Annotated in this window: 13 protein-coding genes (1 of these 13 running past the window's edge); all 13 read right to left on the reverse strand. The window is 39.8% G+C overall.

The window, feature by feature from the left end; genetic code table 11:
• A partial coding sequence (locus C2M30_RS13955) for a hypothetical protein (protein ID WP_158683447.1) occupies window positions 1-2,064 on the reverse strand: 2,064 nt, incomplete at its 3' end.
• A 1-nt stretch (window position 2,065) separates the two neighbouring features.
• Window positions 2,066-8,134: a thrombospondin type 3 repeat-containing protein gene (locus C2M30_RS21790; RefSeq protein ID WP_105172069.1), complete on the reverse strand. Its 6,069-nt coding sequence runs from the start codon at window positions 8,132-8,134 to the stop codon at window positions 2,066-2,068.
• Entirely contained in the window at window positions 8,121-8,951 is an 831-nt protein-coding gene (locus C2M30_RS13965; protein ID WP_105172070.1) for a peptidyl-prolyl cis-trans isomerase, read from the reverse strand. Before C2M30_RS13965 ends, C2M30_RS21790 begins: the two co-directional genes overlap by 14 nt.
• A 12-nt stretch (window positions 8,952-8,963) precedes the next feature.
• Window positions 8,964-9,788: a peptidylprolyl isomerase gene (locus C2M30_RS13970; RefSeq protein WP_105172071.1), complete on the reverse strand. Its 825-nt coding sequence runs from the start codon at window positions 9,786-9,788 to the stop codon at window positions 8,964-8,966.
• Window positions 9,789-9,853: 65 nt separating this feature from the next.
• The gene (locus C2M30_RS13975) at window positions 9,854-22,237 is read right to left on the reverse strand and encodes an exo-alpha-sialidase (protein ID WP_105172072.1); all 12,384 of its coding nucleotides are present in this window, start codon (window positions 22,235-22,237) and stop codon (window positions 9,854-9,856) included.
• On the reverse strand, window positions 22,216-48,039 hold the full coding sequence (locus C2M30_RS13980; protein ID WP_105172073.1) for an IPT/TIG domain-containing protein: 25,824 nt from the start codon (window positions 48,037-48,039) through the stop codon (window positions 22,216-22,218). The genes C2M30_RS13975 and C2M30_RS13980 overlap by 22 nt, the downstream gene beginning before the upstream one ends.
• Window positions 48,040-48,319: 280 nt before the next feature.
• On the reverse strand, window positions 48,320-49,234 hold the full coding sequence (locus C2M30_RS13985; RefSeq protein ID WP_105172074.1) for a polysaccharide deacetylase family protein: 915 nt from the start codon (window positions 49,232-49,234) through the stop codon (window positions 48,320-48,322).
• 83 nt (window positions 49,235-49,317) lie between these two features.
• On the reverse strand, window positions 49,318-50,865 hold the full coding sequence (locus C2M30_RS13990) for a glycogen synthase (protein WP_105172075.1): 1,548 nt from the start codon (window positions 50,863-50,865) through the stop codon (window positions 49,318-49,320).
• Between the two features lie 9 nt (window positions 50,866-50,874).
• Window positions 50,875-52,194, reverse strand: a complete 1,320-nt coding sequence (gene glgC / locus C2M30_RS13995) for a glucose-1-phosphate adenylyltransferase (RefSeq protein ID WP_105172076.1) — start codon at window positions 52,192-52,194, stop codon at window positions 50,875-50,877.
• Window positions 52,187-54,697 (reverse strand): glycogen/starch/alpha-glucan phosphorylase, encoded by a 2,511-nt coding sequence (locus tag C2M30_RS14000; RefSeq protein WP_105172077.1) that lies wholly within the window; start codon window positions 54,695-54,697, stop codon window positions 52,187-52,189. The genes glgC and C2M30_RS14000 overlap by 8 nt, the downstream gene beginning before the upstream one ends.
• Window position 54,698: 1 nt before the next feature.
• The gene (locus tag C2M30_RS21795) at window positions 54,699-54,980 is read right to left on the reverse strand and encodes a hypothetical protein (RefSeq protein WP_234004740.1); all 282 of its coding nucleotides are present in this window, start codon (window positions 54,978-54,980) and stop codon (window positions 54,699-54,701) included.
• Entirely contained in the window at window positions 54,980-56,824 is a 1,845-nt protein-coding gene (glgX, locus tag C2M30_RS14005; RefSeq protein ID WP_234004741.1) for a glycogen debranching protein GlgX, read from the reverse strand. The genes C2M30_RS21795 and glgX overlap by 1 nt, the downstream gene beginning before the upstream one ends.
• A protein-coding gene (gene glgB, locus C2M30_RS14010) for a 1,4-alpha-glucan branching protein GlgB (RefSeq protein WP_105172078.1) crosses the window boundary here: on the reverse strand, window positions 56,824-57,671 show its 3' end. 1,351 nt of this gene lie beyond the right edge of the window; 848 of the gene's 2,199 nt are visible here — the last part of the coding sequence; the start codon falls outside the window, past its right edge; it ends in the stop codon at window positions 56,824-56,826. The genes glgX and glgB overlap by 1 nt, the downstream gene beginning before the upstream one ends.

The following is a 57,671-nucleotide window of genomic DNA, read 5'->3' on the forward strand; positions in this document are numbered from 1 at the left end:
GCGCCCAGGTTTTATCGCAAAGTTTGCAAGCTCACCGCCAACGGTTACTAAACTATTGTTACCGGCAACTTTTGCTAAACGCCCTGTATAACCAAAGTCAGCTAACCCTGCTGGTAAAGGGGTACCATCATTATCAAACCACTCAGTTGTCAGCACTAGCATTGAATCACTTGATAATGCTGAGCCTTCATAACTAATCAAGTTTTTTTGCTGACCTGTTTTTATTGAATTTTTATTTGGCTCAAAAATGCGCTCCGCTGTTACTTTTAAGTTAGGTGGATACATTCGAGTTTCATGTAAAATACTCATGTAATGACGATCGTCAGATATCCCCCAAAATGAACGTAATGCCGTTCCTATATAACCGGTTTTTCGATTAATAAGGACAATACGCAACATTTCGTTGGGTTTTAAATGATCCGCTTCACGGCGATGCAACTCAGGGTTCATATGAGATTTACTTTGATACTCAATAAAGCCGGCTTCTCCGCCTGTTCTCCTCATCGCATAGTTATAAAATGCGTCAGAAGCAGGACCTCGCATAAAAATTTGGTAGGTAAATTTGTTATTATCAATGGCGTAGTGACTAGCCCCTTCCCTTAGATCTTTACCTTTGCGTTGCGTAATTAGCATTCCGGTTGATTCTCGGAAAACAAAAATATCTGTGTCTTGGAAATCATCCTCACTAATTTCAGCAAGCAGACCCTGAGGTGTTCGGTCCGTGGCGATGTCGACTACTCGTACTAAATCTGGTTGAGGTAGCTCTGGTTCCTCGTCTTTACAATCATACGCGGGTTTAACCCCGCTTGATGATAAGTAGACACCATAATAAGTTGCATCATCTGGCGATTCATTACATACAAATTGGCCTTCAGCGTTTAACTTGCCATGTAAAGTAAACTCTTTCAGATCATCGCCATCAAAATAAAAACTAGGTGATGGGATCACTCGATTTTGGGGCTCGTTATAAACGTATTTTGTTTGACCAGTAATTGGTACTGGTGCACCTGAATTCAAATCGATGAGTGCGCCACGACCGTGTAATAGTGTTGTATCAACGAAATAGTTATTGATTCCGACAGGATCTTGAACAGATGCAAGTATTCCCATGATGGCAACTTTTGCCATCAAACCTGCAAGATCTGTTGGTTGGATCGCGTCATAACCAATACAAGTGCTATGCCCAGGTAACATTTGATATGAAAACCCTGCTCTGTACCCTCTATGGTTAAAGTTGCCAAAGTAATATTGTAAGATTGAAGGCGTTGTATAATGAAACTCAAACATTGGGCACGGTATTAACATGAAGGGCGCCCGCCACTTACCCTCTTCATCGGGTATCGCCCCGCCAGGATACGGTGCTACAACTTCAATATATGATTGGGTATACGGAGCATAAGGCGTTTTATCAAACAGCGATCGAATAGATGACGGGATTGCACTGTCACCTCGTTCACCATCATAAAAAGCCGCTTTGAATGCGATATTAAATTCAGATGATGCGATTAATGCACCTTTATAATCAAGTAATAATGATTTCACGCCCCCGTCAACCGCGCCAATACTGTTGAGGTCGAAACGAGCCAACAGCAATACCATATCTTGATCACCTGACACTAACGTTTTAGGGTCGAGTATCACTATGCTTTTATAATAATTGGGGATCGTAATTTTCTTAATTTCGGTTTTTATGCCTGTTTTAAATTCTGCACTGTTATATGCATCAACAGACATTATTTGGAGGCGGTCACCATGCTTTAGTTTTAATGAATCGAGTGTTTGATGAACTGAGTTCACATGCTCTGCTGAGAGAACATAACTTTTGGGATAACTAACAAGAGGAAACTCGGCTCCCACCGTCTTTCCTGAGTCATTATATTGGGCCCAAATCGGCAAATCACCTTCCAGTACAAGTCCGCGCGCCATTACCATACCGATGCGAACTCGTTGAATGTCTAAGTAACCGTACGCGTTTGCAGGTTTAATGTGTGTAACTGTGCTAATTAAAATTAAGTAAATAAATACAATGTACTTAAACAAAATAGAAAGTCTTAAGAACCGCATTTTAATTCCGTTTATTTATTAATGCAGAAAGCTGTACTAACCCAATTTGACCGTCAGCATAATTTTTCAAATGCTCTTGTAAATTAGGGTGTAAGCGACCAAAGCCAATGTAATCTAATGTTGAAAGTAGCACTGGTCCACGAGATATGATTTGCCTGTTTTGTAATTGGCCTACTCCAACTAATTCCATTTTATTGGAGTTGAGCTTTCGACCATATAAAGGGACAAACTCACCATCGTCAGGCAAATAACTTGTATTACCATACAAACTCGCTGCAGTCATAGTTAGACTCATTGCGCCTGTAACTTCTACACCTTGTGGTTGACCTGCCATTAAATAGAATATTGGTACGTCATTATTTAATTGCATTCCTGATGCAGTAAAGTTCTGAATACTAAACTGCATTGGTACACTGGATTTTCCTTTAAAATTTATATTCGCTTGTGACAAATCAAAGGTTAAATCACCATTAGCAAGGTTTGTATTGGGAAGACCTGATGCCACTTTACCAAATGCAATGTTTTTACCTAAAAATGGCACCTGAACTACACCAAGGGAATGTCGCGTATTTGGTACATAATCCAGTGTCTTTATATAGTTACCAAAATCAGATGCAGGCGAAAACTCGTTAAATACGAGCGTTAAATAATTCGCTGATGTTTCTGGGAGTTTTTGATCTCCATAACCAAATGTAAAGTTACCATTGTCGTCACTTTGAGTACTGATACCAAGCTCTTTGATAGTTACCCACATCTTTGGAATACTGACAAATAAATGATCCTTTAAATTACCATCTATTAAGGTTGGCATCTTTTCAGTTTTAAAAGTAAATCGCGCTTTTTCTTCACTATTTACCAATATTTCGGCACGGATTGTTGCGCCATAGCCAAATTCACGGCTAGGATAAAAGGCATACGTATGATCACCAGGTAAACTTGCAATTGCACCGGGTACAGGTTCGTTATCGCGATCTACACGTTTTACTTCATACCCTCCCATAGTAAACGGTGAATCTTGGGGAGGTTTAGGCAGATAAGTGTCGCCGTGTAATGTTTCATACACATTTACTTGAATATCCAATTGTTCAACCGCTTTGTTAAAGTAAAATGCTATAAAACCGTTTGCGGCATGTCCTTCATCCTCATTTTTAGGAGTTGTCTTGATAATGCTTAAAGGTATCGCCTGTTTACTACTAACAGTGAAAAATTGCGTAGACGTACCAACTAAGCTATTGCTCCCATCATAGACATTAACTGTTAACATTTGTTCTGTGGTACTGGAGTCTACTTCAGTTGTTACGTTTATGTATCCTGCAATCACATCAACCGCGATTGGCGAGGCATTATTAACTTGAATTTCAGCATGCATTTGTTCGGTACTATTTTCCACTGCAGCAACAATTTGCAGTGATAAATTAGCATCGTCAATTAAGAAGGTTTGCTGTTTTCGTGGTGCAATGATATTTACCGCAGTTTGTGACTGATTGGTTAAATTAAACGCATATTCACTTGTGTTACCGGCAAAATCGACCGCTTTGATTGTAACTGGTGTATCAACGCCTTTCGCCAAATCTAACTGCGAAGTAAAACGATATTCGTTTTCACTATTACCAGGTCGTAACTGTATAGGTAACTCATTAACGCTTAATGTTATTGATTGCGCATCGCTCACCGTACCGCTAATCGTAACTGGGTTTTGTACCAACACAGTAGACGAGTTTTTTGGCCAAGGCTGTTCCAGTATTATTATTGGTGCGCTATTATCAAATTGATAATTAAGGGTTTGAATTACATTACCAAACTTATTGGTAGCTTCCAGCGTCCATGTATTTTCAGATTTTTGAGCCAGGTATTCAAATTGATAACGCTCTATACCTGAAGGTGTTACGCCAACGTCAATATTATTAATTGTTAGTTCTGGCAATACATTAGATACAATTACACCGGTGATTAAAAATTTATCACGATTAATCCAACTGCCATTAGTTGGGCTAGAAATTTCTATTATTGGCGCAATGCCTTGGTCCTCATCTATTCGTGTGATTATAAAACGTAACTCACCATATCCTTGTGCTGATTCGACCTTTACATTGAATAAGTTATCACCCATATCAAGCATTATTGGTTCAAAGGTCAAACGCCATCGATTATTTTCAAATGGACTAATGGTTCCGACAAATTGACCATTCATTGTTGCCACTAGTTCGGTTAGCGTAACTTCACTTGTCACAGCAAACTCAAGCTGAACATTTGCTTGGGTGACCGTATCCCCATCTTTATGAGATACTAGTGCTATTGTCGGCTGTATTTGGGACACTCGTTTTATATTAACTATTTTGCTAACTTTTTGACCCAATGCATCTTCAGCCACAATAGTCAGTTCGTTATCACCCTGTTTTAGAGGGATCTGTCCCGTAAATTGACGCAGTTCATTAAACATCAAATGGAATGTGCTGTCCTCGAATACATTTGACTTCACCAATAACTCTTTTAAATTGGTTTGCGACTCAACTTTACCAGACAATGTTATGCTATCTTGCTCTGTCTCTAATTCTATTGGGTCGAGCACAATGTTTGGCGAGTCAGCTTGAGTAATTACTTTGATGACAAAATTTTCTTGCCAACCAGTTACATCAACTGCGCTGAGCGTCCATTCATGACCAAGTGCTAAATCAAGCGGCAACTTAAATCGTTTATCATTTTGAACTGTATACTCTTGTTCTGAACTCAATGTTTTGATAGTCAACTTTGATGGGTAAGAAACGTTTAGTAACCGCCCATTAATGACTAATTTTTCGGCTGATTTCGTCGCGAAAAAGTCGAAGTGATTACCTTCATGCTTTGCGTATTCGTACAACACTAATTCAGGAACACTGCGTACCAATGCACTCGCACTTTCTGACCAAGGGCCTAAAACGATTACATTTTTTTGAGTGATTGGGTTTTTGATATAGTTATAAGCCCTTACTCTGTATTCGTACGTCATTCCTGAAATAACATCAAAATCGTCATAAGAACTATTATTTGTTTCTGCTAATTTTAACCAAGCGCCGTCAGCTAAACGCTTTTCTATTTGGTAGTTTTTACTGTCATTTGCTTGCCAAGTTAATGAAAGGCCTTCCTTATTACTTTCAACTTTTAACGCTTGAACCTGTTCATACTTGCCTATGTTAAACACAGACACTGACCTACTTTGACCTAAAAGAGAATCAATTGCTCTCACCGTAATATTATAGTGATAGGCTCGGTTGCCCATCGCTGTAGAATCGATATAACTTCTTACCGTTGCATCAAAAGTTGCAAGCTGAGAGAACGTCCCTTGATAATCAGATCGACTTAAAATAATTTGCGAGATGTGCGGTGAATCCGAAATTTGCCAATTAAGATTTACTGCGGACTTTTCACTTTCAGCAAACAAAACTACGTCAACCGGATCTAACCAACGTGTAGGATCATCTGGAAAACTATCAATGTCGTTATTATAGCCATCACCATCTCGGTCCGGGTCACTATTATCCCCAATGCCATCTCCGTCTAAATCAGACCACTCATTAGGATTATTTGGGAAAGCATCATTTTCATTCGCATAGCCATCTCCATCACGGTCAGGGTCACTATTATCACCAATACCATCACCATCCATGTCAGCCCATTCATCGGGATCATCTGGAAACGCATCTTGTTCATTGTTGTAAGAGTCACCATCGCGGTCAGGGTCACTATTGTCACCTAAACCATCTCCGTCTAAATCTGCCCATTCATTCGGATTATTAGGAAATGCATCTTGCTCATTAGAGTAACCGTCACCGTCGCGATCTGGGTCACTATTGTCACCGATACCGTCACCATCCAAATCAGACCACTCATTAGGGTCATCAGGGAATGCATCTTGCTCATTGGGATACCCGTCACCATCACGGTCATCTAATTCAGGATTGTCACTCCAGCGCGTAGGATCATCTGGGTACGCATCATATTGATTTAAAACACCGTCACCATCTCTGTCTGGGTCACTATTATCACCAATGCCATCACCATCCAGATCAGACCATTCAGTTGGATCACTTGGAAATAGATCTTGCTCATTAACAACACCGTCACCATCTTTGTCTGGGTCTGAGTTATCGCCAATGCCATCATTATCTAAATCCGACCATTCGGTTGCATCATACGGAAATGCATCTAGCCCGTTAACAATTCCATCATTATCAATGTCTGGGTCAGTATTATCGCCAATACCATCATTATCAGTATCTGTTGTTTCGCTAGGATCGTTTGGAAATGCATCATCTTGGTTATTAACACCATCACCATCGCGATCTTCATCACTGTTATCACCAATGCCATCATTATCTAAATCTGACCATTCATTTGGGTCATCAGGAAACACATCTTTTTCATTTTCTATGCCATCACCGTCACGGTCTGTATCGCTGTTATCGCCAATACCATCGCCGTCACTGTCTTTGCTTTCATTCGGGTCTTCTGGAAAAGCATCCTCATCATCAGGCACGCCATCACCGTCTAAGTCTGCTTTACGAGACAGTTTTTCGGCTAATAACTTAAGGAATTCAATTAAGCGTGCAATTTTATTTGGTAACGCTATTTTAATTACAGGTCGCACACTATTGCCTGTTACCACATAGTAATAAACTAAACGATGGCGCCCTTTTTTGAGATAGAATGTACGATAGTGATATTTCCCTACTCTCCCCACGTGTTTATCTACAACAGTGGACCTATTAGTTGCTAATTCTTGTACATTTTGAGCACTTAAAACTTGCCCAGCAAACTCAATTTCAATTTGGCTTTCAGCTGTATAGTAAAGTGTTACGTAACCGTCTTGCTCTACCTCTAACTCGGTATCAAATAAAACTGAATAAGGCTTAGGCCATTCGTTGTTAGGTAAGTTGTCTATCGATACGCCAACTAGATTAGGTAGCAAACTTTGGGCGTGCGCCATATTATTTGGCTGCTGGGTAGTAAAGACCCTAAAGTTAGTGCCTTCAACATATTCACCTGCGGGAGTGATTGGTGGAATTTCATTTTTTTCTACTTTTTCAGCGACAAATGACCAATTATCTAATGATAAATAACGCGCTGTGCTCCCTGGCGTATAAAGTGCAATATCAAGCATCGGATTTGCTTGTTTGGTGTGTTGTAGTTGAGTAAATTCGAACTCATGAACGCCAGCTTCTAAGGTTACAAACTGCTCAATTAAACCAAACTCACTTGCCTCTTGAAAATTTTGATTGAGGCTTACTTTAATAGGACCACTCGATAACACTCTTACACTGTAGCTTGCTGCTTCTTCCAGTGTTAAAAAGCCTCGATAAGTCACAGCATAACTTTGATCACTATGACGAACAAGTAAGCTTATGTCATCTCGATTCCCATGAACTATCGGAGCTATCTGTTTTAATGAATTAAAATCTAACGTTTCACCTTCAAAATATTTATATTCAAAGCCAGAGGTATTTCGCGCAGGAATTGTCGTGTTTACAGCGTCAACCTTTGTTAATGAACTCGTTGCCAGGTATAAATGCTGCTGTGCTAAATCAATTTCTTGGGTCTTTTCAGACGACATTAAAATTCGCGGCTGTGTTTGCAGTTCATCACTTTCGAATGACAACTGTATATGGTGGTACCCTTTGCCGAGTGCAAGCAACTCACCTTCAATATAGGCAGAACCGTTTATCTGTAACTCTGCGTTACCATTTGTAAACACTTCAAATTGGTAAAGTTCGTCATTTTCAGCGAAAAAGAAGCCCCTAAATTGTGCGGCGCCCACAAACTCAGGATCCAATAACATTGCTGATATTGCAGGCATATTACCTGTTTGTATAGCTTGCGCTTTAGTAATATCTTGAATTTCACTGCCGGGTGCGAACAATGCATATTCAACAGCCGCAATTGGGCCATCTAACGGCGTACTCGAATGATAATCTATTTCTGGCTTGGGCGGTTTTTTTACATCATCTGGATTTGAACATGCAGATAATAGACCTGCCAGCAATAATATCGATAAGTAATTTTTTAAACTGCTTAAGTTTTCGCTAATCCATAGCATAACGGGTTATTTTGGCCTGTTGTTTTAAACGAGCCGCTTCCTCTTTTATTGCACGTTTGATTTGAATTGGTGATAGTGTCTTTCTTATTTGTTCTTTAACTTCACTCAACGGTTTTGCATCACTTTTATGTTCAGCTATCACCTTAAAGCGAATTAACTTATTATCTAAACGGTACGTTTTTGAAACTTCCCCAAGCGCTACGTTTGCAATAATGTTGCGATAAAAAGGGCTTAATCCTTTATCACCTTGCGTACCAAGAGACAAAATCAGTGCTGTGCCCTCATCTTTTTGGTCCTGCGCGTGCTCTCGCCAATCTATATCTTTCACAAAACTGTCTAGTGCATTTTGGGGAGCCTTTGAATTTGGCAAAGTGATCATTTCAAATTTACGCTGCATTTTTTGCCCAAATTCGCTTAAATTAGCGTTGTAGTACGCTTTAACTTGCTCTTCTGAAACCGGGGTTGCAGTTATGTTCTGTTGGATATAGCGTTTGCTTAAATATTCATCACGATATGCTTGTTGTGCGAGTTTAAATTCTGCTAGTTCATACTCACTGAATTGTGCCAGTTGCTGCTCAGCCATTAATTTTTTGATTATCATGCTTTCGAGCAACTTTTTCCGGCCTTCATCGCCAAGTTGCATGGCTGCATATTCACCAAACGTTTTGAGCATCACATGTTCTAATTCTTGCGCTGTAATTGGCACGTCGTTAACATTCGCGATTACGTCACGTACACCCGAATCTGACTCTTGTTTAACGTCTTGTTCACCACAGCCAACTAGCAACAATGCTAGTAATACTAAACATTTGCGCATTGTAGTCCCTTATTACAACGTAACTGATACTGTTGACTTTAAACGCGCTAACTCGGTATCTTTCGCTGCCTTTCTTAGCGTACGCTTGATGTTTCCTTTTACATGCTCGTATGGCTGACTCACCGTTTTTGGTGTGTGCTCAAGCTTTATGATGTGATAACCAAAGGAAGTTAAGATCGGTTGAGAAATCTGCTCTTCTTTAAGTTGATTGAATACTGCATCCGAAAACGTTGGCGCTACAGCTCCTTCTTTGATCCAACCTAACTGTCCACCGTTTTTTGCAGATACTTTGTCTTCCGACATGGCTAGAGCAACATCGGCAAATGCTTGACCTGTAATTACTTTAGAATATGCCTCTTGCGCCTTAGAGTATTTGGCTTGACGTGTTGCTTGGTCATCTGTTTGTGCCACACGTATTAAAATATGCGATACTTTAGCCTGTTTTGACTGATAGTTATCACTGTTTTGCGCGTAATAATTGCGCATTTCAACATCGGTTACAGCCGTTTCTAGAAACTGATTAAGATATCGACTAAGTAATAAATCTTTTTTTATCTCATTTAGCTCTACCGCTAATTTTGACGTGTCGAACTCAGGTAGAGACTCAATAGCCTGCGATACCGCTAGGGATTCTAGGTAATGCTTTTTGGCTTTAGTAACGAGTTCTGAATTATCTTTGTCAATACGTTTGAGCTCATAATACGCATTAAGCTCTTGTTGCGTTACCCCCTGATCACCAACGGTTGCAACCGACTTAGGTTTATCGGAGCAACCTCCAATCAACGCTGCATTCACCAAAAATAGTGTTAAAAATTTATTATGTTTTCTAATTTTCATCCCTAAAACCTAAACTACATTCGTGTAACTATATAATAACTAGGGCATTATCCACTAAATGGAAGTTAATGCCAAATGATATTTGCGCCCGAGCTGTTTAATTTTTCAACTAACTCTTGATTTGCACTACCAAGACTGATAGTCACGTCAGGTGTGAACACTGCTTCATTAATATCACTCACTTCAACTCGGTTATTACCAAAATCGACATTTGCACTATTAATAACTTTGAGCCCTTTTAATAAATGAATACCTTGTAATGTTGCACCAGCAAGGTTGGTTAAGTCTTTAGAGGCTCGGACAGTCAAACTATTTTGATCATTTGCGACTATTTCATAAATTTCATCGTTTGTATCATCAACATTTAGATCTACTTTTCGACCTACAAGGCTACGTTGCTTATCTGATATTGAATCAACCCAAATTTTAGTACTATTTTCTTGACTACAATCTGTATCGATTTTCCACAAATTTCCCTCTAGTTTATTTACACACTCAATTTGATGCTTCCCAGCACCCCTGATGAATGTGCCTGCACCGTTAGACAAACTACTTGCCGAATTCTGCTTACTTACTTCCAAAATACCCGGTTCATTTACATTAGTTGCAATGTAAACCGTACCTTCCCCCGGTGCGTAACTATAATTTATATCTTCAGTTGTTTTAATATCGCCTGAAAACTGATTATCCATTGCGTAAATTGCAACGCGACCACCACCACCATAACGATAATAATTTCTATTCCAGCTTGTGTATTTAGACGACGCACTAATCATCCCTGCTCCTGAAATCACATCAGCAATAATTTTGATACTGCCTCCAGACCCCCCCAAATACTTATAATAACTACTAGCTTTACCGTCGGATGTTAACATTCCTTTCAAATCAATACGTTTGCTTTGCAACTTCAGTATACCACCCGCTTGAAGATTCCTGCCGATAGTCCCAGTAGAACCTACGGTATCAGGATCTGCATAATTCCCATAAGTGCAGTTTTCTTGGGCACTATAATTGGCTCCCCCATGGCAACCGCTATACCTGTTCGAAGCTAGATTAGAAAATTTTTCTACGGTATTAGACACACTAATTTCCGCTCCAGTCTCTACATTGATGAGCTCTTTGACTCTAATATCTAACAGATACGGTTCAATATTTTCAGGTAAGCTTATTTTACCATATTCCATTACAGTGAGATTTTGTGAAACATCGATATATGGTGTGGAGATAGTAAAGAGGCTATGAGGTGTAACTGTTAACGAACCTATAAACCACGCTTCATTCAACATTATGTTTACGTTTCCATTTAGCTCAACAGTGCCTTGCACATCGAACTTATTAAAATGCATCGGTTCATTCCTGTTTATTTCAACATTACCCATTACTTTAATATTAAGCGTTTCTGTGTTCCCTGTTATTTTTGCCCCAGTTTCAATCACTAAGTTACCTGTAATTACTAATTGTTCGCTGATGTACAATTCCAATGTAGAATTAGCATTTAATATTAGGTCTCCTTTAATAGTAAGCGTTTTCGCGTCTATCAAATCTGATTGATAGGACGCAAGGACAAGAGAGTCTTCAATAACTTTATAAGGCTCATATTTGATTACTTGTTGTGCTTCTAACCAAGCCGTCATCCTTTCAGACTGTTGGCCCATGTTAATAACGACATTTTGACCAATTGATGAATTTTCTAGGTCACTTATCTCTAGTTTATCAACATCAATATCCAGTCGCGTAAAATCACCCATTTTAAATGTATCAAAAGCATGAACCCCCACTAAAGTTCGGCCGAGAAAGGCTGATAAATCTTCGTTTGTGGTTATAGTAATAGTATTAGCAGTATGACTTACTATTTGATAAAAACGCTCATCATTGTCATCATTATCAAGGTCGACATACTCACCTGTGATACTAAAACCATTTGCCTCTTTTGCATCTTGCCAATTTGCTGTATTCGCAGTGATCTTCCATGTATTAATGTCGGTCTTCTCGATTCGGCTAATGGTATGTTTACCTATTATTGGCAATTTAATAAAATCAATGTTGGAACTATTTATGCCTTGTGTCGAAATATTGAAATCTCCAAATACAGAATTGATATGATTTACAAATACTTTTCCTCCGCTTGAACGCGTGTCATCCACTTGGCTTACCACATTAAAGGCTAAACTCAAATTGACTGAACTTTCAGATAAAGAGTACAAACCTGTACCAGTTACATTCTGAGCATGTATAAACCCTGGAATATCCGCTACAAATAAGCTTTCATTTAACAAGTCACTTACATTTAAACTGAAGTATTTTGCGGACCTTTCAGGACATTCACTTCCAAAGCACGAACTTCCATCTAATAAATCAACCGTTTTGTAGTTAATACTATACGAATCTTTCTCAGTAGAGTCTGCTTTTATCCTGATCATTCCTCTCCCAGTTTGGTCTTCTTCAATGAAGATATTTCCTTTAACATCTATTGGAAATAAGGCTTGCTGATTATCTGTATTTTCAAGACTAAGTTGAGAGTCAATACCTACGGTTATATCTCCATTAAACACCAGACCTTTTCCAGAACTTAACGACGAATAATTACCGTCCTCTATGACTACATTTTCTTCAAAAACTATTCCTTCATCACTAGAGAAGCGTAAATCACCTTTTGCGCGAACCTCAGATTCAAATGTAGTTTCTTTATTACAGTGCAATAGAACCATCGCATCTTTTAAAGTAATTAAGCTGCCGGCAAAATTACAGTAATTATTTACCTTTACATCTGCGAAGCTATTTTCACCAAAAACTAAGTCACCACCTATAGTTAAATTATCTATGCTTTCATACTTGAGGAAGTTATTGGAAATAAAGTCTCCCCCTATTATTAGTTCTCCAATCTCTACGCCTTGAGTGTGCCCATTACTGATAAAGTTACCGTGAATCTTGATTTGTGGAATTTTCGGACCTCTATTATTATAAAAGAAAGCATTTTCACTAATAAAACTACCTGTAATTTCTAATGATTGTCCCCCTTCAATCCGGAAATCTGCATACCCTGGAACGGTTAAGTCACCATTAATTAAAACATCTCCTTTTCCTGCAAACCAGGCAATGGCTTCATCTTCAAGAGTTAAGCCTTGTTTAAAATTAATATCATTATGGAAAGTGAAACTATTATGATTTTTAAAGCTAGCGGCTTTATTAACGTTTATGCCGTGAGGTGCGATAAAAGTAATATCGTTACCAAAAAATTGGTATCCTTGATTCAAATCTATACTTGTTTCAGAGGAATATATTTGATTTACAGACAATCCTAAAGGTGCATTAAACTCCATATAGCCAGCATAAAACTCAGAGCGATTTGATGATACTAACTGCTCAATCACTAGTTTATTATTGGCGATCAACCTTAAGTTATACAGCTCATTAGAATTATCTATAACTGTATTAAATACTAGGTTATTTTCAGCTTCAAAACTAAAACCAGCACCAGCAAGACTATTTGAGCCAACTTCAATATCGTGGGCAACAACCTTCAGTTCATAACTATCAAGTGAAGCGTTGAATGTAACCTTTTCACGAGCAATAAAATTATGACCGCTGCCTAATAATTGTACATCGTCCACGACAATATTATTTGCAAATAATGAGAGCCCGTTAATGTTATACACTGGTGTATCAGCTTTTATATGTATATCTTGGCTTAAATTAAGTTCAACGTCTCGCAATGCATCTAAACTTAATAACATGTCGAGTATCTCTTCTGGTATTTGACCTGCTTTAATACCCGAATCCCGCATATATAAGCTTTCTGGCTCAACAATATCATCACCAAAATCTGCATAAGTCCCTACTAATTCTAGGTGCTTAAACTTATGTAAACCTTGCAGAGTTTCTGGATAAAACCCAACTAAGTCATCGGTACTCCTAACAGTAAGTGCGCTTTCAGAGTTCGACATAATTTCAACATCGATGCTTTCCGCCTGGGCGTTAAACAAGCGAGCATGTAATCCAGTTAGTTCCCTGCCATATTCAGAAGTATTAGATAACCAAGGATTTCCAGTAACAGATACCACATAAACGTCGCTATCACTTTTCGACACACTCTCAATATCATGTAAACCAACGTTTAGGTAAGGTATTACCGATCCGAATAATACTGCATCATTATACTTATCAGTATTTTTTGGAATAACGGCAACCAAATGCTCAGGAGTTTCGTCAAGTGTTTGTTCACTGGTATTTAGCCCATTTTCATTCTGCTCTTTTGTCTTACTGATGGTTTTACCAACTGAGTCTAGCTCTTGGTATTTCATCTCAAGCTGAGCTTGTAAGGAGCTCACATCACCTAGATCATTATTCTTAACCAAAACTCTTGTTAGGCCTTCAATTTCTCTAACAATATTTTTCGAAGATTCAAACTTTTGAAATCTATTTTCACCATGCTTCTGTACATTAATTTGTTTATTCAAACTTGCGCCATACTCACCGTAACCAGTATCCTCAGGTGCCTTGCTTACAACATAGCGCTCGCCTAATGATTTATCGTTTAAAACAGCGACTCCACCAGCATATACTTTATACCATTCATAATCTTGCCAAATTCTTAGCTCTGTCATACTAATAGTGTTAGCAAGGGAGATTACATCATCATTTATATTTGATATTTCGGCCCCGCTAATTGTGCTCTGAGGAATTGGTGGTAACTGAGTACTATTAACAACTAAGTTATAATAATTTAAATTTAGCAAACTCTTAGAAAACAAAGGCCTTTCTTCATCATTGGACTTCTCTAAGCCATCTCCATGCGAATATGGCGATACTGATCTAGTAAGATCCTCGATTACTCCACCTTTAAATAGATTTCCAACACTTTCAACTACTAATTCATTTGTATCAATTAATAAGCTTATAAATTTTGATAAATTAGCGGGGTAATTATCGCCGTTGTCCCAACCAGAATCTGTAGCTGATTCTAACCAGACACCATCAGTATCGACCGTGATTCTGTTAGCGCTTAACTTAATGTGATTATGCGCATTAAGATACCCTTTCACTAAACAATCGAAAGCCTCAGGGCTTATAGCACAGCCGTCATCCTTTTCACCATTTGGAACAAACTCAATGCGACCATTTGCATTTAACTTCTGAGAAACCGTTATGCTGTTAGCGCTTGTAAACAAACTTCCACTATACGTCATATTTTCAACAACATTCAGTGTGTCAATGATTAAAGCTGAGTGACCCGTTGCAAAGAAACTCTGTCCTACATCTATTCGGTTTCCTAAACCTAATTCTGAAGAATCAATAGTTAAATTTTGACCAACATTCAAGTCAGCCATTGCATATAAGCTAGTTCGTTGGATATTAACGTTTCCACTGACATTAATTGAAGAAATTAGTTTTGGCAAAATCTGAAACTTACCAAAATGCTGAATATTAAAATTGATTTCCTCGAGTTCAATATTTGGGGTAATCGTAATTTTATATGCCTCATTTTTTGGTAACGTACAATACACATAAGTTGTATCATCCTTGTTACAACGCGCTATTCCAGCTTTCTGCCAATTCCCTTCACGCAACACATAAGCAGTGATTGCAAACCCCTCTGGAGAATCTTCAAGAATTGTTGATGACCATGGTCCCGTTTGTCTATCTGATGTAATATTAAGAGTCAGGTTTTCCTCACTTTTACGCAGATCTGCATATAGGTCAAATTCACTACTAACATTTTTGATTTTATCTTTGTTAAACGATAACAATGGTTCCAGTGTTAAATCTGTAAGTTGCAGAACTCCATCAACTTTACTTATTTCATTATCAATGCTTAGTTTGTAAAAACCTTCGTTTGAGAGATCGCATAACATTTTTTCTGTATCAAAGTCACCAGTAATCTTATGACACTCTCTACTAGCCCATGTTTCGTTATCAACTGAATGCATTAGATTTAGCTGATAATAATATGGGACTTCAGTATCAGGGTCTCTAGTTAAAAATAGGTCCATTTGCAATGACTTAATGCCATTACCATCTGAATAATAATACGCATCAACTCCTGAAGACTTAAAATTAGTTATTTCTGATAGGGTTATCTCAATGTCATATCTAGGTACCACCATTTCAAATGCACCATTTAATAACATATCACCTGAAACACTAAGTTCTTTCAAAGATGCGTATACGTCAGCATTTGCTTCAACAACTAAATCATTGTTAACAAGAAGTTCGCCATTAACAATAAGATTTACCCACCCTCTCATGGTTATTGAATCAGCGAAAACAGGACCACTAAACTTAGCAGTTTCGTTTTCCAAAACGACATCCCCCAAGTTAATAACTTCCACTACTTTAATTGTTGCCGTATCAGTATGTTCTCCGAAATGAACTTTAACTTGTGTCTCGCCAACATCCACAGCGCTAAACCCTTGGTATGAAGGAATTACAACTGATTCGTCTAACGACTCAAATACTAGATCAAAGAATCCTGAGTCGCTCACATCAATAATAAAATTTCGATTATTGATAGAAATAGTTGCTTTGATAGTAAGCCTAATATCACTGTCATCCGCCCCAATATTATGAGTTACACTCTTCGACGTTATTTGGATATTCGTCACTAGCTCTGGCTTAATAGCGCGGTCGTTGGCATCTGTTGGATCTGAGCCCGATGCAATTTCAATTGCATCATCAATACCATCACCATCAGTGTCAGCATTATTGATATCTGAGCCCCATTGATATTCAGTACCATCATTAACGCCGTCATCATCACTATCGGCATTATCAATTTTGCCACCTAACTGAATTTCAAGAGCATTTGATAGTCCATCATTATCGTAGTCTTCATTTGCATCTGACACACCATTACCATCACTATCTTGCTTAAGCGGGTGGTAGCCTAATTGATGTTCAAGATCATTACTGATGCCGTCCCCATCAAAGTCACCAGCTTGAGTTAATAGGATGAATGTTCTTGCATTTGCAACAAATAATGATGTCTCTTCTATCCTCGCACTCACACTTGCAACAATTTGCTTTCCTTCGTCTTGCTCAGCAATAACTGGTGCAGTTAATTCATGAGTTTGTGCACTTACCGCTAGACTTAGATTGTCTGATATGAAATTGAGTTCATTAATCTGATCCCATGTATAGTTATCAGCAAGTGCAAGCGTTAATGTGCTCGTTTGTTCTGATAATAAATATCCCAACGTTTGCTCAGGCAAGCTAAGGTCTGGTCCAATAAATTCATAATGTGACGCAAATATTGTTTCTTGCGTTTCATTACTCACAATTGCTGTGCCATGAGTACTTAGTTCATAAACAGCACCAAGCGTAAGCGGCTGATTCGGGATAAAGCGCAGTGTGACGTCATCATCAAACGAGAATTCACCTTCAACATTTACACCTTGTAAGCTCACGGTAGGCCACGCAAAACCGCTTGTTAATGAAACAGGCTCGTTAAATTTGACTTCAAGTGGAGTGATATCTAAATCAACAACTTGAACAAGTTTTGTATCGACAACGCGCGCGAGTAATCGGGCAAAGTTCAACGTCAAATCGCTTTCAGCATCAATGTTTAAGCTATTTGCAATATTTGTTACTGATATAATTACTTCTTCAACGGTATTGTTAGTCACCGTAAATGTCGCTGCACCGTTGTTTAGCGCTACAACGAATTGGTTAGTATCATTTGTGAACATCGCATCACCACTTACAAATACGTTTACTTCTCCATTTGCTGGCTGACCGTCAATTTCGGTGATCTGATTACCAAATTCGTCGGTCAATTGTAATTGTAAGGTTGCGGTTTCAGTTTGCTCAAGCACGTCTTCACGACCTGAAATATCATTGCTCATAGCTGATAATGACATCACCAATCTCGCCGGTACGTTAGCAGTCACGTTAAGAGGAATATCTGCACTGATTTGATACGAGCCATCTTGTTCTGATTGATAGCTTAAACCAACATCTGCAAGGTTGTCGGATAAACGTGCAAGCTTATATTCGCCCATCACTTCGGTGGCTTGGAACTCAATATTCGCTTTTCCGCCTACCAGCGTAATTAACGCTTTTTCACCAACATAATTTTCCCCCTGATAATAAGGTTCAACAAGAACATTCGGATCAAACGCAAAATGAAAACCTGGGTGGTTAAATACAAGCGCCACGTTGGCATTAGGCACATTCGTCGCTTTATTACCTGCCGCATCGACAAGTTCAAGCATCAAGTTTGCGGTTTCGTTGGCACGAATTGGCGCGATGTGCTCAACGCGAATTGCACTTGGTTCACCTGGTAATACTTCGAAGCGAACAATCGCAGGTAAGATGTTTGGATAATCTCGAAGTGTCGCTTCAGCAACATATTCGCTAACCACCAGATCCGAAGTATCAACTGAGAAATACGCCACACCATTACTATCGGTTATTACCGAATTAGATATTTTTTGCGCGGAATCACGCTGCGAAATGACTAAATCTACATCTTGTAACGCTACGCTACGATTTGCTAAATCTTTGACCCTAAATGCAAATTCTGCTGGAACGCCGACTTTTGCAAGCGATAAGTTAGCACTGTCAAACTCATCAGTTAAAACAATAGCATTGGGTACTTGTGATAATAGAATAGCATGTTGATCACTAACCGTAACTTGACCCAGTTTATCGGTAGCACGCAATGCAATGTGAATTTGGTCATTAGCTACAGTGGTAGATGGTACCTGAATACTCGCATTCATTGTTTCACGACATACTATGTTGCGGTTTATATCACAAATTGGCTTTGCAACCTTAAGTTCACCACCTTGATAAATAAGTAAGTCAAGTGCTAATTCTCGCAATAAACCATCATCAACTAAATTTAAGTCGATAAGTGTACCATTGAGTTTAGAACCGTAAATTGCCGCATCAGCAAAGCTTAAGTTACTTAGTTTCGGATGTGGCGCCTGATCTTTCATAACCGTAATCGATTTTTCAACGCGAGTTTGCTGCCCTTTCGAGTCAACAATGAGTAACGTTAGCGTCTCGTTTTTGTCACTGTTAACACGCAGTGAACGCGTATCTTGAATTGATAATGTTTTATTTATTTGTCGTTCGTTTACAGGATAACGCTTTACAAAATTTGGCCACTGTACTTCGATATAAGCGACTTCAATATCATCCTGCACATTCATTGTAACCTCAAATGCACTCTGTTCCAGAACTGCATTTGGTAAACTGATATCATTAACGACTGGACGCTCATCTTCTACCACCTCAACATTAAGACTTGTGCTATTGGTGTTATTTGCATTATCCGAAACTTCTAAACTATAGACATAAGTATCACCCGTGTTTTTCGCATGTTGTTCAATGCGAGACTGCGTATCTGTAAAGCCAGCCCAAATCACTGTGTTGTCACGTTTAAGCAGTGCCAAATTAATTGCACTTCCAGTATCACTAACGTTAAATGCAATACCATAAGGGTATGTGGTAGTAACACGCTTAGCATCATTCAGTGGCGACTCTAAACTGAGCGAGACTTGAGGTACTTCATCATCCAAATGGCGCTGTATCACTGTTGGTTGCGATTCGGTCACGTTGCCATACACATCAATTGCACGTGCCTTAATAAACTGCCCACTTTGCGCTAGCGTGAAATTATTGCGAACAATAAACTCTGGGCCATAATGTTTGCGAATAAGCTTATACGGACCAGATTCATCATCTGACAGATAAAACTCAACTTGACGGATATCTTGTGTCGCATTCTTAACTAGGGCTTCAATTTTTAGCGGTGCCGGTACATAACTTGGGTTACGGTAAAGTAGCTCAACGTTAAAGTTATTTTGCGGCAAGTCTTGGCTATGAAGTAGCATTGTGCGCTTATTACCAACAACTGAGTTACCTATACGGTCTTTCGTTACCGCATGGACTGTAAACTCATTACCATTACGTAATTCTCCAGGGATTGGGATCTGTACGCTAAATGGGAAGTGTTCGCTACGCGCGACTAACGCATCATTAACATAATAATCGACGCTCACAAGATCAGCTGAATGTGCAACAGCGAGGTCAATTGCTTGACCATGCACAAAATGCGTTTTATTAGCTGGTTTAGTCAGGTCTGCAACTAATTGACTTGGCTGTTCGCCACGCCATGCTAACTCGACACCATTAACGCCTAACGCCACCGCTAACTGATCTTTTGAGATAGCAAAGCCCGCAATATCAGCCTTCGCTTGATACATTAATTTATCTGGAGTGTTTGACGAAAGTTTATGTTCAAAGATCTCGTTATCGAGTGCATAAAGTACACTTTGTCCCTTTATTACAACATCTTGCACTTTATTTGAAAGAATCGTTTGGTAGATATTTTCGCTAAGATTATAGCTGCTAAGCTCTGTTCGAGAGGTTAATACTAGTGTATCACCAAGTGTATTAATTTCCTCAATTACCGAGTTGGTCGCAATCACACTATCAACACGCAGTGCAAATTCTTCCATAGGTAAACCAGGATGACTTACGCGATAAATCGTGCCATCTAACGTTGCAACATAGACCTCGGTCGGAGTCGCTTTTAACGCAGTGATCACTTCACCTGCGGCTACAGTGAAGGTATAGCGTTGCTCAAAATCATCTTTACTAATGATAGTTAACTGATCACTTGTTGCAGCATATAGGTAATTTTCATCAGTACTAAACATGCTATTGCTAGCAAACTTACCAAGATGTTGGCTACCACTTAATTGAGCTGAGTTAACTTGATACAGATAACCTGACACTTTATCAAACGCATAGATATCTGTATTGTCGAATATCAACGCACTAAACTCGCTCGCATATTCACTAGGGAAAAAGCTACGTCTTGCATGATTTGGTAAGCCCGTATATTGCGTTAGTGCATATGTTTTTTCAGCTACTATTGCACTTCCATTATGCAGCACAATGTGCTCACTGCTGCCTTTGTGTTTATTGCTAGTAAACAGTTGACGGTATGGTGCATTTTGATTTTGATTTAACGTCCAAACATCACCGTTATTTGATGTAATGACGCCATTTGATACAAACAGATCACTAATATCGCTTTGAATATTTTCACGGTAAATAACGTATGGCGTTGCTTCATTTAAGCTAATGATTAGTAATTCATTTGCTAAACCATCATAAGCAAGCAGTTCATTACCAAGGCTCGAAACGGCATTAATTGCCATGACTGTGAGCTGATGCTGAGATAAACGACCGTTGTCAATACGATATAGACCACCTAGTTCATCAAATGCGATGAGGTGACCATTATGAACCACCGAGTGAGCCACTTCAGCAGAAAGTTCAAAGGATAAATCAACCTCAAGTTCATGATTAAAACGAGTTAGTGTGTCTTGATAAGTCACCCAAATGCCATCGTTCGCTACTACAACCTGCTGTGCAAGCGTACCAGATGGAAGTTGCTGAGCAGACGGCTCTAGGCTATTTCCTTTAATATCAAACACAATAATATTACCAGCATCACTGATTGCAAAAACTTGTTGCTCATATATTGCCAGCGCTTTGAAGTCTATCTGACTAGGGTAAATACCCAATATTGCGTAATCATCCTGCCAAGACATAAACGCAATACCTAGGCCTTCTAGCGCAATAAGTAGTCGGTCTTGCAACAATTTAGCATCGAGTACATTACCATCGAATTGACTAACTGGGAGGCCATCCTTATACAATTTACTATGGTTTATTGTGTACTGATTATTAGCAATACTAAATTGATACTCAAATGGCGATACCGGACTATCTTTAATTAATTGATATGGTTGAGCAACGGCTACTTGTTTATCAACTTTAGTTTCATTACCTAAGCCATCTTTCAACAGTGCTTCAATGGTGAAACTATCGATATCATTAGGGACAGCAAATGACACCGGCTCAACACCACTGGCGATAATCGTTCCATTTAAAGTCGATACCTTAAAGTCAGCATGTTGAGGAATATCTGTACTCAATGTAACAAGGCTATTCGAGTAAACTTTATTGCCAACACCTTGAATATTTGCATCTAAGGATTGACGAAGCGGTACGACCTTAATGCCAACCGATTTTTCGATATAGTTATAACTTTGTTCGAAATACGCGCGAACTCGAATGGTATATGTGTCATACCGGTCGACTGCTGGTACTTTAAATGCTGTGTTGGCATTAACAGAGTTTGTAGTAAAAGATAACAAGTTAACTTTATTGAAATCTTGTAAGGTCACCTCAACATGCTTGAATTGAGACAAGTCAATTCCACTTGCTAACACCTCAAGACTAACCCAATCACCTTCTGTAAACTGGCTGTTGTTTTGTGGGTTTGAGATTAATAGCTGCCCTTGTGGAACTGTATTTTCAAGCACATCTAATGTAAATGGTGCAAACGTGGTTGAACCATTAGATAGGTTAAGTACTTTACTTGTAGTTACTGTAGTCCAACCAGCTACACTATTTTCGGTTGCCATTGAACTCGGCTACCTTCAAAAGTAAATGGTACAAAAGCCATGGTATTTTTAAACGTAGCGACAGTTGGGACAATTGCCGTATTAACTATCGATTGACTAAGATTCCAATTCACTTGGTCATTTGTTAACCCTGAATCAGCTGGCACATCAATTTGATACCCATTCGTTATATCACCATCGATATAAATAGTTAATTGCGTCGCGTCTGTAAGCTCATTATTAGCAATAAACAAGGTGTTATCATCCGCCCAACTGCTAATCAAATAACCGCCTTGCGCATTGACAATGGTGAGCTCTGCAAACGACTCAAGAGATGTAAACCCACTAATGGCAACACCACCAAGCTTGCGTTCTACAACCAATGATAAGGCTGGTGTAAGTGCTTTAACAACACTGTATTCAGCAAGTTCACTCTGAGAATGTAACCATAACTTTTTGTTTGTGAAAGTTAGATCATATTGCCAGTCAAGTGCCCCTAATGATTTATCTTGCTTCAATACATACCAAATTGGTGATTGAATTGGGTACTGAACTTTTAACCAAACTCGACCAGCGTTATCCATGTCTATCGCATGAATAACGCCGAGCTCTTCAAAGTCACCAAGCTTAACGAGTTCTTGGTTCTGATTTAACTCAAACGCATGAACGGCGTTACCCTCTGTAATGTAAATTGTTTCTTGATTAGCAACTAAGCTTATAGGTGAAGTAACCGCATGTTGATAAGTCGTGACACGTTGCCATGACAAACTTTCGTAATCGGCAGCTAACTTAGTTAATTGACCATCAGTGAGTAACCAAAGCTTTCCACGTACAAACACTGCATCTTTTAACTGTTGTGCAGTTTGATAACCGATAAACTCTACTACTCCGTTTCGCGAGAAATGTTTTACAAGCAGCACATTGCCTTGTTGAATTGCGACCAAATTCTGTTCAACTGACAAAACATCGCCATGAATTGCACTTCGCGTGATTTCCTTTCGTTCATTCGGGTCGAACATTGCTATAAACTGCTGATTATTTTCTCGATATTCAACGTAATAATGGCCACCAGAGTGATATAATTTCGAAGCGACGGTATTTGGTCTCTGATATACTATCGTATCGTTTAGCTTGATCTCAAAACCGTGATTTGTACGTTGTTGCAATGTAATTGGCTGATTATTGAAACTTGCAACATCAACAAGATATGACTCCTTGTCGTTGAAAGACGCTAGTACATTGCGTGAGCTGTTTACATAATCATGTTTTTGTATAGTAAGCTCTTCTTTCTTCTCGTTACCAGATACATCTTTTAGGGTACTGCTCACCTTAACTTGGCCTGACTCAATACCGGTTTGCCAAAGTGCTGATGTCGTGTCCATAGCAAGTGTTTCAGTCGAATTGTTGCTGTCTGTTATTACAATATTTGACTCGTCTGAATAATCAACCATGCTTTGTGGGCGCTGCCCTTGAACATGCATCGCCAAGCCAGAAAGTATGTCATCATTTGGCCACACTTTAACTGCAATATCTTCATCGAGAGAATCATCTTTAATCACGTTGACAAAGCTACGAGCAACATAGTCCTCGCCTTCTAACGCTAGTAATACGACAAGGTCTTCGTTTGTATAAGGCATCTTGATTGTGACATTAAAGCGATCTACGTCGTCATTTGGTTTTATAATTTCAATAGCTTCAGGGTTACGTGAGTCATTTTGATCTGCACCAACTAGTATTGCTAATGTCGCTTTTTCGATATGGCGCATTAATACGGTAAGTTGAACTTGCTGCCCTTCTCTCACATACTCACCATCACTTGGCGAAATAATACGTAGTTCAGGCTCTCCTTTAGTCGGATCAAATGCTCGCACAGAGACTACATCAGAGTATCCAGTATTACCGTTCGGGTCGTTAGCTCTCGCTTGAATGGTTACTTGTGACTCTGTCTCAGGCGTAAATTGATACAAGTTTGCGGTTTCAACCGTTTCGAAAGCACCTTCATTAATTGACACTTCAACTTTTTCAACACCATATTTATCGAATGATTGAATAACTACATCAGCGACTTCTCCGATTGGGAATTTATCATTCATTTTAGGTGTTACAATTGAAACTGTCGGCGGTGTCGCGTCTTTATATAGCCTATAGCTACTATTAAACGTGCGAGAACCTGCATAATTAAGTTCCGCCTTAAGCACCACATCAACATTTTGTTCAGGTGCAATCTGAGCCAAGCTTGGGTTTACAAAATTTAAAGTGACTAAACCATGGTCAAGCATCTGATGGTATGTTGTTCTATACCACTTGTTATGCAGCATCATTGTGGTGCTATTAACCAGATCAAAATCACCAAACACTTTGAATTGAATACTCGACGCTGACAGTTCTTCGGCTTTCGTTGGTGTTAAGATTGGCTCAGACACGTTTACTTGAGGTTCGATTATCGCGGCACTAAATGGCGCAGTCGCGACATTGTCATTACGATCGGAAACTTTAAGTCTAACGCCAAGTTGCTCAAAAGACTCATCAATAAATAAGCTAAACTTATTGTCACCGATAGACTGTGCGTGATGAACAAAATTAACGCCATCTTTCGCATAAAGCAGCGTGTACCTTACGTCACTTGTTAAATTATCAATAGCGCTTGCTTCAAATTCATAAGTACGACCTCTTGTTAAGGTCATTGCAGGTGTCATTGGCAATTGATCTGCAACTCGCTGTAAACTAATTGACCTTGGAGGCAAACTATCAAACGTAGTGTGACTCAATACTAATTGGCCGTCGATAATCGTAACATTTGTTTTATTGTAATCTTCAACAGTATTTGCGTCGGTGTCACTAATGCCATTTATGACCACCGTATATACTGCGTTATCTTGTAAACGATAACCATTGACTGGAGAGAGTATTAAACGCTTATTTTCAACTGCAACAGTAAAATGATCTGATACATCGAGATGCATTTGAGTATTGTAATCAAAGTTTTCTTTGCTTACCGAAAAGCTTCCCACAACCATGTCATCATTGAACGAAATAGCGATTCTATCTTGTGTGTTAAAAGCAATACTGGTCGACGTCACAATAGGGGCTGTATCATCAATAGCGGTCAAACGTTGTGCAACTTTATAATGCTCTTGTGTGCTCGGTTTAACTATTTCAACATGATACACAGTGCCAGGTAAGGTATTAGGCGTATTGAATGCTATGCCTCCCGTAATATTTCTGTACTCAACCTTATTGGAATCTGAAATAGTATCGCCAAGCTCATCCGCTAAAAAGTAAACTTGTATATCACCAGTTAACCCTTTGCCTTTTAGCGTGATTTCATTTCTCTGCGTATCAGAAACTAAATCCGCGCCACGTGCATTATTACTCGTTAAAGTATCTACAGAAATTGCATCTGTGACATTCAACCCAGCTATTAATGACGCTGTTTCTGCCCCTTGATAAGCGGTAATACTATTTACCCCGGCATTGTCAAAATGACGAGTAAAGGTTAATTGAGTACCGCTATTATTCACTTCAAAGTCAGCAGGCAATAGAGTTTGACCGCCCACAACCAGACGCTCTAGTGCAAAAAGTTGATCTCCAAATAAAGTAAAATGCGTTTCACGTCCAGTGATAGTCGTGTTCGGGGATAAGTAATCAAGCGATACCGGCTCATCAGTAAATAGCGGATGCATGGTAAAGGCATTTGGTAAATCAAATACAACCTGACCACCGTCTATATTCTGTTGAGGATACACATGTAGTTCAATCTTCACAGCCGCATTTGCTATAAAACCTGGCAAGTGTGGCGTATAACCAATGAATCCATCAAACACCTCTGTTTGTCCAGCGACATCATTACCATCTTGTGTCACGCTTAAACTGCTGTTTCGCCACTGAGACTCATCGCCCTTGATAGCGAAGTAAAGTGATTGATTCGCACGTGTAATCAAGTTGGTTTGCGCAGCAATTAAGTTACTAACAATCGTACTACCACACCTTACCTCACGACGAATGAGTCCACATATTTGGTCATCAAATAACATGACATGTGTTGCATTTAGGTCTACGTCGACGCTAGCAATTACGTTAGCGTTTAATGCTTGATCACCTATATTAAGGTCCGCAAGCACAAACTGCTCACCATTAAAGTAACTAAGCAGTTCACCATTGATACTTAATTTATTGTTTGTTCCTAGCGATGTAGTAACTGCTAATTTACTCATCTGCCCACGGATCACATGACTTAAATCATAAAGCGCCAATTCTGACGGTGCCATTACATATAGTCGATTCCCCTCAATATGTAATTTTTCTGCATAGGTCGGGATATCAGACTTTATAACAACCTCAGATGCTAAATCACTTGCTCTCAAAGCAACCAGAGATCCATCTTTAATGCTAATAACAAAATCGTCGTAGAAGGTTAATGCTTTATACGCCCCCTCCAGTGTTTGATAGCTCTGGCCAGAGATATCGGTTATTAATACTTCGCCATCGGCAAACATCGCGAGTGTATTTTGCTGCAGCACTAGCGCACTGATGGTTTTATCAGTTGGAAGTTGAATTCGGTTATGAAGTGCATAAGCCGCATTATCATTCGCTCGATATACGACAACGGAGTTATCATCCAACAGAACTGCTACTGTATCTTTTTGTATCGCCAGCAGTTTACCTTTACTTGGTAATGTATGCGTGAACAAGTTGACGTAGCTATTCCCAATGTGCTTATCGATTACCAATTCATCAATCTTCAGCTTAATAATTTGATCATCAAAGCTTTCCATTAATGTAACGGCATTATCGTGTTCACTTGTTGGTACAAAAACGCTTAGGCTATTATCAATTGCGGCGACGTCTGGGTTGTCTTGGTTATGTAGTTTCACAGACAAACCACCAAGTGTATTAGTTGGTAAATCAAACACGACTAAATTCGAACGAATAAACTCAACACCTGTGGCAGGTTGATTATTAATCTCAATCAAGGTATGGCGGTTTATGCCTTCTGCTTGAATTGCTATTTGTTCTGCACTGTTAAATGCAAAAGTGGTTTCGAGCGTATTTACCAATACTTTTTCATGATTAAACTTACCAATAGCAAGAATTTCTGGGTCAGTGATGTAAGTGTAAGCACCATTTAATACATCGTGTTGGTGCATGTTACTTAGTTCAAGACTGACAAGTTTGTTGCTCGCTGGTTTTTCATTAAGTGGCGGTACAATCAGCGTAAGCTTTTCAGGACTATAATATTGAATGTCTTCTTGTGGTACCTCTTTTCCAGCAAAGCGGACCTTGCTATCACGGCTGAAATTTTCACCAAATAATGTTACTTGATTACCACCATTCCAAACCCCAGAATTAGGCACTACGGCAGTTATGATTGGTGAATTAAATTCGCTCGCGATAAAGCTGAATTGATAAGGCGCTTCGAGCGTGTCGTTAGTGATTGCACGTAATCCTTTGGCAATATTCACCTTATAACGTTTGCCATTTTGCCATGGTGCATCTGACACAAACCTTGCAACTACACCATCCGTTAATACATCTAACTGCCATTGCCCTGAAACAGGCACTTTATTCAAAGTAACATTGATTAAGCTGTCTATAAACTGCTCAAAATAGTGAGGTTCAATGTATTGATTAAAACGGATCTCGAGTGCTTGTTCTAAAGAAACATACCCCTCAGTGTTTGGTGTATGGCCAATGACAGCAAAACCATCTGGTGCAAAGCTTTCAATGCCTCCGCCTGTTCTATGGTACTTGCTACCAACAGGTACAGGACTTTCAATTCCTTGACCTTTACTATCTTGAAGATAAGCCGTTGTTGCAAATAGAGTAAGATTGTTCACCGCAATATCAGTAACAGATCCCATCACACTGTAGTAGTTATAGAGTGCAGGGCTTATATCAAATCTTCCGGCTAACCAATTACTTATATTAAACTGCTGAAGGTCACCATGACCTGCCGCCACATTCAAGATGCTGCCTTGAAGCAATAATTTATCTGCAGAGATATCACCATTGCGTAACAGATAAGCCAAGTTTAGATTATCTAACCCGTTACCAGTTGCTTTATCAATAGCTACTACGGTCGCATTATTGCCTGTAGCAACAAGGATAATTTCATCCAAAACGATAGCGTCTGCAATTGGTAAACGTTTACCTAGCTGATCAGTAACTTTGATACGCTGTTCAATTGTGAAATCACCTGAAGCGATATCTACCGAGACAAGCTCTCGACTGGTTGATAACACTAACCACAGGTCAGCACCATCAACAATCGTTTTGCTTACAATCCCTTTAAGCACTGCACTGCTAATAAACCCAATTTCTTCCAGCTGTGCGTTATCGCCAATAGTATAAATAGCAAGACCAGCGTTAGTTGCAACAAACAATAAATTATTTTCGATAATTAAATCATTAATCGAACCTCTTTGTTGCATAACAGACATCAATTGTGGTTCTGCTGGTTGAGAAGTATCAAACCAAAATAATTGATTACCACCAGCAAGGAATAATTGATTATTCTGAGATGTAATTAAACTAAAACCTGAAGGCGGTAATTGACGTGAGAAATGATATTTTTGAACATCATTGCCAAGCTTCTTTTTCAGTATATTGATTACTACAGGGTCATTTACATCGGCAACTAACAATTGCGCTTGTTGCGTCTTTACGCTCGCCAATTTGTTGCCGTCACTATCATAAGGTGCATACCCGCCACCTGAAATCGCATACAACAAGCTATCTCTTGCGAACAAACCTATTAACGGATTATTGTCATCTCCTTCGGTCGCATAAGTTGCTGTTGCTTGGTCTGCATAGAAATACTCTACTGGCGACACTGTTATGTAGTCTGTGAGTTGAGGATTAAATGCACTTACTGTTGCAGGGCCAAAGTTACCTGCTGGTACTAATCCTTCAGCAAAGTTTGCTGAATGAACTCGTACATTATTGAGTGGCGATCCATTTACTTCAAATTGTGTGCTTGGTGTAAAACCAAAACCACGAAGTTGCAATGTGTTACCGCCCTGTGGGGGACCGGTAGCCGGATTAATATCTTGCAGTACGAGTTTCGGTAATACAATTAATCCTGCAATAACTGTGTCTTGTCGGCCTAGCTTTGAAACGCTTATCGAATAAGCCGTTGCAACATCAATATTTGGGATTTTATCAAGCTTAAAAGTGACTTGATTATTATCAACACTTTCGATGTTAGCCCCATCAATAAGCATATCACCAACATAAATTGTCAACTGTGCAGAGTCTCCTCCGAACCCCGAACCCGTTAACTTAACTATCTCCGTACCGTCTGCATAGAAGTAATGATTAGATGTGTTTTCACTGATACTGACACGTTCAATTTTATCAATATCAATAGCAACTACATTACTATACTGATACGTGATCTCAGATGTCGTGCCTAGTTTTTCACCGTTTATGTTTAATAGCTCAGCATTAATAATCACCGTCACGGGCCCTGAACTATTAAACTCTGGCATTGCAAAGCGAACTTTAGCGCCAGTCATGGTATTAATACCTAACGGAGAAACCTCATAAGTATTGTCTTCAAACTTTACATTAATTTGCGACTTTAAATGTGCTTCATCGGTGTTTATTAAATTATTAAAATAAAGTTCTATGTATTCTCCCGGCCCAATATCAGCATTTACCGTCGGTACGAAATCGCTTAGCGCTAGTCCTTTGGGTAAAATTTGTTCTAACCCTTGCTCTGTTGCTAAGTATTGTGAACCATGTGATTCCAGTAGCACACTCTCAACACTATGTTGCTCAGCATAACTCACCACAAATACATTAGATTCTCGAGACAATTGGATGTATTGGTCACCTAATGTAATTGCCCCACCTTGCTCCGCCAACAACATACTGACTGGCCCTTGTTGGTATTCAAGGCCTGCTAATCCGTGTAACACGTACTCTGGTACAGCTCCTAGTGAAGTGAACTGAACCAATACAATATCCGCTTGGCGCTGCAGTAACACATGCAAATTACCATTAACCCATTGAACTTGAAGAGGTTTACCAAGCAACTCTCCAGAATCAAAGCGCAATACAGGAAAACCTAAAGGCGCAGCATAAACAGGAGAAGTTAAGTCAACAAAGCGTATATATCCTTCAGCTAAGTCTGAATAGCTAGCAATTGCGAGTACGTTATTCGCTTTCGACAACGCTATATCACTCACATGATAATCTGAAACTGCTAACGTATTTAAAATAAATGGATTAGCTTTGTCTGAAATATCAATAACAACCACACCGGTGTTCTGTACCGATACAAATGCAACCTTATCAACAAGCTCGATTCCAGTAACAGGTCCTGATAATGGTAACTGGCTTAGCCTTATTGGTGACATTGGCAAGCTCATGTCATAGATTTCAAGTCCGTAATCTAACAAATAAGGGTTGTTAATGGCTGCTTGCGCTCCGCTGTGAACACCCACAAATAGGAAGTTTTCACTTTCAACCATTGCGCCAATAGACATAGGTGGATAGTTAGGCAAATCAATGCGCGTTCCGCGCTCTAACATATAGTTAAATTGACCTAAAAGAAGTTCTTCATTACCACTAATTAAAATCACATCATATTGCCCAGGCTGTACCACTTTTGGCAATCTGAAACGAATTAAGCTCTGTGAAACAACGTCATCTTCTAAGTTGAGATTGTATTCACCATCATCCATTTCTTCAGTGTATAACTCATTACCTAATTTATTACGTAATAAGATTTTATCTCCAGGTAAGAAAGTCGAACGATTTGACTCAATATTTAATATGTAGCCACCTTCAACCGGCCCTGACGTTTTAGAAAATTCGAATTCAGTCGCGTTATCTATATGGTCTGACACCACTACCGCACCAACTAGTTCGCTACTGAGGCCGTTGTTTTCTACTCTAACTGTGTATTGACCTGCTAGGTTTTCCCTAAATTGTAATCCCGTAATGTCGGTTATCAACATGTCAGAATCTAAATAGCTATCTAAAGGGACGTCATTTAGGAACACCTGTGACTCATTGGTAAATCCACTTCCGTAGATGCGTAATTCTCCAAGATCATTTGTACGGAATAAGTTTCGTGATAAGTGGGATATATCAGGTCTAGCGTCATCAATATAGCTAAATGATGCCTCAAAAGCTGCCAATAAGCCTGTTCCTCTGGCATTATTAGCCGATTTAATATTCAATGTATATCGTTGTTTATCAGAGAGTGCTGCATTAATCAAAAGAGTGCGTGACGCTCCTGCTTCAGGGCTAACTCCAACCACTGTTACATCAAGAAATTCACCAGTACTTTCATCAACTAGTGTCGCGACAACCGAATCAACTGAAATGGCTTCGTTAAACGTAATTGTAATTGCTTCGTCTTTCGCTAACTGCTGAGACTCAATATTACTCGACTTAACAAACGAACCAGGCAGTTCATATGCAGCAACGCCATTATCACCTTGTGCGGTTAGCACGCTGACATTATTGACAAGCCCATCATAGATTTGCGCATTAGTACCCGCAGACACAACAACCGGGTTGTTTATATCTGTTACATCATAAATAACAATGCCACCTTGTTGCATTGAGACAAACAATAAGTTGCCATATACATTTACTTTGTGTGCACTGCTCTTTCCAGATTGTAATTCTTCAGGGATTACAATAAATTTCTCAACTTCAACTAATTGTTTATCAACAATAGCAAGACCGATTTCACCAAGAGCAAGTACTAACTTATTTTGGTACTCGGCAATATCAAATACATTTCCCGGTAGCAATAACTCAGTAACTTCTGATGGGCGGTATAAGTTAATTGCCTGAATCTTATTAGGGTATATACCATTTGAGGGTACATCCAAGCTGAATAAGTCTATTAATGGACATTTAACCGAGAGCGACCAAGCCCTGCTACCGCTATGACCGGCAACAAAAAGTCTGCCATTATCAGTTAACAACAGTTTATTATCGCTTTCTATGGCAATACTGTTTTGTATAACAATAGGGTCATTTTTTTCGAGCATATTAACTGAAAACATTTGGCGCGATGTGGTTCCACCTGGAACCCACGAGCACTCATCAGGAGTGTCTGTTGCTGACGAACTGATACCAGTTGCATAAATACTAAAATCGCTTGACGAAGTCGCAACCGTTAAATCACCCGCTCCAGTGTAAGCTGCATGTTCCCTAACAACAATTGGTATAATCGATGCATCATCTGTATTAACGACCCTAAGGCCTATAGGGCCAAAGCCACCTGCAACAACGGTGTCACGTTTACTACTACCAATATTAGCTAGTTCAAAGGATTCAATATTTGCACTATCAGCGCTAATACCAAGGGCTATCGCTTCATGGTAACGCATGAAATTCTGTTCAGAAGGCGTTAAAGGAATTTCTTCACCTGTAAGAATGGACGCATTTTGTTTTCCAGAAATTAGCTTATGTGTAACAAACTCCTCAAACTCATATTGCTGGTACTCACCATTTGGTATTGTAGCGGTAGTGCCCGCTACGACCAATTGATTCGGATTATTCGCATCGACTGAATAACCAATGTTAGGTAAAAACACTGGGACTTGTGCAATCGAAGCACTCGGAACTCCCAAATTAAAATAACCACTGCTTGTGTAAACCATATTCGCAGTGGATAGCGCTGCTAAGTCGTAACTACTTGCGGCAAATAAATCAATAGCACTTTGTTTTTTAAGACCATAGCCAAGCTGTACGTCTGTCTCAATACGGTGGGCATTATTTCTGCTTGAAACGGTTATTGGGTGCTTACCTGACATATTTGGTGGTGCTGTGAAGGTGAGTTTATTGCTACTAAGCACTTTTACATCTTGCGCAGTGACATTACCAACTTTGATACTAGTTCCATCAGATACACTAGTACCCGGTTCAAACCCGCTACCAATTAATGTAATAGTCTCTCCGCCTTTGTAATCTGTCCACAGAGGTGACACAGCGTTTGCACTCAACACGCCGTCAACAACAATTGCCCCTTTTAGGCTCAAGGTATACTGCGTACCTTCGCCTGTTATTATCATAACCAAATCATAAATACCCGGTTTAGGCAGTGTTGGCGTAACAAAGCTCAATGTATTTGCAGGGTTTTCTACCGAAGCATGATTAATTTGCAGGTCTGTAACTGGTTTTTCGCCGATAAAGATAGAAATATCTTTGTTTGTTAATAACCCTAACACTGATAGCGAATGCTGCTTTTGCTCACCCGTTAAAACTCGGCGTGGCAACAAATCAAACAACGAGTAGTTCTCAATTTCTTCGTTGATATACTTAAATCTCGTTACAACATCATTTTCGAGAGACGCTATTTTTAGGTAATTGTTATTGGGCAACGGCTTAACACTAGCCAAGCCACTTTTCACTACAATATCAAACGTATCATTTACCGAAAGCTGTGATAAATTTGGTGATATTGAGATGTCATTATTGGTAATTTCAATATCACTTGGGATAACCTCACCATTAATGTTTCGTGCAAACACAAAATCATTATTTTTGTCGTAAAGGTCTATCGCTTTATTGAAAGAGACAACCACGTTATCAAGCTTTTCGTTGACATAATGTGGTAAAGGCTGAACTCGAATGACTCGTAATTCGCTATCAATATAGCGACCAATCATATAGCTCGACTCGCTTTTGAAAGACTTGCTGCCTGCCGTATACAAGGCATAATTAGAAGTTGTGAGCACGTAAACTGGATATTTAATCGCTAACTTACCAGCCGTTGGTTTAATGTTTTTAGCATCCGCTACATTTAAACTCACCACGCCAGACTCGCCAGTAGCTAAATGCAGAATATTGCCCTGTATAGCGACATCATGTACCGGTCCATAATTCACAAGCCGAGCTATTAATTTCGGCTGATAAGGGTTTTCAATATCAATTATTGCAGCACCTAAAGCCCCCATTGCCATATAAACTCGCGTTCCATTAACGGCTAAATGAGAACCAGGTAAATCAATCGAAGCAACGTGTTTCAGCCCCAATTCGGCATTGTGTTGAATAATGTCTAGCTGACCACTTTTAACACTTGATGTGTCAAGAGTTTGCGAAGCAAAATTGTATTTACCGGAAGCAACAGCAAAAAACTTACCTTGTTGTAACTCTAATTCTGCAACATCTAACGCATCGAACTTGGTTTGATAAGATGCGGCAGAATACAGTTTAGTGTGTAAATGACTATCTAATATCTGTAACCCTGAGTCTCCAGCGGCAACATATACTTGATTATTTTCAGCTCGAATACCTTTCGCAAAGTTCGCACCTAATGCAAGAGACTTAACCAATTGAGCTTGTGAGATATCAAAACTATTTACTGCAAAAACAAAAACTCGTGCTGAGTCTTTGATCGGCGCACCATCTTTATCCAATAATGCCGCAGTTACGAATAATCTATCGTTATTTCGTTCGAAAAAGCCATTAATACCAAGGGCAAAGTAATTTGATGGTAGCGCATAACGTGCGACTAAAGCATTTTCACCTCGTTCTGCCAATGATAAATCCTGAACAAGGACACCTTTCGGCCCAGCAGCTAAGAACAAATAATTATTAGACGGATCAACCTCACTGTCATAAATTATTCCTTCACCCTCAATCTGCAACTCGCTAGGAGTGCGGTATTCAAACGCAGATTCAAGGGTAATATTGCGGCCATCTGAATACGAAACAGTTACATCACTTAGGCCCAGTCTGCCTGCAGGCACCGTAACTATTAGTTTACTGTTATCTACAACTCTTATGTCTTTTTTCGGAACAGGTACATCACCAAATTTAATCTCTAGCCTTTGAGAGCTAGGTTCAAAACCCTGACCTGTAATTGTTACTTCAGTACCACCATTTACCGAACCGTAATTCGGCATGACTTTGCTCAAAGACAAAGGAGCAACATAGTGAAGTGCGCCAATGTAGAGTTTGCGATATTCACCATTGATAACACTCAATGAACTGATGCCTGCGTCATTACTAGGCGCTTGTATCGTATACTGACCGTTTGTCTCATCAAACGCAGTAACTTTCGCCACTTTACCGCTCACTAAAAACTCAAGTCCCGGTACTACTTGGTCTAATGTGATTGTCACTTCACTGCCGCGTGTTGAAACACTTGAAGGGAAAACTGAAACTAACTCGGGCTCTGCCGTGTCTTGTGAGTAAGTTGTGAAATTGACAATATAGTCAACTAAACCTTGGGCTCTATAACTATTCGCTTCACTTGATAGTGTTAATCGATAGTCTTGGCCACTAGCTAGGTTTTGTTTTGGCGTAACCGTGAGTGTTTTGCCTGCAATAATATAATCAAAGGATACATCAGTGCCATCAGCACTTCCTTGAACCTTCTCAAGATTAACGAATCTATTAACAAACGCTTGTTCTGATAGACCATTTAAATTAATTACTTTACTAAAGTTTAATACCAGCGAATCATCAATATTAAACAGACCCATTGGGCGCGGGTAAGAGTCAATAATCTCGTTAATCTTAAGGTCGATTAAACTAAGTTTACTGCCGTAATCACTCTCACTATAAACGACTGCAATGCCATCTTTTGATACATCTAAACCTTCAGATTTGCACTCACTTTCACATATTGTAACGCCGTCTAAAAACTTAATGCCTTGATTACGAGACGCGTCAAAAATTATCACTGAAGAAAGGTTAGTTTTATCAGTTTCTTCTGTTTGCTCTCTCAATAACTCATCGAGCACCTCTTCAGCAAGGCTTTTCTTTGGAGGTACAAACAACTGATATGCTAAAGTTTCAGAAACAATATGTGTTTTTAAACCTTGGTATTGATTAATCTGAAAACCTAAATCAGTAAACTTAGCTACCAGTCTTGGCTGCAGATTAATTAATTCCCAGCGAGAGACACGCGACTGAGTATCAATGACATCGCTCGATAGTGGGGTTTTTTCAAATAATCCACGGAAATTAACAGAATCAGCTAAAGCACTACTCGGTCCCATAATATCAAGGTAGTAAGTTGTGATTGGGTTTTCTGCTATTGAAATTGCTAGTTGAGTGCCAATTGGTTCAACATGCTTTATAGGTTTTGGCCCTTCAAAAACTCGACTGACAAATGGTTCATCGGCTCTCGAAATATTGACAAAAACAATGGTACTGTCTGTCACCACAAGTAACAGTTGGTCAATTACTAAGAACTGTTTAATTTCTTGTTTAATATCTATTGGTAACTTAATGTTGCTAACGATGCCACGATCAACGCTATCATCTGATGCAAAATTCGCCTTATCGAAAGCCAGCAAATAAGTACCGTTTTCATACTCTAGATCAATAAATGGATAATCTTCCGCTCTTGCAACAGCATAAACATATGAGTTCGTAACTTGGAGCATTTCAGCATTAAGCGTTTGCGGCAAATCATAATAGCCCAAACCATGCATCGGCGCCGCATCATCTATTTTTGCTTCGTCATACTTAACTAAAGATAACCAACTCGGCGCATAGTAGTTCCTAACATAAGATTCATCGACTACTTCTGATGGCTTTAAGGTGTATTGTGGATTTATTCCATCACCCAAAACATAAATAAGATTCTGAGCCTCATCAAATCCTACGCCCTTAATTTTGCCTGGTGGTAGCTTGAGCGCATCAATTGGTTTATCACTATCTCCGTTGTACTTTTTAATGTCGTCTAGTGAAAACACCGGTGACGTAATTAAAGAACGAGTCTCAGATAAATCGCCATAGAATAATGCTTTTGCTAAATACGCCGTTTTTCCTTGGGAGTTTGTAACTTTTAGGTCAACAAAACCACGGAAAGATTCACCAAAGTTTGGAACAATTACACTTAGTTTCGTTGCGCTTTCGATGGTTGCATAATTACCGTCAATCTTAATCGATTTCTGTATATCGGGATCGTCGTGACGGATAAATGTCAGCGTCATATCTGGGCTAAAACCATAACCGATAACTTTTACATGGTCACCCTCACCTCGTTGACTTGCTTTAATAGTAGCTGGGCTAACGAAGGATATTACAATTTTATCAGTATACGTAAAAGCACCTGGATACACTGTTTTTATACCTTGATCTTCGAGCTCGATCGCTGCAGGTCCAGATACATTTGGTAACGTAGTTATTTGTAATTTAACTTGTTCATCACCTAAGCGATCAAATGAAACCACTTTATGTTCTATTCCGCCTAATTTCACCTTAACCGAATCAGTTACATTTTTGATGATCATGGTGAGCGAATCACCGCCAGAAGTGTGACCCCAAGATGGTGTTAACGACAATAATTCAGGCTTATCTCCATTGGTACTATTTCCAGTAAAAAAGTCAAAGACATAATCACTACTCAACTCGAAGCCTGTTACTGCTTGCAAGCCCGCTTTGAGCGTTACATAGAAGCGAGTGTTTGGGTTTAATAACACACCTTCCTTACTGCTAAATGTAACTGTTGTGTAATCCGTTGCTTCGTCCAATTGTTTAAATGAGAGTTCAAACTGACTTGTTAAATCAACGCCAAGTGTCGGGTGGCCCTCTCGTACTTCTAAGAAACTACCAAGGTCAGTTTGCGGCATTAATGCCGTAGATAATCGGATATGCCCTGTAAGACCTTCTCGAGGATTATAAATAGAGCCGGATTTCGGTTCATGTTCAATCACAGTGAGAGATGGGAAACTAATTCGATTGAAGCCTTTTTTACCGGCGGCAACAAGCATTTTGTTGTCAACAAGCTTTATATCAGTTGCAGCAAAACCTGTACTTTGTGCCTCTTTATTAATCAACACAGGCTGCATTGAATCACTTCTCATCGCTAAAAGACGATTCAAGTCAACAATTTCAATAATAGTTTTAACCGGTACATGTTCTTGGTCTAGGTAGAAAGTAGATACATAGGCTTTATTTCCTGAAACAGCAACATTAAACGCCCCTGCAGAAGTTAAGTTCTCTTGTGCTGCTTCGATTGCGTGCGACGCGATAAACTGAGGGTTTTTTGGATCTTCAAGCGATACCATATGAAGTGCCCCAGCCCCCTGCCAGGAACCCGAATCTGCAACATATAAAACGCTCCCCTCAATACTGAGGCCTGTAGCGGAACCTGCAGTGTCTAAGGTAGATACAATAGGTAAATCTGGGCGTGTAATGTCAACGATCACAATACCTTGGTACCCTGCGGCGATTACAGCATAATTCTGATAGATAGTTACATCTGAAACATATCCGTCTGGCTTTATAAAATCGACTCTGTACGGGTTTTCTATATCCGTAATATTGAATACTTGGACACCACCTAAGCCATTTGCAATAAAAGCCAAGTTGCCTGAAACTGCAACAGCATTTGCATCTTTGTAAGGTAAATCCGCATTGCCCGATAATAGGTAAGGTACACCAAATTGATTATCACCGTTTTTCTTAGTAAACAGTAATAATTCACCAAACGCCGAGTAGTGATCCTGAATATGGGAATCTGGCGAGCGTTCAGAAATTAATGCGCTAGTAAACCTATTACCTTCACAATCCGATACACATCCAACTCCGACTTTACTAGCCGCAATCAGACCATCTGCTGCGGCTAGACTTGAAATTGTGCCTGTTAATATTTCAACATTAGCATTGATCAGCGGCGAATAAACAAATCGTTCGCCATTTTCGGGGGCTTCATTCCAATTAATATAATCAGCGAGGAAAAGTCCCGTTTCATTTTTTATTTCTGGAGATTCGGCGTGCATGTATGGAGCAAATATTGGTAAATTCACCACTGGTGATACCGTCGACCAAGCACCCACTAGACTTTGCTTTGCACCATCTTGTCTATATTGTGCAAGTGCGTTGTAATGTACAGTTTTAGCTAGAGCATTAGCTGTGCTTTTTGGGCTAAAGTAGACTTTTTCACTAATTGGATGAGCAACTAAATGCGTTGTCTCCTGTGCTACTGTGTGCTGACCTGTAATAATACTGGTTACAACCCTAACACGTTCATTCTTTAAGCTTTGAGATGTTAAAATATTACCGTCACTGAATTCAGTCCAATAAACAAACTGATTATGTTTAGGTTCACTTACTTGGTAACCAAGATCGGCAAGCGTTTGGTCATCTCGAATCAGTTCACGCTCAACCTGGTATAGTGTTATCCATTGGTTGTCATCATTTTGATACTCTCTTAACCATGTTTGTTTTACTAATCGCTCACGGCTGCTGCCATAGTCTTTAAAAGTCACAAAACTAATAGTCGCGTTTTCGGTATCAAGAATCTCACCATCGAGTGGCGCCAGATTAACAACCTCCGGCTCAACTGTATCATCTAAAATCCCTACTTTAATGACTTCTGAAAGGCCTTGCTGATCTAATTTATCAAATGCAACCGCCTGTATATTAATACCTTTTGCATCAACAGGTGGGTATAAACGTGCTTTAAATATATTTGAATTTGGCTCAGGTTGGTAAATCACTGCGGCTGGTTTATCGTTCATTAAGAACCTTACGCGATCAATACCAAAAACACCAAGATCATCTTTTACGCGCACAAATACATCAATTGGTTCGCCTGAAATTGCATAGCTTTGTTGCTGACTAGGTTGAACGATATATACTTCTGGCGGTTGATCTGCCATAACAGTAAATGCAAACGCCGAGCTAAAATCACTTTCTTTGCCATACGTATCAATCGCTTTTGCACGGAAATAAATAGTATCTCCTACGTTCAAGTCGCGACTTGACTGCTCAAATGTAAAGGGGGCAGTACCCGATAACCCAACTTCCTCGTATGATTCGATCGTGTCATTATTCACCGAACGATACAAAGTAACTGATTCAACACCCGACTCTAAATCTGAAGCGTGAACATTTGCTATAAAGTCTCGACCAACCGTAACTGATTGTTGATTATCTAGAGCGATGCCGCGAGTATCGAGTAAAATAATGTTATTGATATCAGGAGATGAATTTGCGCGTAAAAGAATACCCGTGCTTTCTGCTGCAGTATTTCCAGCACCATCAGAAGCAATGACGCGCACTTGAAGCTGGGCAGCTTCACTTTCATGTTGATTTAATTGTTGTAACTTCGGAAGCACAAATTCGCCATTATAAGGCGGTATCAGTGAGAAGTTTTGGCTTATTATATCGCTGTTTGCAATGACTCCATCGTTATTGAAATCATATACTAACTGTGTATTAACACTCGACACTTCAACATTATCAGTTGCATCTACGGCATATTTTAATCTGCCTTGCTCTGTAACAGTAACACCCTGCTGCGGATTAATAATCGAAATAATAGGAGCTGTAGTATCTTTGCTGACATGTAATTTAGTTTTGTTGCTAAAACTAGTACGTGCATTTTCCTTTCTATGCTCCGTAACTGTCGCTAGCAACTCGATGTCTTTACCAGTTTGACCAAACGGGATTTTAAAAACAAATTCGTATGGGTATTTACCATCTGATAATGTTAAATCACCACCAACTAAACCTTTTACCTGTAGTGATACATTGTCAATACCAACATCATCTGACGCAACAACTTGAGTCAGGACAGTTTGTCCTTCAATGTAATTTGCATTATTTTGTGGAAATGCTATTTCTGCTACAGGCGCTTGGTCTGCCACGATTGGTAATGTGATTGACTCTTTAGCAAGATGATTATCAACATCATTATATTTTTGGCCATATGAATCTAATGCCTCAACATCAATTCGAATCGTGTCATTGTTCAGCTCAGCTTGCGTAGGTGCATAAAATGAAAATGTATACGGTCCTTTTTCAAAACGTCGTGATTCAATTAATTTGTCTTTGTTAAATACGGATGCCCTTACATATTCAATTTTTACATCATCTTGCGCGTGAATGTTAACCGAAACTGGTGCTCCTTCAACGATTTTTGACTGCAAATTAGGTGATACAATATCTACAACGGGTCGCTGATCGATATTCACTTTAAATGCATTTTCAACTTCATATTCATTGCCATTTGCATCTACAGCTCTAAGTTTTAGCCACACAAAGAAGGTAACATCTGTAAAGTCAGATATAGTTGGAAATTGAGATTGTATGTTCGCAAGTGTATCAATTTGAAAAATATGATCATAAACGGGTGTGTCTATATCATTGGTAGTAATTACATTGTGATCTTTAGCCGGAATATTGGAAATTGTTCGGATAGGTGCATCATATGATAACGCGGCTATCTCTTGTCCATTCTTAACTGCTGTTAACCTTTTAAATAGCTCAAATTCACTAACTTTGACGTTATCATAACCGGTAAATTGTGTTTTTACGCTACTTGCTTCAACAACACCAAATTCTACTTTAGGATACAAAATTGCTGCGGATGGTTCGATGTTATCTGGTACAACATTCAATACAACTTCATCTTTGTTGAAGTCATTATCTAAATCGGTAACAACAGATGACAGCGCAATAATTTGCTGGTCTTTAGTTACTTGGTCAGGCAACTTGTAATAGAAATCGAATACTTCAAGGTATTCACTATCTTCGCTTGCATATATTTTTGCGATTTCTTCGCCGTATAACTTTTCATATTCATCATAAATTTCAGCAAGCTTCAGTTTATCTACTGAGCTAAGTGTTTTATCAGTATCACCATTGAGGTAATTAATTTTTACGCCATTAAATTTGGTAACAATATTTGAATCTTCAATCTTTCGATCATCTGTTACAATCACGCGCGCTCGCAGATTGAATGCACCAGTTACAATAGATTGTGAAGGTGCAGGTGAAACAATACGAATTCCCGGCTTTACGTTCCCCAAAGGATGAACAAAAAATTCAATGACAGCTTTTTGATTTAATACATCAAAAACCGTTGTTCGATATTGTTGGGTTTGTTCATGATTAAATACTAAATCAACACTAACATTTTCTTTGACTGTATGGCTTTGATCACAGGCTGTTGCATAGTCTTTTTCAAAGACTAACTCTGTGCTTCCATTAGGTAATAATCGTTCAACTTGCAATCTTGACAAGCCTGTATCATCAAGAAGCGTCAAATCATAGTTAAAATTAGCCCCATTTCTTACCCAAAACTCACCGTAATTTAATCGACTTTTATCAGTAATAATGTTGTGCGCGCCAAACTTAATCAAATCGATTTCAGGTAAATCATTTTTTATAACTGGGTAATACTGCGAAATACTCGAAACAACTCCTTCAGAGTCTGTGAGGTTTACGGAGAGTAAAATATCATCGTTAACTTTTGAGCTTGTTGGCACATTACCCAATAAAGTAAAGTCTTCACTAAATAGTTCAGGGTATTTTGACGCTACGACCTGATCATTGATAAAGAATTCAATTTTTTGCAGCCTTTTCGCATCATCTGCAAAGCTAATATTCCAATCAAACTTTTCGCCTGCCTTAAGTCCGTTTAACTGTGTTGGTGACATCTGTTCAGAAGTCAATGAAGTTGTGCTTTCAGTTATCAACATTGTGCCAATCTGAGGCATTGAGTGGAAAGCGTTGTCTTGCCTCAAATAATCTAAACCGACACCAAAGACCGCAATATCTTGTCTATGTGCATAAGGTGGTAAAACCAATAAATTAATTGCACTATTCAGTGCTTTTTTATCATTGCCAAATGCATAGCTAGGGCTAAATGCAACCCAAGAGCGACCTTGTTCGGTATTAAAGATAAGGCTACTTTGGTAGTTAGAGTCTGTTAATCGAACTGGATTGTTTGGTAACGGATAGCGAGTGTGAGCTGGTTTTGTAATTGACAACTTATTGAAATAAGCAAATTCATTTACTTCACTTATAATTTCAAAATCTAGACTGTCAGCTTCTAAATCCAATAAGTTTATTTCTTCATTAAAAGCATACACTTGAGCTTGGTCAATCGCCATACACGCATCTGCACGTTTTGGTGATACTTTTACTTTAAACTCACCTGAAAGATTCGTTTTAAATACCAACTTTGCATTACTCTCTAATTCATTAGAAAGTGCTTTTAACTTGTTCCCTTCAAATTCCAACCACGGCTTATCACCAACAAATACGCTAAATTCACCGCTATCAGTTAGCATATCCATTTCATAAGTTAAACCACTGGCTATCTCGTTTTGTTTTTCAACTTGGTAAGAGAGTTTTACTGAATCAACGAGGTCATCCGACATTAGTACCAACCCAGCAACCACAGGCTTAGATTTAGGTGCGTAATCATCACTTATTAATGCGTTAACAAATACATGTTCACCTATAAGCATTGGCTGTGGTGATGCAGCATCGAGCACTAGTTTTGCAGGCTTATCTTGTTCAATCTTAATTGTTTGTTTGACTTGTGATTGATTGTTCAACCTATCATTTGCAACTATTGAAAGTTCAACTTCCTTACCTTCGCTAGGGATTGGGTTGAATTGACTAAAATCAACGTAGATTCCAAGGTCTTTTGATGTAAATGTGTCATCTATCTGTTGCGATTGATGTAAAATTTCATCTTGGAGTTTTACCTCAATAGTTGACAAACCTGAAGCATCCTCAACGTCGATGTGTAACGTTACTAACTCATTCTGAATTACGGTTGGTAAAGGTGAAATTACATTTATGTTAGGCCCTTGTGTATCAGGCAATAACGTCACTTTTACATTGTCGCTACTTCCTTGATTTGCCCCACCATCAACTGCATGCAGAGTAAAATCATAGTCAACTGCCTCAAGTCCCCAAAAGCTGCCCGGAACAAACACGATACCATTCACTTCAGCTTTTACTTGCTCATGAACAATACTAGTGCCTATGGTGATCGGGTTTTCAATTTCGATACGTTCTATTGAATCTTTACGAACAAATGAAAACCATTCCAATGTATGCTTTTTACCTTGACTATCGATAAATACAGGCGTGACGTCATCAATGTGAATATCATCAGTAACAACAGCTGACACCTCAAAAGATTGACCTGTTTCCAAGCTAAACGCGACATTTGGTTTTACTACACTCACAATTGGAGCATTACTGTCTTGTATTACTCGCAGTTTTATTTCTTCGGTAACAATCTGAACACCATCATTAACGGAAACAACTAGTTTAAGCTCGTCTTCAGACACATTAGGCATGTTGAAAGAAGCTAAATATTGCGCAGAGCCAAGATCCGACCGCATAGTACCATTGTCGACTTCTTTCCCATTCTCAAAAAGTTGCCATTTCGCGCTGAACGTGCTGTTATCTGTTATGTACGCCAGTACCTCAACTAATTCACCTTCAATATAACTGCTACCAGTGACAGGATGCTCAATTACTAAATTTGGAATCGGGTCTTCATAAACGTTAAAATCCCAAACAACATTATTTACATTCCCAAATTTATCAATCGCTGAAATTTCTAGCTTGACCGGCGAGGTCTGTTTAGGTGTATGGTACAAACTCATCACTTGCCGAGCCGCCTTGGCGTCGTACTCAGCCGCTTTATCACCATCAATGTAAGCTGTCACTGATTCCACGGGCGCTTTATCAAAAGCTGTAAATGTGAACACTACACGCTTATCTACAAGTAATGCTTCTGAAGCAAGCGGATTAACTAGGTTTATGACTGGTCCTTCGCTATCACGTGTAATACTAATCAAGTTACTGTACACATCCGACTCTTGTCCCATCGTATCGGTTGCAATCACTTTTAGGTTTATCGATTGCATCTCATTTGCTAAAGACAAAGTTGCTAGATCAATCGAAAACGTACCTTGAACACTGGTATTAGGTGTCACGGCTCTTTGATCCGATAATTTTCGACTAATCAGAACGTTATGCTTTTCATCAATTAAACTAACTTGAACGTTTTTCACGCCTACGTCATCTTTAGCGATAACATTCAATGTAAGCTCACTATTACTTGTATAATCTAACTGATCTAATTCAACTTCATATATACTAGGTCTTTGGTCGTTAATCACGGCGACCGTAAGGGAAATACTTGTTTGGTTTCCCGCTTCATCAGTAACGTAACCATTTAATGTATATGGCTGTTGCTCTACTTGTTTTGATTCATCAAAAATTGGGAATGATGCTAAGCCTGCAATTGAGAAGGAATTTGCTTCACCAGGTAAACGCTGAATTGGAATATCACTGTCAGTAATTGAATCGGTTGTAACCCCCGTTACTTTAAGCTTACTTCCTTGCTTTTTTACACCATTAATTTTAAACCCTGATACCCCTACATTGTCGTAACCAGTTACTTTTATCAAATGCTCAGTGCCAGTGACGATTTTTGCGACACTTGAATCTGCTAAAATACCATTGATGCTAGGCGAGACGAACTGAACAACGGGCTTTTCATTATCCACACCTACTGCAACGTTGATTACTTGGCTATTACTGCTTTGATGTTTGCTATCGATTGCTTTCGCATAAACTGAGAAATTTTGAACTTCTTTGTTTTGCACTGGAACATCAAAAACTGCGCTATAAGGCGCATTAGTATCGCTGCCAATTAACTGGTCATTAACGTAAAATTCAACCATTTTGACAGCTTCATCATCGCTCGCTGCAGCTCTTAACTCTACTGGTAAACCAGCAATCCAGTAATCTCCTTCGACAGGGTTTGAAAGCGAAACACTAGGCCCTTGGTCAGATTTTACATTAGTGCGAATTACCTCACTTTGAGTGATTTCACCATGAAAATCAGTAACTTTTACTTGAATATTAGCAATATCACCTAGCAGCTCTGGGTCGATATCTATTTCACGTTTTAAAATAGCTGTTGGCTTACTCAGCTCATTTTTTTCTTCATAATCATTATCAAATATCGTATGACTATCTACGACGCGACCATTTAGCAGTATTTCAACGTCAGTACCTAAGAATAAAGTATCGTCCATAATTTGAAGTACAGCCGTTGTCGTGCCACCCGCAATAACATCTGTTTCATGCTGAGGGTGCTGCAAATTTAATGATGCAGCTGTATTTCGTATTAAATTTAAAAACCGTGTAGGTGTTGCTTGTGTTTTAATCCCTTTCACAAACTCAGCATACACAGGGACTGATTTCTGTTTAATTGTCGTATTTTGTGTATTGTATTTTAGTGACCAAGTTTCAAACAGGTAATCTTTTTCTTCTCCTAACGGAGTCTTAATCTTTCGTACTTCAAAGCCTGGGAAACTTGCTGTACCTACATTCTTTCCATCTACATAAAAATTTACGCGCTCAATCCCAGTTGTTTTTTCAAAACTTTTTTTCGCTTCACCAAGGTTATGACTAAGTTTAAAGTCAACTCTAGTTCCTGCAACAACCCGTTGATTTTGGATTGGCTTTTCAAATGTCATATCTGGAATAACTATCGAGTCTTCATCAATTACCATAATTGACTTTTGAGCCGAGTAACCAGTTTGACCCGCGCTATCGGTTACTCTCGCTTGTACTTTTACGTTCGGCGCTGTTTGGAATTCAGATATATTAATTAAAAATTCATATGGCGGCGAAGTAACTGTTGCAGCCAGTTTGCCTTCAACTAGAAAATCTACTTTGAATACTGATACATCGTCTACTGGTTTGGCGACTAATGTTGCTTGTTTCCCTTTAACAATTTCAATCGGTGTAGTTAGGTCAACATTCGGCAAAGCATCTATTGCTGAAACCGCGACTTCCCCCTTTATTGTCGGGTCGTTCGCTAAATAAAATGTTAATAATACTGGCGTTGTCGATGAGATTGGTAAAAGCGAAGTAATTTCATTATTTTCTATTTTTAAGTAATTGCTCGCAAATTCAGGGATTTCTATATCGACTGCATACTGTTGAGACACTCGGAATTTATCGCCATTCTCATATATAGCTTCAATTGGAGGAAGTGTAATTGCTTTATTTAAAGACGGAATTGTTAACGTCTCGCTACCAAATGAAAGACCTTTTAATTTCTTTGAAAAATTTACTTCTATCGGAACATCAATACTATTTAAACTTGGGTAATTAACAGTTATTGTGGCATTTTTACTATCAGCATCTGGTGAAACATATACCGTTCCATCGCTACTCACCTTAACATGCTCTGGATCAGAGGATGTGTAAGTTACACCCAGCCCTTCTCCTGCGCTAACCGTTTCGCCACGGAATTCAAAATTAATGTAAGGCAATAAAGTCACAGATTGAAACGGGTCATTTATCGAAACTCGTTCAGGGAATACGCGCCAGCCAAGCACTTTTTCTTCTAATGCTCCTCCCGTTTTTTCGATACTAGACGTAACAGCTTTGTTGCCGTATGCGTCTATTACATATGCATTCAGAAGCAATAAACCATCTGCGTAAATTTGTTGGGCTGACAGTTTTCTGTCGAAAGGAATTTTTAACGAAAAGCTGGTTTGAGCATTGGTCTTCGGAATTATGATTTGGTAACCTGCAGAATTTGCAAAAGCGCTAGTTAAAGCATTGTCAACTACACCACCTGCACCTCTTAATGCCGATGCTGTTATACCCTTTAAATCAATCCCTACTTTTGAGATATCCGCATTATCTGTAGCTTGATAGGTTACTACTAGCGATTGTTGCTCATTTTCTTCAATGACGTTGACACTTTCAAAATAGATCTCAGGGGAAATAGTGTCTTGCGAGAATGACTCACTATAAGTGTCGGTTGTGCCATCAATATAGGTTATCGTTATCGCTGGTTGATTGCCCTCAGCGAGACTAAACGAATATTCACATTGGTCAGTTAACTGTGAATCAGTTAATTCCCCTTCAGAGTTAGTATATTGCACACTAACAATGCGGCTACAATCAGATGCAGAAAACACAAAACTATTCGATGTAGATACATCGAAGCGTCCTGTCGTACTGATATTATATGCATTTGACCCAACAGCTACAGACGGCAAAATAACTGCAAAAAAGGCAACTAATCCTTTTACAAACGACATCTAAGTTCTTCCCTGAATAAAGTAAATATCTTTACGCGTAAAAAATCGCAGCCGGCATTATAAAAGATTAATTACGATTCAGGCAAATTTTTTTCTTTTATTTACAGGAAGATAAGATTTTGAGATCAGAGGCCTACTAAGTTCGGTATATGCACGCTTTTTTTGGCTTGTAAAAAGGTAGTACGTGCAATTTTTGCCCACTTGTAAATTAGAGTTTATGAAACACAAAATATATTTAATAGTATTACTCTGCGTAAATTTACACATTTGTTGCTGACAGCTAATTATTCACCACTTCCTTGTCAAAGCGTGCTTTTAAATACACTTCATCTAAGGTGTTGTGCCAAAGCTGTTTTGTTTGCCCTTTGTCTTTTGCAATTTCGCCAATGCGACCGGGGTTGTATTTCATAGTGCGCTCGGTTTGGTAGCTGGCAATTGGGTCTTGGTAGGCTTTTTCTGGCGAGATAACTTCCCATCCTTTTTCGCGAAAAGCATCGGCTAAATCGCCAACAAACAGGGCGGTAATATCCATTTCGTGTAGCAAAATAACGTGTTTGGGCGAGTGACCTAAATATTTTATTGCCAATTCATCGTAGTATTGTGCACCTTGTACAATTACATCAATGTAAAACTCTTTTAGTTTATCAAAGTCGACTTCTTTGCCATTTTTTAGTGCATCTTGAAACAAGTTTTCAATGTACCAGTCGTAGTTGTTAAGTGTGATATATGCATTGCGGTAGTCATTTTTGGCTAAATAATCACGCACGCCGTCACGCTTTTGTTGAGTATCGCCTTCTCGCAAGTAAGGGAAGCGAAACCAAGCTTTAAAGTTTGGGTAGTCTTTAATTAGATTATGGGCGGTTGTAATTTCCTGCAAATAATCTTCTAAACTGGTTTTATTGATATCTGGATGGGTATGGGTGTGATTGGCAATAATATGCCCAGCATTGGCGTACGCCTTTAATCGCGCTTTACCCTCTTCATTTAAATGGCGTGTGGTTGCAAAAAATGCCGCTTGTTTTATGCCATGATCGTTTAGTTCTTTAATCAGTGTTTTCGCGCGCGTTGGCCCATCAAAATAGCCAGTTGCTTGCCTCGGTGCGTCATCAAATGTAAAGGCGATTTGCTTTGCGCTTATGGTGTTTGAAAACAACAAAGAAACAACAATAGATGTGATTAATAAAAAAGGTTTCATAAATAAAAAGGTGACTAGTGTTATTTAGTCACCCTAACATTGGTATTTAATTTAAACAATGCAACTAACTGTTATTTATAATATTAGCTGTTATATAGTTTAGCTAAATACTGCTCGATACTGCTTTGCCAACTAAAGCGGCTGGCTTTAGCGGTGTGCACCAGAGTTTGCCACTGTGCAGTGTCATTCATGTAACAGTTTAGCGCCTCGTTAAATACGCTTTGCAGCGAGTGCACTTGCTCACTAATGGTATTCCCCTCAAACACAAAACCATTCTCGTGATGTTTTACCGTATCTTTTAAACCGCCTACCCCATGCACAATGCAAGGTTGCCCTGCTTTTAGCGCAAGCATCTGGCTTATGCCACATGGCTCAAACGAGCTTGGCATTAAAAAGAGATCGCCAAGCAGATATAGATCGTCCGACAAACTTTGCCCATAGCCATTTAAAAACAAAAAGTTACTATGCTTTGCCATAAGCTGCATTAACAAAAACTCGTAATGGCTGTCGCCACTGCCAAGCATAATAAAACGGCCGCCTTTTTCGCTTAAGTGGTTAAGCATTGTACTTAGTGCCACTTCACCATCAGCGCGTTCAAGTAATAAACGCACTTTTTGTTCAGTTAACCTGCCAATACTTGAAACAATGGGGCCTTTAAACTGAGGGCTATCTTGCCATAGTGTAATTTGCTCATTAGCAAGGTAATGCACGGTTTTTAAGTGCTCAAAACGACTCATCCAGTTTCGAAGGCAAGATTTACTGCTGCGTAAAAAGCAATCGAGCGTGACTTTCGGCTCAGGCTCGTTGCTGTATTCACACCCATTTAAAATGCCAACAATTTTATCGCTATTGTCTGCAAGTACCTGTTCCAGCCCTTCGCCGCCATAAATGCCATTTTGATGGTCGCTGGCACAGAGCACCTCCTCGGCATAGCTGTCTGATACAAAATGTACTTTATCAACCAAACTGATTGCTGCGCGCATTGGGTTATAACAAAACGGATAACGCGGGTCGCATAATTGTTGGCCGTCGTAGCTTAAACTTGGAAACCACGCCTCTAAGCTTGAATCATCGCCGTTAAATGGTCGCGTACCTTGTAGCGCTAAATTATGTACTGTGTATACCAGCTTAGTGTTGGCAAAGTCGCGATAGCGTGTATCAAACTTCAGTAGCACAGCTAAAGTTGCCGCATGCCAATCATGCAAATGAAAAATGTCTGCCGCTAAATGCCCTTGTAAAATACATTCAGCAATTACATTACAAAAAAGCGCAAACTTGGTGGCATCTTTGGCAAATGGGCGGTTATCTTCATCATGACAATAAACGCGGCTTTCTCCAGCTTGTTGAAAGAGCGGATGCACCACCACATACTGGGTTACGTTATCATTTGAAATTGCGTGCAATTTATAAAGATAGGCAGTGTGTTGCTGGTGAGCAAATGAAAAGCTCACTTCTGCGACACACTCACCGTTGTAATGGCTGTGGTAATAACCATAATCGGGGATCACCACATCCACATTAATATTATGCTCTGCAAGTGCCTTTGGCACGTCACGAATTACATCGGCGACACCGCCAACTTTCGCGCCCGAAATACAATCGTTTTCGGCCGCTAACATCAAAATTCGCATACAGTCCTCTTATGCAATCGCCGCTTGGCTTGAAGATTTATTAGTTTCGGCATCCGCTTCTTGCGACTTTTTTGCAAGCGCAGCAATCATATCGCGCGTAACAAGTACCACGCCACCACTTGAAATTCTAAAGCCATTGGCTTCATCTTGTTTGTGATCAACGCCGATGCTTAACCCTTCAGGAATAACACAGCTACGATCAATAATGGCTTTTTTAATGACACAGTTTCGGTTAATCACAACGCCCGGTAACACAACGGTTTCTTCGACGGTGCAATACGAATGCACATGCACATTTGAAAAAAGCAGTGATTTGCGAATGGTTGAGCCTGATATAATACAACCACCTGACACTGTTGAATCCACCGCCATACCGCGACGTGTTTCATCATCAAAAATAAATTTAGCGGGCGGTAATTGTTCTTGATAGGTCCAAATAGGCCAATTTCTATCGTATAAATCAAGCGATGGCGTTGGCGATACTAGCTCCATATTGGCTTCCCAGAATGAATCTAGCGTACCTACATCACGCCAATAAGGCGTGCCACCTTGACGCGTATCTCTAAATGGGTACGCATATACATTATGCTCTTCAATGATCGATGGAATAATATCGTGGCCAAAATCGCGGCCAGAGCAGCTGTTTTGCGCGTCTTTTTTCAATTGTTCAAACAAGAACTCTGTATTAAATACATAGTTACCCATAGATGCTAAACACTTAGTTGGATCGTTCGGTAATGGCGCAGGGTTCGTTGGTTTTTCTTCAAAGCGCTGTACGCGTTTTTCATTGTTTACGGCCATCACACCAAAAGCGCCTGCCGCTTCTTCCACGGGCACTTCTAAACAACACACCGTCATATCTGCACCCGTTTCTACGTGCTTAGCAATCAACTCACCATAGTCCATACGATAAACATGGTCACCCGATAAAATCATTACGTACTTTGGTAAATCGTGACGAATAATGTCCATATTTTGATACACCGCATCAGCCGTGCCACAGTACCAGTCATCACTATAGCGTTGCGATGCAGGTAAAATCTCAACTGAATCACCTAGTTCCTTTTTAAAGTGACCCCACGCGCGATTAACATGGCGAATTAAGCTATGGGATTTATACTGCGTTGCAATACCTACTTTGCGCACGCCCGAGTTAATGCAATTCGACAGCGGAAAATCAATGATGCGAAACTTACCGCCAAAATACACCGCAGGCTTTGCGCGCCAATCGGTTAATTCTTTTAAACGCGAGCCCCGGCCACCAGCCAAAATCAGTGCATAGGTGTCGCGGGTAAGGTTACTTATATAACGATTTGCGGAATTAGGCATTACGTTCTCCTTGTGCCTTGTTGAATTCGATTGCCTTAACTTGCCAAATATCTGAGTTGTATTGGCTTATGGTGCGGTCGCTCGAAAACATACCTGATGCGGCCGTATTTAAAATACTTTTTTGGGTCCAAGCACTTTGGTCTTGGTAAAGTGCAGCTGCGGCTTCTTGCGCTTTAACGTAACTGTCAAAATCGTAAGCAGTGAGCCATTGATCATGGTTATCACGAATTGAGTTGATCAGTGGCTGAAATAAGTCTGGGTCAAATAAGTTAAAATGACCACTTTCAATCAATGTAATCACACGTGATAAGTTTGGTGAATTTGCAATGATGTCATTGGGGTTATAATGCTCTCGAATTTGCGCCAATTGCTCAGCTTTAGCGCCGAACAAGAAGAAGTTATCTAGGCCAACCGCTTCTGAAATTTCAATGTTTGCGCCATCTAAGGTGCCAATGGTCAGTGCGCCATTCATCATAAACTTCATATTCCCAGTGCCCGACGCTTCTTTACCTGTAGTAGATATTTGCTCTGAAAGATCGGTTGCAGGGCAAATGGTTTCCATCGCCGTTACATTGTAGTTAGGTAAAAATGCAACGCGTAAGTGAGGCTTTGCCAGCGGATCGTTATTAATGGCATCCGCCACATGATTGATTAAGCGAATAATTAATTTCGCCATAAAATAACCGGGTGCCGCTTTACCACCAAATAACACGCAGCGCGGTGTAAAGCCTTCTAGTTCCCCTTCGCGAAGGCGTTCATAAAGGTGAATAACATGCAAAATGTTAAGTAACTGGCGTTTGTACTCATGAATACGCTTTACTTGCACATCGAACAGCATGGTCGCATCAAACTCAACGCCAGTTTCACGTTCGACTAAATCTACCAATGCTTGTTTGTTTTCAAGCTTCACTTTTTGCCATTTTTTATGCAGCGATTTATTATCAAATTTTGCTCGTAATGCATTAATTTTACTGAAATCGCTGACCCATTCGTCGCCAATTTGTTGGTTTATTAATTGCGACAATTTCGGATTACAATGCGACAACCAACGCCGTGGTGTTACTCCATTAGTTTTGTTATTAAAGCGCTCTGGCCACAGCGCATAAAAGTCGCTAAATAAGCCGCTGGTGAGTAGCTCAGTATGAAGCGCTGCCACACCATTTACCGAAAACGAACCGACAATGGCTAAATATGCCATGCGAACTTTGGGCTCTGGCCCTTCTTCAATTAGCGACATATCGCGCTGCTTTTGTGTATCGCCCGGCCAGCAGGTTGCTACTTGTTGTAAAAAGCGGGCATTAATTTCATAAATAATTTCAAGTAAACGCGGTAGTAAACGCTCAAATAACCTGACTGGCCATTTTTCTAGCGCCTCAGGCAATAAGGTATGATTGGTATACGCCATGGTACTTGAGGTAATTTGCCATGCTTTATCCCAATCGAGCTGATGATCATCCAGTAAAATGCGCATCAGCTCTGCTACGGCAATGCTAGGGTGTGTATCGTTTAGTTGAAAAACATGGTACTTCGGGAAATTATGGAAATCTTCACCGTATTGTTTTACCCATTTAGCAATGATGTCTTGCAGTGTGGCACTTGATAAAAAGTATTGCTGGCGTAAACGCAGCTCTTTACCGTTTTCACTGGCATCGTTCGGATAAAGCACCATAGTGATTTGTTCAGCTTGGTTCTTTTTGGCAACTGCTTCTGGGTAACTGCCCGCATTAAACTCTCTTAAATCAAACTCTTCTGTTGCTTCGCTTTTCCAAAGACGTAGGCGATTAACCACATCATTGCGATAACCTGGGATCGGCACATCATAGGGCACAGCTAACACATCTTGCGTATTCACCCAGTTGCGATGCTCGCGACCATGTTTATCTTTATACACTTCCACATGACCAAAGAATTTCACTCGCTGGCTTTGCTCTGGTGCAGCTATTTCCCACGGATGACCTTCATGTAGCCAGTGATCGGGCTGTTCAACCTGACGCCCTTGCTCAAGTGATTGATTAAACATGCCATATTCATAGCGTAAGCCGTAGCCAACCACAGGTAGTTTTAGTGTGGCGCAGCTATCTAAAAAGCACGCCGCTAAACGTCCTAAACCACCGTTGCCAAGGCCTGCGTCGTGTTCAGCCGCAGCAACCTGCTCAAGTTCACTGCCATATTGGGTAAGCGCCTCGGTTACTTCAGGTGCTAAATCTAAATTTAAAATCGCGTTATTTAGCGCACGACCCATTAAAAACTCGAGCGATAAATACGCCACTTGTTTATGTGGCGCGCTATCACGCTGTTGGTTAGTTTGACGGCACTTTGCCACCAACCTATCACGAATGGTAAGTGCTAACGCTTGATACAAATAACGCTGCGATTTATTGACCTGATCGCGTCCTAAGGTGTAATAAAAATGGCGATATAAGTCTTCGCTCAGATCTGAATTTTCAATAATGCTTGAAGGTAAAGGCGTTTTTTTATCGGCTAAATTTGATTGCTTGTTCACACTAAACTCCTTGCTTAGTTAAATTGAACGTTTGGGATGTATCTGTTGCATGCTGCTTACTGGCGGGCATTTTAATGTGGCTTGAAAGCACCCATGCGCTGTAGCTACTCAGAGTGAGCATTTGTCCTGGGCTTACGCATTCATCATCCCGTTCGTTAGAATGCGATGACAGTCGAATACGCCAACAATGATGCGCTTCTTGCTCCGGCAACTTAAACATTACGTTATTGCTGGATGCATTAAACAGCAGTAAAAGTGCTTTATCGTCTTGAATATCTTCCATTAAATAACCAAGGCAATGGCCGTCGGGTTATGCCAATCACTGTCTTGCATTAGCGCACCGTGTTCGTTTAACCAAGTAACACTAAAGCGCGGGTCATCATCGTGAATAAAGTGGCTCTGGCGATACAACGAAAATTCACTGCGTAGTTTTAGAGCGCGACTAATAAACTGATACAGCGGATGCTGTTGCGGCTCGTCTAACCCGTTAGCGTGCCAATCAATCCAGCTTATTTCGTTATCTTGGCAATAGGCGTTGTTGTTGCCACCTTGCGAATGTGCCACTTCACTGCCGCCACACAGCATTGGCACACCGTTAGATAAACATAAGGTTAACAGCAGGTTTTTTTGCGCACGCAAACGCAATGCATTGATTTCACTGTTTTCGGTTTGCCCTTCAACGCCCCAGTTGGTCGATAAATTATGATCGTGACCATCGCGGTTTTCTTCTTGATTGGCTAGATTATGTTTATTGGTATAGCTGACTAAGTCGGCCAAGGTGAAGCCATCGTGGGCGGTAATAAAGTTAATACTAGAGGTAACCGAACGCCCTTTTTTCTCAAACAAATGGCTTGAGCCGTGAAAGAAACGAGCAAACTCTGGCAGCATGCTGGTATCACCACGCCAAAAGCTGCGCACTGTATCTCGGTATTGGTCGTTCCACTCACGCCACGGAGCAACATAATTACCGAGTTGATAACCATCAATCGCTAAATCCCAAGGCTCTGCAATCAGTTTCACGCCTTTTAACACGGGATCTTGCGCGAGGGTTTGAAAGAAAGTGTGGTGTTTTTTAAAGCCATCTTGGTCACGGCCTAAAATACTGGCTAAATCAAAGCGAAAACCATCAACCCCATACACTTGCACCCAATAGCGCAAGCTATCCATTACCAGCTGTAAACTTTTAGGGTGTGAAATATTTAGCGTGTTACCGCAGCCAGTGTCATTTACATAATAGGCAAAATTATTTTGCTGCAATCGATAGTAAGTTTGGTTATCAATGCCGCGAAGCGACAAGGTTGGCCCTTGCTCGTTACCCTCAGCGGTATGGTTAAAAACCACATCAATAATAACTTCAATACCCGCTTCGTGTAGTACCGATACCATTTGCTGGAACTCTCGTTCTTGCTTAGTATGGGCATAGGCTAAGTGCGGCGTAAAAAAGTTAAGGGTGTTGTAACCCCAGTAGTTACTTAAGCCACGCTCTGGTAAAAACGCTTCACTAATAAAACTATGCACTGGTAACAACTCAATGGCTGTAATGCCTAAACTTTTTAGATGCCAAATAAAGTTGGGGTGAGCTAACCCCAAGTAAGTACCGCGTAATTCCTCGGGAATAGAGGTATATTGTTTAGTTGCGCCTTTGGCATGGCATTCATAAATAACCGTTTTATGCCACGGAATATTCGGTTTAGTACCCGTGTAAAAAGGCAGTGTTGATACTTTACATTTTGGCATATCCATTGCCGAATCAAGCTGCCAAAACGCTTCATCTGCACTGTGCGCATTGCCCCAACTAAACTCACCAAACAATGATTTTGCATAAGGGTCTAACAGCAGTTTGTTGGGATTAAAGTAACACCCTTTTTTCGGGTTGTATTTGCCGTAAACTCGGTAACCGTAGAGCTGATCTTGCCCCACGCCGCGAATAAAAATATGCCAAATATCCTGCTCATCGCGGTAAAGTGGAATGCGCGCTATCTCGCTGTGACCACTTTGGTCGAACAAGCACAGCTCAACCTTAGTTGCGCGTTCAGAGAAAATAGCAAAGTTAGTGCCGTTTTCACTTGGTGTTGCACCCAGTGGCGAGGTGTTTCCCGGGCGAATTGCAAAACGGGCTGAGACCATTATTTTGCCACCAAATAATAGGTCGCAAGTGGTGCAAGCGTTAACGATATACTGTATTCGAAGCCATGATTATCTTCTTTGATTACGGATAATTCGTTTTCAACTAATACGCCACTGCCACCAAATTGCGTTTCGTCGGTATTTAATACCAACTGATACCGTTTTGCTTTTGGTACACCTAATTTAAAGTTTTCATGCACCTCGGGCGTAAAATTGCATATCGCGATTACATTTGGTTCGCTGCTACTTTTACGAATAAAACTAAACACGCTTTGATCGGCGTTGCCGCCATCAATCCAGCGAAAGCCCTCGCCACTATTATCTTTTTCGTATAATGACGGAGTGGCTTTATAGGTTGTGTTTAACGCTTTTATAAGGTTAGAAATACCTTGATGTTTAGCCTCATTAAGTAAATGCCAGTCTAGGCTCTTATCATGATCCCACTCATCATATTGAGCAAATTCACCGCCCATAAACAGTAGTTTTTTACCGGGATGCGCCCACATAAAGCCATAAAATGCACGTAAGTTCGCAAACTTTTGCCAGTCATCGCCCGGCATTTTATTAATTAGTGAGCCTTTACCGTGCACTACTTCATCGTGCGACAGCGGCAAAATATAATTTTCGCTAAACGCATAGACTAATGAAAACGTCATCTCGTTATGGTGATGGCGGCGATAAATGGGATCTTTTTTCATATACTCTAGGCTGTCATTCATCCAGCCCATATTCCATTTAAAACCAAAGCCTAGGCCCGATTGGTCAGTAGGTTTGGTCACCCCCGGCCATGCAGTAGACTCTTCAGCAACCGTGACAATATTTGGATTTTCACCGTAAACACTGGCAT

The organism is Pseudoalteromonas sp. T1lg24, assembly GCF_002964745.1.
GTDB lineage: Bacteria > Pseudomonadota > Gammaproteobacteria > Enterobacterales > Alteromonadaceae > Pseudoalteromonas > Pseudoalteromonas spongiae.

What these genes read in the sequence shown, in the direction of transcription:
- C2M30_RS13980 (WP_105172073.1), bottom strand. Translation starts at nt 48,039, where the DNA reads ATGTCGTTTGTAAAAGGATTAGTTGCCTTTTTTGCAGTTATTTTGCCG.
- glgC (WP_105172076.1), bottom strand. Translation starts at nt 52,194, where the DNA reads ATGCCTAATTCCGCAAATCGTTATATAAGTAACCTTACCCGCGACACC.
- C2M30_RS21790 (WP_105172069.1), bottom strand. Translation starts at nt 8,134, where the DNA reads ATGCTATGGATTAGCGAAAACTTAAGCAGTTTAAAAAATTACTTATCG.
- C2M30_RS13990 (WP_105172075.1), bottom strand. Translation starts at nt 50,865, where the DNA reads ATGCGAATTTTGATGTTAGCGGCCGAAAACGATTGTATTTCGGGCGCG.
- C2M30_RS13975 (WP_105172072.1), bottom strand. Translation starts at nt 22,237, where the DNA reads ATGGCAACCGAAAATAGTGTAGCTGGTTGGACTACAGTAACTACAAGT.
- C2M30_RS13965 (WP_105172070.1), bottom strand. Translation starts at nt 8,951, where the DNA reads ATGCGCAAATGTTTAGTATTACTAGCATTGTTGCTAGTTGGCTGTGGT.
- glgX (WP_234004741.1), bottom strand. Translation starts at nt 56,824, where the DNA reads ATGGTCTCAGCCCGTTTTGCAATTCGCCCGGGAAACACCTCGCCACTG.
- C2M30_RS13970 (WP_105172071.1), bottom strand. Translation starts at nt 9,788, where the DNA reads ATGAAAATTAGAAAACATAATAAATTTTTAACACTATTTTTGGTGAAT.
- C2M30_RS13985 (WP_105172074.1), bottom strand. Translation starts at nt 49,234, where the DNA reads ATGAAACCTTTTTTATTAATCACATCTATTGTTGTTTCTTTGTTGTTT.
- C2M30_RS21795 (WP_234004740.1), bottom strand. Translation starts at nt 54,980, where the DNA reads ATGGAAGATATTCAAGACGATAAAGCACTTTTACTGCTGTTTAATGCA.